This is a genomic window from Saccharopolyspora sp. NFXS83, assembly GCF_026241095.1.
In the GTDB taxonomy this organism is placed as follows: Bacteria; Actinomycetota; Actinomycetes; order Mycobacteriales; family Pseudonocardiaceae; genus Saccharopolyspora_C.
The window spans coordinates 57288-114958 of sequence record NZ_JAPFGB010000010.1 but is presented as its reverse complement, the minus strand read 5'-3'; the positions used below and the strand labels follow the sequence as shown (position 1 = coordinate 114958).

At 70.3% G+C, this 57671-nt stretch carries 51 protein-coding genes, 3 tRNA genes and 2 pseudogenes (2 of these 56 cut by a window edge); 31 read left to right on the top strand and 25 right to left on the bottom strand.

Annotated elements, in window-relative coordinates; genetic code table 11:
• Positions 1-425, top strand: the end of a protein-coding gene (locus tag OOZ19_RS13685) for an N-acetylmuramoyl-L-alanine amidase (protein ID WP_266090466.1). 733 nt of this gene lie to the left of the window's left edge; only the last 425 of its 1158 coding nucleotides appear in the window; its start codon lies beyond the left edge, outside the window; the stop codon is at positions 423-425.
• A gap of 57 nt (positions 426-482) precedes the next feature.
• Here OOZ19_RS13685 and OOZ19_RS13680 read toward each other — a convergent pair whose 3' ends face one another.
• On the bottom strand, positions 483-1103 hold the full coding sequence (locus OOZ19_RS13680; protein ID WP_184484020.1) for a GNAT family N-acetyltransferase: 621 nt from the start codon (positions 1101-1103) through the stop codon (positions 483-485).
• A 269-nt stretch (positions 1104-1372) separates the two neighbouring features.
• Here OOZ19_RS13680 and OOZ19_RS13675 point away from each other — a divergent pair, with 269 nt between their 5' ends.
• Both OOZ19_RS13675 and OOZ19_RS13670 read left to right on the top strand, forming a co-directional pair.
• Complete coding sequence (locus OOZ19_RS13675; RefSeq protein WP_266090465.1) at positions 1373-2737, top strand: aminotransferase-like domain-containing protein; 1365 nt, start codon at positions 1373-1375, stop codon at positions 2735-2737.
• Positions 2738-2818: 81 nt separating this feature from the next.
• Positions 2819-3769 (top strand): D-alanine--D-alanine ligase family protein, encoded by a 951-nt coding sequence (locus OOZ19_RS13670; RefSeq protein ID WP_266090464.1) that lies wholly within the window; start codon positions 2819-2821, stop codon positions 3767-3769.
• 344 nt (positions 3770-4113) lie between these two features.
• Here OOZ19_RS13670 and OOZ19_RS13665 read toward each other — a convergent pair whose 3' ends face one another.
• The 8 genes from OOZ19_RS13665 to rpmH form a co-directional block, all read right to left on the bottom strand.
• Entirely contained in the window at positions 4114-5139 is a 1026-nt protein-coding gene (locus OOZ19_RS13665) for a ParB/RepB/Spo0J family partition protein (protein ID WP_266090463.1), read from the bottom strand.
• Positions 5136-5993, bottom strand: a complete 858-nt coding sequence (locus tag OOZ19_RS13660; RefSeq protein WP_246457118.1) for a ParA family protein — start codon at positions 5991-5993, stop codon at positions 5136-5138. Before OOZ19_RS13660 ends, OOZ19_RS13665 begins: the two co-directional genes overlap by 4 nt.
• 143 nt (positions 5994-6136) lie before the next feature.
• Positions 6137-6847, bottom strand: a complete 711-nt coding sequence (gene rsmG / locus OOZ19_RS13655; protein WP_266090462.1) for a 16S rRNA (guanine(527)-N(7))-methyltransferase RsmG — start codon at positions 6845-6847, stop codon at positions 6137-6139.
• A 497-nt stretch (positions 6848-7344) separates the two neighbouring features.
• Complete coding sequence (locus OOZ19_RS13650; protein ID WP_266090461.1) at positions 7345-7893, bottom strand: Jag family protein; 549 nt, start codon at positions 7891-7893, stop codon at positions 7345-7347.
• Positions 7894-7927: 34 nt separating this feature from the next.
• Positions 7928-8977 (bottom strand): membrane protein insertase YidC, encoded by a 1050-nt coding sequence (gene yidC, locus OOZ19_RS13645; RefSeq protein ID WP_266090460.1) that lies wholly within the window; start codon positions 8975-8977, stop codon positions 7928-7930.
• Positions 8977-9300 (bottom strand): membrane protein insertion efficiency factor YidD, encoded by a 324-nt coding sequence (yidD, locus tag OOZ19_RS13640; protein WP_266090459.1) that lies wholly within the window; start codon positions 9298-9300, stop codon positions 8977-8979. The genes yidC and yidD overlap by 1 nt, the downstream gene beginning before the upstream one ends.
• Before the next feature lie 15 nt (positions 9301-9315).
• On the bottom strand, positions 9316-9519 hold the full coding sequence (locus OOZ19_RS13635; RefSeq protein ID WP_416309433.1) for a ribonuclease P protein component: 204 nt from the start codon (positions 9517-9519) through the stop codon (positions 9316-9318).
• Between the two features lie 436 nt (positions 9520-9955).
• Positions 9956-10099: a 50S ribosomal protein L34 gene (gene rpmH, locus OOZ19_RS13625; RefSeq protein ID WP_184484001.1), complete on the bottom strand. Its 144-nt coding sequence runs from the start codon at positions 10097-10099 to the stop codon at positions 9956-9958.
• Between the two features lie 591 nt (positions 10100-10690).
• Between rpmH and dnaA the strand changes: the two genes are divergently transcribed.
• From dnaA to OOZ19_RS13555, 14 genes and pseudogenes are all read left to right on the top strand, one after another.
• Positions 10691-12550, top strand: coding sequence for a chromosomal replication initiator protein DnaA (gene dnaA / locus OOZ19_RS13620; protein ID WP_323055134.1), 1860 nt, complete (start codon positions 10691-10693; stop codon positions 12548-12550).
• Between the two features lie 1557 nt (positions 12551-14107).
• Positions 14108-15232, top strand: a complete 1125-nt coding sequence (gene dnaN, locus OOZ19_RS13615; protein ID WP_184483997.1) for a DNA polymerase III subunit beta — start codon at positions 14108-14110, stop codon at positions 15230-15232.
• A gap of 1 nt (position 15233) precedes the next feature.
• Positions 15234-16229 (top strand): phosphogluconate dehydrogenase (NAD(+)-dependent, decarboxylating), encoded by a 996-nt coding sequence (gnd, locus tag OOZ19_RS13610; protein WP_323055133.1) that lies wholly within the window; start codon positions 15234-15236, stop codon positions 16227-16229.
• Between the two features lie 146 nt (positions 16230-16375).
• Positions 16376-17551 carry a DNA replication/repair protein RecF gene (gene recF / locus OOZ19_RS13605; protein ID WP_266090457.1) on the top strand — a complete coding sequence of 392 codons (1176 nt, stop codon included), beginning with the start codon at positions 16376-16378 and terminating at the stop codon, positions 17549-17551.
• A 103-nt stretch (positions 17552-17654) separates the two neighbouring features.
• Positions 17655-18236, top strand: a complete 582-nt coding sequence (locus OOZ19_RS13600) for a DciA family protein (RefSeq protein WP_266090456.1) — start codon at positions 17655-17657, stop codon at positions 18234-18236.
• Positions 18237-18583: 347 nt separating this feature from the next.
• Entirely contained in the window at positions 18584-20557 is a 1974-nt protein-coding gene (gene gyrB / locus OOZ19_RS13595) for a DNA topoisomerase (ATP-hydrolyzing) subunit B (RefSeq protein ID WP_266090455.1), read from the top strand.
• A 148-nt stretch (positions 20558-20705) separates the two neighbouring features.
• Positions 20706-23201 (top strand): DNA gyrase subunit A, encoded by a 2496-nt coding sequence (gene gyrA, locus OOZ19_RS13590; RefSeq protein ID WP_266090454.1) that lies wholly within the window; start codon positions 20706-20708, stop codon positions 23199-23201.
• 32 nt (positions 23202-23233) lie between these two features.
• Positions 23234-24052, top strand: coding sequence for a DUF3566 domain-containing protein (locus tag OOZ19_RS13585; RefSeq protein ID WP_266090453.1), 819 nt, complete (start codon positions 23234-23236; stop codon positions 24050-24052).
• A gap of 98 nt (positions 24053-24150) precedes the next feature.
• Positions 24151-24224, top strand: a tRNA-Ile gene (locus OOZ19_RS13580).
• A 70-nt stretch (positions 24225-24294) separates the two neighbouring features.
• Positions 24295-24402: pseudogene (locus tag OOZ19_RS13575) on the top strand (DLW-39 family protein); the annotation flags it as partial.
• Between the two features lie 150 nt (positions 24403-24552).
• Positions 24553-24625: transfer RNA gene (locus OOZ19_RS13570), tRNA-Ala, on the top strand.
• Positions 24626-25050: 425 nt separating this feature from the next.
• On the top strand, positions 25051-25242 hold the full coding sequence (locus tag OOZ19_RS13565) for a DUF4177 domain-containing protein (RefSeq protein ID WP_266090452.1): 192 nt from the start codon (positions 25051-25053) through the stop codon (positions 25240-25242).
• A 14-nt stretch (positions 25243-25256) separates the two neighbouring features.
• Positions 25257-25694: a hypothetical protein gene (locus tag OOZ19_RS13560; RefSeq protein WP_266090451.1), complete on the top strand. Its 438-nt coding sequence runs from the start codon at positions 25257-25259 to the stop codon at positions 25692-25694.
• 91 nt (positions 25695-25785) lie between these two features.
• Positions 25786-27042: an MFS transporter gene (locus tag OOZ19_RS13555; RefSeq protein WP_266090450.1), complete on the top strand. Its 1257-nt coding sequence runs from the start codon at positions 25786-25788 to the stop codon at positions 27040-27042.
• A gap of 77 nt (positions 27043-27119) precedes the next feature.
• Here the strand turns inward: OOZ19_RS13555 and OOZ19_RS13550 are convergent, their stop codons facing one another.
• Both OOZ19_RS13550 and OOZ19_RS13545 read right to left on the bottom strand, forming a co-directional pair.
• Positions 27120-27620 carry an SRPBCC family protein gene (locus tag OOZ19_RS13550; RefSeq protein ID WP_266090449.1) on the bottom strand — a complete coding sequence of 167 codons (501 nt, stop codon included), beginning with the start codon at positions 27618-27620 and terminating at the stop codon, positions 27120-27122.
• Between the two features lie 84 nt (positions 27621-27704).
• Positions 27705-28256, bottom strand: coding sequence for a hypothetical protein (locus OOZ19_RS13545; RefSeq protein WP_266090448.1), 552 nt, complete (start codon positions 28254-28256; stop codon positions 27705-27707).
• Between the two features lie 117 nt (positions 28257-28373).
• Here OOZ19_RS13545 and OOZ19_RS13540 point away from each other — a divergent pair, with 117 nt between their 5' ends.
• Both OOZ19_RS13540 and OOZ19_RS13535 read left to right on the top strand, forming a co-directional pair.
• Entirely contained in the window at positions 28374-28937 is a 564-nt protein-coding gene (locus tag OOZ19_RS13540) for a peptidylprolyl isomerase (RefSeq protein WP_266090447.1), read from the top strand.
• 1 nt (position 28938) lies between these two features.
• Positions 28939-29847, top strand: coding sequence for a rhomboid family intramembrane serine protease (locus tag OOZ19_RS13535; RefSeq protein ID WP_266090446.1), 909 nt, complete (start codon positions 28939-28941; stop codon positions 29845-29847).
• Positions 29848-29868: 21 nt separating this feature from the next.
• Here the strand turns inward: OOZ19_RS13535 and OOZ19_RS13530 are convergent, their stop codons facing one another.
• Positions 29869-30303: a PH domain-containing protein gene (locus OOZ19_RS13530; RefSeq protein ID WP_266090445.1), complete on the bottom strand. Its 435-nt coding sequence runs from the start codon at positions 30301-30303 to the stop codon at positions 29869-29871.
• Between the two features lie 143 nt (positions 30304-30446).
• A complete protein-coding gene (gene crgA / locus OOZ19_RS13525; RefSeq protein WP_266090444.1) occupies positions 30447-30716 on the bottom strand; it encodes a cell division protein CrgA in 270 nt (89 codons plus the stop codon).
• Positions 30717-30979: 263 nt separating this feature from the next.
• On the opposite strand from crgA, the gene OOZ19_RS13520 reads away from it, so the two are divergent.
• Genes OOZ19_RS13520 through OOZ19_RS13510 form a run of 3 tightly spaced genes read left to right on the top strand, consistent with a single transcriptional unit; the run spans position 30980 to position 32627 of the window.
• Positions 30980-31804, top strand: a complete 825-nt coding sequence (locus OOZ19_RS13520; RefSeq protein ID WP_266090443.1) for a class E sortase — start codon at positions 30980-30982, stop codon at positions 31802-31804.
• Positions 31804-31959, top strand: coding sequence for a hypothetical protein (locus tag OOZ19_RS13515; RefSeq protein ID WP_266090442.1), 156 nt, complete (start codon positions 31804-31806; stop codon positions 31957-31959). The genes OOZ19_RS13520 and OOZ19_RS13515 overlap by 1 nt, the downstream gene beginning before the upstream one ends.
• 23 nt (positions 31960-31982) lie before the next feature.
• Entirely contained in the window at positions 31983-32627 is a 645-nt protein-coding gene (locus tag OOZ19_RS13510) for an aminodeoxychorismate/anthranilate synthase component II (protein ID WP_266090441.1), read from the top strand.
• A gap of 197 nt (positions 32628-32824) precedes the next feature.
• Here the strand turns inward: OOZ19_RS13510 and pknB are convergent, their stop codons facing one another.
• The 7 genes and pseudogenes from pknB to OOZ19_RS13475 all read right to left on the bottom strand — a co-directional run bounded on the left by pknB (position 32825) and on the right by OOZ19_RS13475 (position 42600).
• Positions 32825-34804 (bottom strand): Stk1 family PASTA domain-containing Ser/Thr kinase, encoded by a 1980-nt coding sequence (gene pknB, locus OOZ19_RS13505; protein ID WP_266090440.1) that lies wholly within the window; start codon positions 34802-34804, stop codon positions 32825-32827.
• Between the two features lie 488 nt (positions 34805-35292).
• Positions 35293-36501: pseudogene (locus OOZ19_RS13500) on the bottom strand (serine/threonine-protein kinase); the annotation flags it as partial.
• A gap of 3 nt (positions 36502-36504) precedes the next feature.
• On the bottom strand, positions 36505-37956 hold the full coding sequence (locus OOZ19_RS13495) for a peptidoglycan D,D-transpeptidase FtsI family protein (RefSeq protein ID WP_266090439.1): 1452 nt from the start codon (positions 37954-37956) through the stop codon (positions 36505-36507).
• A complete protein-coding gene (locus OOZ19_RS13490; protein ID WP_266090438.1) occupies positions 37953-39359 on the bottom strand; it encodes an FtsW/RodA/SpoVE family cell cycle protein in 1407 nt (468 codons plus the stop codon). Before OOZ19_RS13490 ends, OOZ19_RS13495 begins: the two co-directional genes overlap by 4 nt.
• Complete coding sequence (locus OOZ19_RS13485) at positions 39359-40792, bottom strand: PP2C family protein-serine/threonine phosphatase (RefSeq protein WP_266090437.1); 1434 nt, start codon at positions 40790-40792, stop codon at positions 39359-39361. Before OOZ19_RS13485 ends, OOZ19_RS13490 begins: the two co-directional genes overlap by 1 nt.
• Positions 40789-41253: an FHA domain-containing protein FhaB/FipA gene (locus OOZ19_RS13480; protein ID WP_184483956.1), complete on the bottom strand. Its 465-nt coding sequence runs from the start codon at positions 41251-41253 to the stop codon at positions 40789-40791. Before OOZ19_RS13480 ends, OOZ19_RS13485 begins: the two co-directional genes overlap by 4 nt.
• A gap of 39 nt (positions 41254-41292) precedes the next feature.
• Positions 41293-42600, bottom strand: a complete 1308-nt coding sequence (locus OOZ19_RS13475) for an FHA domain-containing protein (RefSeq protein WP_323055139.1) — start codon at positions 42598-42600, stop codon at positions 41293-41295.
• A 220-nt stretch (positions 42601-42820) separates the two neighbouring features.
• Here OOZ19_RS13475 and OOZ19_RS13470 point away from each other — a divergent pair.
• Positions 42821-42903, top strand: a tRNA-Leu gene (locus OOZ19_RS13470).
• 323 nt (positions 42904-43226) lie between these two features.
• Here OOZ19_RS13470 and OOZ19_RS13465 read toward each other — a convergent pair.
• Positions 43227-43460 carry a hypothetical protein gene (locus OOZ19_RS13465; RefSeq protein ID WP_184483954.1) on the bottom strand — a complete coding sequence of 78 codons (234 nt, stop codon included), beginning with the start codon at positions 43458-43460 and terminating at the stop codon, positions 43227-43229.
• Between the two features lie 159 nt (positions 43461-43619).
• Here OOZ19_RS13465 and pcaD point away from each other — a divergent pair, with 159 nt between their 5' ends.
• The 4 genes from pcaD (at position 43620) to OOZ19_RS13445 (ending at position 46993) form a co-directional block, all read left to right on the top strand.
• Entirely contained in the window at positions 43620-44408 is a 789-nt protein-coding gene (pcaD, locus tag OOZ19_RS13460) for a 3-oxoadipate enol-lactonase (protein ID WP_266090435.1), read from the top strand.
• A 152-nt stretch (positions 44409-44560) separates the two neighbouring features.
• Positions 44561-45343 (top strand): IclR family transcriptional regulator, encoded by a 783-nt coding sequence (locus tag OOZ19_RS13455; RefSeq protein ID WP_266090434.1) that lies wholly within the window; start codon positions 44561-44563, stop codon positions 45341-45343.
• Positions 45344-45697: 354 nt separating this feature from the next.
• Positions 45698-46228: a hypothetical protein gene (locus OOZ19_RS13450; RefSeq protein ID WP_266090433.1), complete on the top strand. Its 531-nt coding sequence runs from the start codon at positions 45698-45700 to the stop codon at positions 46226-46228.
• A 108-nt stretch (positions 46229-46336) separates the two neighbouring features.
• Positions 46337-46993 carry an SDR family oxidoreductase gene (locus OOZ19_RS13445; protein WP_266090432.1) on the top strand — a complete coding sequence of 219 codons (657 nt, stop codon included), beginning with the start codon at positions 46337-46339 and terminating at the stop codon, positions 46991-46993.
• A gap of 7 nt (positions 46994-47000) precedes the next feature.
• Here the strand turns inward: OOZ19_RS13445 and OOZ19_RS13440 are convergent, their stop codons facing one another.
• Positions 47001-48311 (bottom strand): D-arabinono-1,4-lactone oxidase, encoded by a 1311-nt coding sequence (locus OOZ19_RS13440; protein WP_266090431.1) that lies wholly within the window; start codon positions 48309-48311, stop codon positions 47001-47003.
• Positions 48312-48506: 195 nt separating this feature from the next.
• Here OOZ19_RS13440 and OOZ19_RS13435 point away from each other — a divergent pair, with 195 nt between their 5' ends.
• A complete protein-coding gene (locus tag OOZ19_RS13435) occupies positions 48507-49724 on the top strand; it encodes an amino acid deaminase/aldolase (RefSeq protein ID WP_266090430.1) in 1218 nt (405 codons plus the stop codon).
• Here OOZ19_RS13435 and OOZ19_RS13430 read toward each other — a convergent pair.
• Entirely contained in the window at positions 49694-50269 is a 576-nt protein-coding gene (locus tag OOZ19_RS13430; protein WP_323055138.1) for a TetR/AcrR family transcriptional regulator, read from the bottom strand. The genes OOZ19_RS13435 and OOZ19_RS13430 overlap by 31 nt on opposite strands.
• An 804-nt stretch (positions 50270-51073) precedes the next feature.
• On the opposite strand from OOZ19_RS13430, the gene OOZ19_RS13425 reads away from it, so the two are divergent.
• Positions 51074-54235, top strand: a complete 3162-nt coding sequence (locus OOZ19_RS13425; RefSeq protein ID WP_266090428.1) for an L-tyrosine/L-tryptophan isonitrile synthase family protein — start codon at positions 51074-51076, stop codon at positions 54233-54235.
• A gap of 372 nt (positions 54236-54607) precedes the next feature.
• Here the strand turns inward: OOZ19_RS13425 and OOZ19_RS13420 are convergent, their stop codons facing one another.
• Both OOZ19_RS13420 and OOZ19_RS13415 read right to left on the bottom strand, forming a co-directional pair.
• A complete protein-coding gene (locus OOZ19_RS13420) occupies positions 54608-54946 on the bottom strand; it encodes a hypothetical protein (RefSeq protein WP_184483943.1) in 339 nt (112 codons plus the stop codon).
• Positions 54947-54959: 13 nt separating this feature from the next.
• Positions 54960-55244, bottom strand: a complete 285-nt coding sequence (locus OOZ19_RS13415) for a hypothetical protein (protein WP_266090427.1) — start codon at positions 55242-55244, stop codon at positions 54960-54962.
• 220 nt (positions 55245-55464) lie between these two features.
• On the opposite strand from OOZ19_RS13415, the gene OOZ19_RS13410 reads away from it, so the two are divergent.
• On the top strand, positions 55465-56835 hold the full coding sequence (locus OOZ19_RS13410) for a helix-turn-helix domain-containing protein (RefSeq protein WP_507028808.1): 1371 nt from the start codon (positions 55465-55467) through the stop codon (positions 56833-56835).
• A gap of 88 nt (positions 56836-56923) precedes the next feature.
• Positions 56924-57671 carry the 5' portion of a phosphotransferase family protein gene (locus tag OOZ19_RS13405; protein ID WP_266090425.1) on the top strand. Its footprint extends 161 nt past the window's final position, so the window shows 748 of its 909 coding nt (coding positions 1-748); it begins with the start codon at positions 56924-56926; the stop codon falls past the right edge of the window.

Sequence of the window (57671 nt, the reverse complement as noted above, 5' to 3'; positions counted from 1 at the left end):
CGGGCGCCGACCTGTTCCTGTCCTTGCACATGGACGCCAACTCGGCGCCCGCCGCGCAGGGCGTCGCGAGCTTCCACTTCGGCACCGGCAACGGCACCACCTCCACCGTGGGGGAGGCGCTGGCCGGCTTCCTGCAGCGCGAGATCGTCGCCCGCACGGGGATGCTGGACTGCCGCATCCACCCGAAGACGTGGGAGGTCCTGCGCCTCACCCGGATGCCCGCGGTGCGCACCGAGATCGGTTACCTCACCAACCCCGACGATCGTCGTCGGCTGCTCGACCCCGCGTTCCGGGACATCATCGCCGAAGGCCTGCTCGTCGCCGTGAAACGGCTCTACCTGCTCGGCAAGGACGACCAGCCGACGGGCACCTTCACCTTCGACGACCTGCTGCGCCACGAGCTCACCCGAGCCGAAGGCGCCTGAGCACGTCCCGCCCGCCCGCGCCGCACGGCGCGGGCGACGGCAGGGGCTCCGGTGGTCTCAGCCGAGCGCGGGCTCGGCGGTCTTCACCGACACCGTGCTCAGCAGCCGCTCCAGCGCCGCCTCGACGTCTTCCTTCCAGGAGATCGCCGTGCGCAGCTCCAACCGCAACCGCGGCCACTTCGGGTGCTGGCGGACCGTCTTGAACCCGACCTGCTGCAGGAATCCCGCCGGGACCAGGCAGCCCTCGTCGTCCTCGTGCAGATCGCCGAACGCCTCGATCGCGCGGACTCCGCGCTTGGTCAGGTCCTTCGCCACGTTCTGCAGCAGCACCCGACCCAGCCCGCCGTGCTCGAACTCCGGGATCACCCGCAACGCGGTGAGCAGCACCGCGTCCGCGCTGACCGGGCCGGACGGGAACGCGGCGGCGCGCGGCACCGCGGCGGGCGGGGCGTACAGCGCATAGCCGGCCGGAACGTCGTCCACGTACAGCACCCGGCCGCAGGATCCCCAGTCCAGCAGCACGTTGGACACCCAGGCCTCTTTTTCGAGGCCGGTTTCGCCGAACTCCTCGGCCTGCTCCCGGATGTGCGGCGCGAGTTCCCAGAACACGCAGCGACGACACTTCGGTGGCAAGTGGTCGAGGTTGTCCAGCGTGACGCCTACGACGCGTCGCGACACCCTGACCTCCTGCGAATCCGCCAAGAACCCACGCATGGCAGGTGGGACTCGTGGCCAGGATAAGCCGCCGCGTCCTGCCGCCGGAAGCTCCTCACCCTTCCCAGTGCCACTCGAAATGGTGAGATGGGTTACCGTCAAGCCGGTTTGTGCGAGGCGCCCGTTACACAAACCACCGGCGGACGCGATAGCACAGATAGACTCGCGCGAACGTCACCTAGCGGTAACAGGAGACGATCACTACAGCGCACACCCGATCCACGGAGCGCGGAATGTCCGAGAACGGCAGCAACCCGACCGATCCGCAGCAGCCCGGCCCCCAGCAGGAGGCAGCGGTGCAGCAGGCGGGAGCGGCGCGCAACCTCGACGCGCACCGCGACCGGTACGCCCAGCGCACCGCAGGCATGACCGCATCGGAGATCCGGGCACTGTTCGCCGTGGCGAGCCGCCCCGAGGTCGTGTCGCTCGCCGGCGGCATGCCGAACCTCGCCGCGCTGCCGCTGGACTCGCTGGCCACCGAGGTCTCCCGGCTGATCTCCATCGACGGCCAGGCCGCGCTGCAGTACGGCTCCGCGCATGGCGTTCCGGAGCTGCGCGAGCAGATCTGCGAGATCATGGCCATGGAAGGCATCACCGGGCATCCCGACGACGTGATGGTCACCGTCGGCTCCCAGATGGCGCTGGACATGGTCACGCGGCTGTTCTGCGACCCGGGCGACGTCGTCCTCGCCGAAGGCCCCTCCTACGTCGGCGCGCTCGGCTCCTTCAACGCCTACCAGGCGAAGGTCGTGCACGTCGCGATGGACGACGACGGGCTGCAGCCGGAAGCGCTGCGGCACGCGATCTCCGAGGTCACCAGCCGCGGCGAGCGGATCAAGTTCCTCTACACCATCCCGAACTTCCACAACCCCGGCGGCGTCACGCTCGCCGTGCAGCGCCGCGCCGAGATCCTGGAGATCTGCCGCCGCCACGACATCCTCGTGCTGGAGGACAACCCGTACGGGCTGCTCGGCTTCGACGGCCAGACCTACCCGGCACTGCGCAGCCTGGACCCGGACAACGTGGTCTACCTCGGTTCGTTCTCCAAGACCTTTGCCTCCGGCCTGCGCGTCGGCTGGGTCCTCGCCCCGCACGCGGTGCGCGAGAAGCTGGTGCTCGCCGCGGAATCGGCGACGCTGTGCCCGCCCACGCTGAACCAGATGATCGTGTCCCGCTACCTGAGCACGCACGACTGGAAGGGCCAGATCAAGACCTTCCGCGAGCAGTACCGGGAACGCCGCGACGCGATGCTCAGCGCGCTGGAGCAGCACATGCCGGAAGGCTGCAGCTGGACCAAGCCCGACGGCGGGTTCTACGTGTGGTTCACCGCTCCGGAAGGCGTGGACACCAAGGCGATGCTGCCGCGGGCCGTGACCCAGCGGGTCGCCTACGCCTCCGGAACCGGCTTCTACGCGGATGCGCTGGGCTCGCGGCAGATGCGGCTGTCCTACTGCTATCCGACGCCGGAGCGCCTCCGCGAGGGCGTCCGCAGGCTCGCCAACACGCTCACCGACGAGATGGAACTGGTGCGGACCTTCGGCAGCGTGCCGCAGCGCTCGGTCTCCGGCCCCGAAGCTCCCTCTCCGGACACGGCGTAACCTCGTTCCTGCCGCACGATTCGATCGGTCCACTGCGCACCTGGTGCGCAGTGGACTCTTACTTTCAGGGGTGTTCGACCAATGTCCGATCGTTGGGTCGCCGTGCTGTCCGGTGGGTTGTCGCACGAGCGCGAGGTGTCGCTGCGCTCCGGACGCCGGCTGTCCACCGCGCTGCGCTCCGTCGGCATGACCGTGGGGGAGTGGGACGCCGACTCCCGGCTGGTCACGCGAATCCAGGAAGAGCGGCCGGACGCCGTGATCATCGCGCTGCACGGCGGCGAGGGTGAGAACGGCGCCGTGCAGTCCGTGCTGGACATGCTCGGCGTTCCGTACGTCGGCACCGACCAACACGCTTGCCGTCGCGCTTGGGACAAGCCGACCGCGAAGGCCGAGCTCGCCCGCGCCGGCCTGAGCACCCCGGACTGGGTCGTGCTGCCGCACGCCACGTTCCGCGAGCTCGGCGCCCAGGCGGTGCTGGACGCATTGGTCGGCAAGCTGGGCCTGCCGCTGATGCTCAAGCCGGATCAGGGCGGCTCGGCACTGGGCGCGCGAGTGGTCCGGGAAGCCTCGGAGCTGCCGTCGGCGATGGTGGGCGCGCTGGCCTACGGCGACACCGTGCTCGTCGAGCAGTTCGTCGAGGGCGTCGAGGTGGCCGTGAGCGTAGTGGACACCGCGGACGGCCCGGAGGCGCTTCCCGCAGTGCGCATCGAAGCGGCCGACGGCGTGTACGACTACACGGCTCGCTACACCGCCGGGCTCACCAGTTACGAAGCACCGGCCGACCTGGCGCCCGAAGTCGCGGGTCGGGCGGGGGAGTTGGCGGTCGCGGCGCACAAGTTGCTCGGGCTGCGCGATGTGTCCCGAACCGACGCGATCATCGATCAGCACGGGGTGCCGCACTTCCTGGAGGTGAACGTGTCGCCCGGCCTGACTGAGACCTCGTTGTTCCCAATGGCCGTGGAGGCCGCGAACCGTTCGCTCGGCGAGGTGTTCGCCGGTCTCGTCGAGAAGGCGATCAACCGCGGGCACTGATCCGCTCGCGCCACCGGAACGTCCGGCGCCGCGTTTCACGTGAAACAACGCAATAGGGGAGTGGCGACCACCGGGTCGACCGGAGCCACTCCGGAGCAAGCCGCCGATGTCTCGTCGCATCGGCGGCTCTTCTTTGTTCACTCTCACCGCTGAGCCGATCTCGGCTACCGGTGAGTGGTCGGACTCGGCGACGAGTCTCGTCGGCATGATCGGCGACCGACCCACGAGGTTCCGTGGCGATTCGCTTGCACTGAAAACCCGTTGGGGTCCGATGCCGATCTAAGTTGCGGATTCCGGCATATCGCCCAAAATATCGACCGTCACCGTGACGAAAGACCCCGGTGTCATCCTTCGTGGATCTCGCGGAGCTTTTCGGCCTCTCCGGGCAACAACAACTCGGCAAGCCGCTCCAAGTCGTCCACCGAGCCGAACTCCACGACGATCCGGCCCTTCCGCTTCCCCAGATCCACTTTGACCTTCGTGTCGAAGCGATCCGACAGCTTCTCCGCCAACCCCTGAAGGCCGGGGGACTGCAGCTGCTTGCGCGGAGCCGACTTCTCCTTCGCCGGGCCCTCGCTCTTCTTGAGGGTCACCGCCTCCTCGGTCGCCCGCACCGACAGTCCCTCGGCGACGATTCGCGAAGCCAACTCCTCCTGGTCCCCCGACTCGTCCAAGGCGAGCAGCGCGCGAGCATGCCCCGCCGACAACACCCCGGCGGCGACCCGCCGCTGCACCGGCATCGGCAGCCGCAGCAGGCGGATCGTGTTCGTGATGACCGGACGGCTCCGGCCGATGCGCTCGGCCAGCTCGTCGTGCGTCACGTCGAACTCGTCCAGCAGCTGCTGGTACGCCGCCGCTTCCTCCAGCGGGTTCAGCTGAACGCGGTGGATGTTCTCCAGCAGCGCGTCCCGCAGCAACGCATCGTCCTGGGTCTCCCGGACGATCGCCGGAATGAACTCCAGGCCGGCACGCTGCGAAGCGCGCCACCGCCGCTCACCCATGATGAGCTCGAACTGATCCGGCTCGACCTCACGCACCACGATCGGCTGCATCAGCCCGAACTCGCGGATGGAGTGCTCCAGCTCGGCCAGCGCCTCCTCGTCGAAGACCTGCCGCGGCTGCCGGGGGTTCGGCGTGATCGACGCGGTCACGACCTCCCGGTACGTCGCGCCCGCCACCGTTCCGCCGCCCGTTTCACGTGAAACCGGCTCCGGCGCGCTCGCACCGTCCCCCGAGATGGGGGAGGAGGGTGGCGTGAAGCCGGCCCCGCGAACGGCGACTCCGGTGGAAGAACCGCCGTCTTCGGCAGGAGGACCGCTCGGAATCAGCGCCGCGAGACCGCGCCCCAAACCACCCTTGCGTTCGGTCATGCCGTCTTCCTCTCCACACCCCGCTCGGCGATCTCCTTCGCCGCATCCAGGTAGCTCATCGAACCCCGCGAACCGGGATCGTAATTCAGCACCGTCTTCCCGAAGCCCGGCGCCTCGGAGATCTTCACGCTGCGCGGAATGACCGTCCGCAGCGTCAGCTCACCGAAGTGCCCGCGGACCTCGTTGGTCACCTGATCCGCCAGCTTGGTGCGACCGTCGTACATCGTCAGCAGAATCGTCGAGACCCACAGCGCCGGGTTCAGGTGCGCCTGCACCAGCTCGATGTTGCGGAGCAGCTGCCCGAGACCTTCCAGCGCGTAGTACTCGCACTGGATCGGGATCAGCACCTCGTGCGCGGCGACCATCGCGTTCACCGTGAGCAGGCCGAGCGACGGCGGGCAGTCGATGAAGACGTAGTCGGGGGCGATCTGCTCGATCGCGTCGGACTTGAGCGCTTCCTTGAGGCGTCCTTCCCGCGCGACCATCGACACCAGCTCGATCTCGGAGCCGGCCAGGTCGAGCGTCGCCGGGACGCAGTAGAGGTTCGGCGACTCGGTGCTCACCGCCGCCGCGTCCGCGATGCTGATCTCGCCGAGCAGCACCTCGTACACCGAGGGGACGCCGGACCGGTGGTCCACGCCGAGCGCGGTGCTCGCGTTCCCCTGCGGGTCCAGGTCGATCACGAGCACCTTCAGTCCCTGCACCGCCAGCCCGGCGGCGAGGTTCACCGTGCTCGTCGTCTTACCGACGCCGCCCTTCTGGTTGGCGACCGTGAGGATCCGCCGCCGGTCCGGGCGGGGCAGCTGCATCGTCTCGGGGTGCAGCACGCGGGTCGCTCGCTGAGCTTCTTCCATGATCGGAGTCCAGCCCACGCCATCCGCGGGGAATGCTTCATTCGCCTGCTGAACGCGCTCTTCCGCTCCCGAAGGAAAACGCATGGAACCCATCACGCGCCCCTTCGTTTCACGTGAAACACGATCCGCTCCGTTCGACTCCGTCACCGTCCACGATCCTTCCTCGCTCTACGGCCGCCGTCACGACGCCGACCGGGCGCTTTCTGGGACACCCGCTCCACGACGACGACCGTCGTCGGTACATCGAGCACTTCATCGCCACACGACTTCACTTCACCGGGGCTGCCACCGGCCGCTCGAATCGCGGCCGCGTCGCGTTCCAGTTCTTCCGCAGCGGTGGATCCCTTCAACGCGAGCAGCCGCCCGCCGGGACGCAGCAGGGGAAGGCACCACGCGGTGAGGCGCTCCATCGGTGCCACGGCCCGAGCGGTGACCACGTCCTGATCGGCGAGCCGATCACGCACCGGGCCTTCCTCGGCACGCCCACGCACCACCTCTACGGAGAGATCCAGTTCCTCGACGACTTCCCGCAGCCATGCCACTCGTCGAGCCATCGGCTCCAGCAGAACCAGCTCGATATCGGGGCGAGCGATCGCCAGCGGGATGCCCGGCAACCCTGCCCCTGAGCCTACGTCCACGACACGGCAATTCGGTGGCAGCAACTCCGCGAGTACCGCAGAGTTCAACAGATGGCGGTCCCACAGTCGGTCAAGTTCGCGTGGGCCGATCAATCCGCGTCGCACACCTTGCTCGGCGAGCATCGCGGCGAACCGCTCCGCTCCCGGAAGACGATCGCCGAAGACCGCTTGAGCGGTCGCCGGAACCGGGATCGGATCACCTTCTGCTGCGATCACAGTCTTCCATCCTGTTCTCGTTGTTTCACGTGGAACGGGGCGCGTCCACCAAGTCGGTACGGAGTTGTTTCACGTGGAACGGGCTCGACGGGCGGCGCTCGGGTTTCACGTGAAACACGGACCGGATCAGGGGGCCCGCGCGACGTCCTTCATCATCTCAGCCCGAAGTCGCTCTTGCTCTCGCGCCTGGTTTCACGTGAAACGCGCGCGGCGGGAGATCTGCGGTTTCACGTGGAACGAGCTTCGGCCGGGAGCCGGCGCTGTTTCACGTGAAACCCGCAACGTTCAGGGCGATCGGGGAGTCAGGACGCGGAACGAGCCGGGGGAGCGGGGTGGCCCGAAGTCGACTCGGCGACCGGGCGCCGGCAGCAGCCGCGCTCCGGCGGCGGGCCGAACGAACAACGACCGGCCGGGGGCTGCGGACAAGAAGACGCCCGGCCGGGAGATCCCGGCCGGGCGTCCGATCAAGCATCCGCGTCGCCACGCGGGGAGTGGAATCAGCTGGACTTGAACACGACGACCTTGCGGCTCGGCTCTTCGCCTTCGCTCTCGCTGTGCACTCCGTCCACCGCCGCGACCGCGTCGTGGATGATCTTCCGCTCGAACGGGGTCATCGGGCGCAGCCGCGCCTCGGTGCCCGACTCCAGCACCTCTTCGGCCGTGGTGCGCCCGAGCGTGCTGAGCTCCTCGCGGCGACCCGCGCGCCACCCGGCGACGTCCAGCATGAGCCGGCTGCGCACCCCGGTGTCCTGCTGCACCGCGAGCCGGGTCAGCTCCTGCAGGGCCTCCAGGACCTGACCGCGCGAGCCGACCAGCTTCTCCAGATCGCCGCCGCCCTCGATGCTCACCACCGCGCGGCCCGCCTCGACGTCGAGATCGATGTCGCCGTCGTAGTCCAGCAGGTCGAGCAGCCGCTCCAGGTAGTCACCGGCCACGTCGCCCTCTTGGACGAGCAGGGTCTCGGTATTGCTGCGCTCCTGGTCGGCGTTCGGCGTGGACTCCGCCGACTCCTCGACCTTGGTCGGTTCCTGCACGGTTTCAGACACTGGGCGTCTCCTCTCCAGGGGTACGCGACGTCGATCAGCGGGACTCGCCTGGCCGGTTGTCGCGGGAACGGTCTTCGAGCACCCCGGGAGCATCACCGGGCTGGTCTGTGGTGGCGGCCGGCCGCACGGGGGAGGCGTCGTCGGCCTCCTCGTCGCGGGCTGGTTCGTCCGGCTCCGCAGTCGCGGGCGTCGCATCGATCGCCGGAGCGGGAGCGGCCTCCGAGGCGGAGGCCGCGGTGGTCGACGCCTCCGGGGCGGTCGTGGTGACCGCGGTCCCGTCGATCACGATCGCCGTAGCGGCGGACTCGGCTTCCTCGCGGTCGATGCGGGTGTAGACGATCCGCTGCTGGGCCAAGGTCCAGAAGTTGTTGGCGAGCCAGTACAGCAGGATCGCCAGCGGCAGGAACGGGCCACCGATGATGGCGAACATCGGGAAGACCCACAGCACCATGCGATTCATGATCTCGGTCTGCGGGTTCTGCGCCGCTTCGGGAGTCTGGCGCTGCACCGAGTGCCGCGAGGTGAAGTGGGTGGCGATCGCCGCCGCGATCATCAGCGGCACGCCGACGACCAACATCGACGTCCGGTCCGTGCCGAAGGCCGCGAGCACGTCGGGGGCCTGGCTGATGGTGTTCGACAGCTTCGCCCCGAACAGGTCGGCGGACACGAAGGAGGCGACTTCCTCCTTGCCGAACACGAAGTTCGAGTCCGCGCCGGGACGGAACCCGTTGAGCACGTGGAACAGACCGATGAAGACCGGCACCTGCACCAGCATCGGCAGGCAACCGGAGATCGGGTTGAACCCCTGCTCCTGCTGGAGCTTCTGCATCTCCTGCGCGAGCCGCTGCTTGTCGTGGCCGTACTTCTCCTGCAGGGAGCGGACCTGCGGGGCGAACTCCTGCATCTTCTTCATCGACCGCACCTGGTGCACGAACGGCTTGAACAGCAACGCTCGCAAGGTGAAGACGAGGAACACCACCGACAGCGCCCAGGCGTACCCGCTGGCGGGGTCGAGGACGAAGCCGAAGATCTCGTGCCAGAACCAGAGGATCGCCGAGACCGGGTAGTAGATGAAGTCGAGCACTAGTCCTCCGCGGGGGATCGGGGCGCTTCGCCCGGTTCGGCCGCCGATCGCCCGGCGCGGTCCCGCCGAGGTGGGACGAAGTCGAGGCCGCCGGGGTGCCATGGGCCGCAGCGCAACAACCGCCGCGCGGTGAGCCAACTGCCGTAGAGCGCTCCGTGCACAGTCAGCGCTTCGACCGCGTAGGCGCTGCAGCTCGGGTAGAACCGGCAGGTCGGCGGGAGCAGCGGCGAGATGATCTTTCGGTACACGTGCACCGGGCCCAGCAGCAGCCAGGCGGCCGGACTCGGCCGTGCTGGTCCGCCGTGGTCATGCGTTTCCGACATCCGGGGCCTCCGCCGCTATCTGGAACCCGCCACCGGACCGCCGGGCTGCGCCACGCGCAATTTGCGCAGCGCCGCATCAAGATCCGATCCGAGATCACGGCTCGGTGCGTTCGCAGCCGGAGGGAGTGCGCGCACCACCACCAGTGTGCCAGCGGGCAGCAGTGGAAGGCGGTCACGCATCAGATGCCGGAGTCGCCGGGTCACCCGATGCCGCAGCACCGCGTTGCCCACGGCTTTGCTCACGACAAAACCCACGCGGGCCGGTTCGCCGGTATCCCGAGTGGGTTCGATGTCCGAGGTCGGCCGCGAGTTCTCCGCGGACGACGCCGCTGGTTCCGCACCAGGACCGCCCGAGGCGGGCAGCGCGTGCGCGACCTCGGCGGTACGCCCCGGAGCAGGCTCCGGACGCACCGCTCGGCCGGAGTCGCCCACCGCCGAATCCCGGCGATCGCGATCCGGTCCGATCGACGCTGCGCCGACCTCCGGACGTGCAGAACCGGCCACGGCGCCCCGGACCTCGGTCCGAGCCGCCGCGTTCGGTGTCAGCAGGTGCACCACCAGCCGGGCACGACCCGCACGGCGGCCACGACGGACCGCCAGGCGAAACTCCTGGCTAGTGGTCAGCCGGGCGGCCGCGGGTAGCACTGACCGGTAATCAGGCGGTCAGCGAGCTGCGGCCCCTGCGGCGACGCGCGGACACGATGGCGCGACCGGCGCGGGTACGCATGCGAAGCCGGAACCCGTGCTTGCGGGAACGGCGACGGTTGTTCGGCTGGAAGGTGCGCTTGCCCTTGCTCACGGTGGATCTCCCCGTTACTTCAGGCCCGTTGAAACAGGCACGTGCTCGGCCCGATGGCTCGGTCAAGATGTCCCCGCCCGCCGTAGCGGCCATCGTGTCGAGCTCACCCCCGTTGAACGAGGGGAGTCTGCACGCGGTGACACCGGGTGGTGCCCCGCGCACTGTGCTCGGAGATCTGGCGAAATCCAAGCGCGGCGACATTCCCGCTCGTGCGGCGGGGGACTGCACGAGGCTACGCCGCCTGCTCCGATGCCCGGTCACCGGGGTGCTCAGCCGGGCCCCGGAGGCCTGCGAGCACCCGCCTTGTGAGGTGATCTCGGCCTTGTTAGGTTGTCCCTCCTGCGAGGCGCGCCCGGCGGTGTGGGAGCCGTCGGCACCGAGCGTCACCTGGATCGCAGCCGCGGCGGGGCCCCAGGGGGGATGTCCGAGGTTCGCTGCCGTACCTTCATGCACAGTTGTGGATAACTCTGTGGATACCTGTCCCGGGCGTTCGCGGAGCCAGTTCATCATCACCCCGCGCCGGCAGCACCGCACTGGCAACAGGTGTGGGAGTCACGGTGCGGGTCACGTGCCGGCGAGGGGAGCGCAGGGGTGTCCGACCACCAATCCGAGCTTGGTCGGGTCTGGGACGAGGTCGTGCTGGAGTTGTCCTCCGGCACGCTGTCGCCGCAACAACGCGCCTGGATGCGCGTGACCCGGCCGATCGGCCTACTGGATGGTACGGCATTGCTGGCCGCTCCCAGTGACTTCGCGAAGGAAGCGATCGAGCGGGCGCTGCGCGACCCGATCACCGATGCGCTCTCGCGCCGGCTGGGCCGGGAGGTCTCGCTCGCGGTCAAGGTCGACACCGCGGTGCCCGCGCCGACCCGTCCCCTGGCCGCGCCGGAAGCACGCCCCGACACCCCGGCCCGCACCGGATCCGAGCCCGCGGCCGAGCGGCCCGCCGGATTCGGCATCGCCTACGACTCCTCGCCGTACATCGCGAGCGGCCCCACCGCCTACTCCGCGCAGTCCCGCCGTCCGGAGGCGTTCGGCAGCTCCGCGCAGAGCGGTTCGATCAGCGGTTCGCTTCCCGCGAAGCAGGTCGGCACGCAGTACGCCTCGGAACCGCAGTACGCGCCGGAGCCGAAGTACAGCCCGGAACCGTCCTACGCGCCGGAATCCCAGTACTCGGCCGAGCCGCAGTACTCCTCCGAAGGCCGGGCCGAGCCGGAGCGCTACGCCGAGCAGTGGCCGACGGCGCAGGACCCCGTCGCCGAGCAGGACGAGGACGAGGTGGAGGAGGAGTCCGCCGACCAGGAGGACTCCACGCCGACTGAGGCGAACGTGTGGCCGACCTTCGGCCGCGGCCAGCACGCCGAGCAGCATCCACCGGGCCAGCCGTTCACCGCGCCGAAGCACGCGCCGCCGACCTCGCAGACCCGGTTGAACGCGAAGTACACCTTCGACACCTTCGTCATCGGCGCCTCGAACCGGTTCGCCCACGCGGCGGCGGTGGCGGCGGCGGAAGCACCGGCCCGCGCCTACAACCCGCTGTTCATCTGGGGCGAGTCCGGGCTGGGAAAGACCCACCTGCTGCACGCCGTGGGGCACTACACCCAGCGGCTGTTCCCCGGGATGCGCGTGCGGTACGTGTCCACGGAGGAGTTCACCAACGACTTCATCAACTCGCTGCGCGACGACCGGCAGGTGGCGTTCCAGCGCCGCTACCGCGACGTGGACGTGCTGCTGGTCGATGACATCCAGTTCTTGGAGGGCAAGGAAGGAACTCAGGAGGAGTTCTTCCACACCTTCAACACGCTGCACAACTCGAACAAGCAGATCGTGGTGTCCTCCGACCGGCCGCCGAAGGGGCTGCGCACGCTGGAGGACCGGCTGCGGACGCGGTTCGAGTGGGGGCTGATCACCGACATCCAGCCGCCCGAGTTGGAGACGCGCATCGCGATCCTGCGCAAGAAGGCCGCGCAGGACCGGATGGCGGCGCCGGCCGAGGTGCTGGAGTTCATCGCCGCCCGGATCGAGCGCAACATCCGCGAGCTGGAAGGGGCGCTGATCCGGGTCACGGCATTCGCGTCGTTGAACCGGCAGCCGGTGGACGTGCAGCTCGCGGAGATCGTGCTGCGAGACCTGATCCCCGATTCGCAGACCCCGGAGATCACCGCGCCGACCATCATGGCCGTGATCGCGGAGTACTTCGCGGTCACCATCGACGATCTGTGCGGTCCGGGCAAGACGAAGGCGCTGGCGCAGGCCCGGCAGATCGCGATGTACCTGTGCCGGGAGCTGACCGATTCGTCGCTGCCGAAGATCGGGCAGAGCTTCGGCGGCCGGGACCACACGACGGTGATGCACGCGGACAAGAAGATCCGCAAGGAGATGGCCGAGCGCCGCCGGGTTTACGACCAGGTGCAGGAGCTGACCTCCCGGATCAAGCAGCAGTCGCGCGGCTGAGCGGTCGTCGAGCGTCCCGTCCGGCGGCGGGTGCGGTCTCTCCGGCGGCCTCGTTCGCGGGTCCCGATGGTTCGAGCCGCAGCCGATTCGCCACCGTCATTCCAGCTCAGGAGCCTTTCACGCGGTGGCTGAGCGGGTCGGCGGCACTTCCGGAGAAGCACTGAGCGGCACGCGCCAGTGGTATCACTGAGTCGCTGCACGTCACTGCATCGAGCCGTTGGGCACCTGCCTCAGTCCTCCAGCGCCCGTGTCGAACGGTGCTCGTAGCGCTCGGGCAGCCGGTGCTGATGTTCATGGCCGCCGCGCGGGCGGCCTAGCCGCCGGGGCGTCCTCCCGGCCGGAACCGCTGAATCTTTCTGCCGTGGGACCCGGCCGCGACCGGGCCGCCTCAGCAGAAAGTTCGTCGCCGTCCTCCGCGGGTCCGCGCCCCGGCACCGGGCGGCGTCCGCTCGCGGCACCACGCCGGGACCTCCCCGTGCGACCACGGGCGCCGCACCTTTCTGTTGGACCCGCGAAGCCGCTCCACCCCGCTCCGGGAGAAAGATTCAGCCGCCGACCGGGTCCGAACGACCGCTCAGCGGTCCCCGCGCGGCCACCAGCAGCCGGTGCACGCCTGTGGAGAACCCGAAAATCGGCACGCTCCGCGCACATCTGGACGCACAGCGCACGCAGCACGCCGGGTCGAGCGCCCGATCCTCGTCTAGGGGCGTTCGCGGGCACCGACTTTTCTGCACAGGCGAAGTGGTCTTGCCCTCACCCCTCGCCAGAAAAGCCGCGATGTGGCCGACTTGTCCACAGCTCGGCTGTCCCCAGGTCTGAGCTGGAGTTTTCCCCAATCCATGCACACCCTGTGCACAACGATCCCCGACCTGCCCACAGGCCATCCCCCGGTTGGCCACAGGAAACCCACAGATCTGCCCACAACCCGATCGGTGGAGGTGCCCGAAACACCGGTTCATCCGCAGAGGCTGGGTACAACTCGGGGGTCAGCTGTGGATGGAGGTGTGGACAACATGGGCTCGATGTGGACAACCTCGGATCGGTCAAAAGTTGTCCACGACCCGTTCAGACCATCCACCGGTTACCCCCAGTCCCCATCCACAGCTGACCGGGTGCTTTGAGCAGCCAAAACAAGGGTTATCCCCACAACCCACAACCCTTACTACTACTGCTCTCTTTTCTTTTCTTTTGAATGAAGAAAAAAAGAAGAGAGAGGGGCGGTGGACAAGTGGACAACTTCGCCTCGACGGCCAGAACCGAGCGCTTCGAGAGCCTGGACCCGGATGCGGCGATCACGCCGAACGCTCTACGGTGGGACTCCCGCGATGGTCGTCCGAAGCGGAGCCCCGAGCTCCCGGCCATCTCGTGGGACGAGTTCCGAAGCGCCTCGAACCAGGTGCCGCCCGCCTCAGGTGGCCCGCACCCCGAGCGACGTCGCGGAGCTCCGACCTCCGAAAGCCCCGCACGCAGCAACAGCACTCCCGGAGCTGGCCGCCCCCACGGCGCCAGCAGCGTTCTCCCCGGCAGCCGGCCTCGGCCGAAACCGAAAGGACATCGATGAAGATCCGCGTGGAACGTGACGGTCTTGCCGACGCCGTCGCCTGGGTCGCGCGCAGCCTGCCGTCGCGGCCACCGGTCCCGGTGCTGGGCGGGGTGCTGCTGGACGCGAGCTCCGGCGAAGCGCTGACCATCTCCGGCTTCGACTACGAGGTCTCCGCCCAGGTCACGACCGAGGCCTCCATCGACTCCACCGGCAAGACGCTGGTCTCCGGGCGGTTGCTGGCCGACATCACCAAGTCGCTGCCGAACCGGCCCGTCGAGATCACCGTCGACGGTTCCCGCGTGACGATCACCTGCGGCAGCTCCCGGTTCAGCCTCCCGACCATGCCGGTCGAGGACTACCCGGAACTGCCCGCGATGCCGGAACGGGCCGGCGCGGTCCCCGGCGATCTGTTCTCCGCCGCCGTGGCCCAGGTCGCGGTCGCGGCCGGCCGGGACGACACGTTGCCGATGCTCACCGGCGTCCGCATGGAGATCAACGCCGACCGGCTCACCATGGTCGCCACCGACCGGTTCCGGCTCGCGATGCGCGAGTTCACCTGGGAGCCGGACGAGTCGATCAACGACACCGCGATCCTCGTCCCGGCCAAGACCCTGGCCGAGTCCGCCAAGACCCTCGGCGGCTCCGGCGCGAAGGTCGAGATCTCGCTCGCCTCCGGCGACGGCCTGCTCGGGCTGTCCGGGACGACCCGCCGCAACACGACCCGGCTGCTGGACGCGGAGTTCCCCAAGTACCGCCAGCTGCTGCCGTCCGAGACCGCCGCGACCGCGATCATCGACGTGGCCCCGCTCGTCGAGGCGATCAAGCGCGTGTCGCTGGTCGCCGAGCGCGGCACCCAGGTGCGGCTGGAGTTCTCCGACTCCGGACTGCGCCTCACCGCCGGTGGCGACGACGAGGGCAGCGCCGAAGAGGAGCTCCCGGTGGAGCTCGCCGGTGAGCCGCTGACCATCGCGTTCAACCCGACGTACCTGCTCGACGGCCTGGGAGCGCTCAAGACCGACCGCGCCCAGATGCTGTTCACCACATCCAACCGCCCCGCGTTGCTCAAACCGGTCGGGGAGGATGGTGAGGTGGTCGAGGGCTACCTCTACCTGCTGATGCCGGTGCGCCTGCCGGGCTGAGGTGGTCCCGGCGTCCGCCGCGATCCGCGCGGGCGTCGATCACGTGCGACACCGGGTCGCGCCGGAACGGCAGGCTCGGGCAACAACCAGTCTCGAAGGGGAAGATCCGGTGCAACTGGGACTTGTGGGTCTCGGCCGAATGGGCTTCAACATGCGCGAGCGGCTGCGGGCCGCCGGGCACGAGGTCGTCGGCTACGACCGGAACCAAGAGGTCAGCGACGTGGCCTCGATCGCCGACCTGGTGGACGGGCTGCCCGGCCCGCGCATCGTGTGGATCATGGTTCCGCACGGTGAACCGACCAAGCAGACCATCGCCGCCCTCGCCGAGGTCCTCTCCGAGGGAGACCTGGTGATCGAGGGCGGCAACTCCAGGTTCACCGAGGACCAGGCGAACGCGGCCCTGCTCGCCGAGCACGGCGTGAAGTACGTCGACGTCGGCGTGTCCGGCGGGGTGTGGGGCGCGACGAACGGCTACGGGCTGATGGCCGGCGGCGACGCCGCGGACGTCGAGCGCGCGCTGCCGATCTTCGACGCGCTGCGCCCGGAGGGTCCGCGCGAGGAGGGCTTCGCGCACGCGGGCCCGGTCGGCGCCGGGCACTACGCGAAGATGGTGCACAACGGCATCGAGTACGGCCTGATGCAGGCCTACGCCGAGGGCTTCGAACTGCTGGCTGCCTCCGATGTGGTCACCGACGTGCCCGCGACGATCAAGGCGTGGAGCCGCGGCACCGTGGTCCGCTCCTGGCTGCTGGACCTGCTGGTGCGCGCGGTGGACGAGGACCCGGAGCTGCAGAAGCTGCGCGGGTACGTCTCGGACTCCGGCGAGGGCCGCTGGACGGTGGAGGAGTCGGTGCGCAACGCCGTGCCGACCCCGGTGATGACGGCCGCGCTCTACGCACGGTTCGCCTCCCGGCAGGACGACTCGCCCGCGATGAAGGCCGTCGCCGCGCTGCGCAACCAGTTCGGCGGGCACGCGGTGGAGACCAACGAGGGCTGAGTCGCCGAGTCGCCATGTCGACACGGTGACATGTCGGTGAGGTGATCCCGAGCGGGTCACCTCACCACGTGCCCGGCCGGGGGTTCCTCGGCTGCGGCCGGTTCCGCGCGCGTCCCGCTCGTGCGACCCGATCCGGTGGGAGCGCTTTGTACGTCCGACATCTGCAAGTGACCGACTTCCGCTCGTGGCCGCAGGCCGACCTGACCTTCGAACCGGGGCCGACCGTGCTGGTCGGTTCCAACGGTCAGGGCAAGACGAACCTGGTCGAGGCACTGGGCTACGTCGCCACCCTCGGGTCGCACCGCGTGTCGAGCGATGCGCCGCTGGTGCGCTACGGCTCGCAGCGGGCGTTCGTGCGGGCCGCGGTGATCAACGACGGCCGGGAGCTGCTGGTCGACCTGGAGATCACGCCGGGCAAGGCGAACCGCGCGCGGATCAACCGCGGGGCGCCCGGCAAGCCGCGCGACGTGCTGGGCATCCTGCGCACGGTGCTGTTCGCGCCGGAGGACCTCGCGGTGGTGCGCGGTGATCCGGGGGAGCGGCGCCGGTTCCTGGACGAGCTGCTGGTGTCGAGGTCGCCGCGGTACGCGGGGGTGCGCTCCGACTACGAGCGGGTGTTGCGGCAGCGCAGCGCGCTGTTGAAGTCGGCGGGCGGCGCGCGCCGCGGCGGTCAGGCGCCGGACCTGCGGACCTTGGAGGTCTGGGACGGCCACCTCGCGAAGCACGGCGCGGACCTGCTGGCGGCGCGGCTCGACCTGGTCGCCGACATCGCACCGCACGTGACCAGCGCTTATGCCAGCGTCGCCGAGACGGGCACGGACAGCGCTCCTGCCGGGCGGGTCGCGGACCTGCGGTACCGCAGCAGCCTCGGCGACTCGCTTCCCGAGGGGTACGGCGTGCCGATGGGGCCGCGGGCCGACCGGGCCGCGCTGGAGTCCGCGCTGGTCGTGGAGCTGGAGCGGGTGCGCGGCCAGGAGCTGGAGCGGGGCGTGTCCCTGGTCGGACCGCACCGCGACGACCTGGACCTGGTGCTCGGCGAGCTGCCGGCGAAGGGCTACGCGAGTCACGGCGAATCGTGGTCGTTCGTGCTGGCGTTGCGGCTGGCTTCGTACCACCTGCTCGCCGAAGATGGCGCGGAACCGGTCTTGATCCTCGACGACGTGTTCGCGGAGCTGGACCGGCGGCGGCGTTCACGGCTGGCCGAGCTGGTCGCGGGCGCCGAGCAGGTGCTGGTGACCGCCGCGGTGGGGGAGGACGTGCCCGCCGAGCTCGCTGGTACCCGCTTCGACGTTCGGGACGGGGAGGTCAGCCGTGTCGAGTGACGGGTCGGCGGGCCCTCGGCCTGGCGAAACACGCAGGGTGAGTGGGCTCTCCCCGAAGTTACCCACAACTGGGGATAAGGCTGTGGATGGTGTGGATAACTCGATGACATCGGGCGAGCACGCAGGGCGATCCACCGCTTCCGAGGAGTCGGCTGCGGGCGCGACGCCCCTCGGGTCCGACGGTGCCGAGCTGCACGGATCGGACCTGGCACGGGCCGCGCTGCAGGCCGCCAAGGAGAAGTCGAAGGCCAAGCGCCGCACCAAGCGCAGCGTCGTCGGGGCCGGTGGTTCCCGTCGGCGCCGGCGCTGGTCCGGGCCGGGCGCGGACGACCGCGACCCGCAGCCGCTGGGCAGGCTGGCCTCGCGCATCGCCGCGGATCACGGCTGGAACGACCGGCTCTCCGGCGGTCACGTCTTCGCCCGCTGGACGAGCCTGGTCGGTGGCGACATCGCCGAGCACACCAAACCGGTCGCGCTGTCCGACGGAGAACTGACCGTGCAGGCCGAGTCGACGGCCTGGGCCACCCAGCTGCGCCTGCTGCAGCGGCAGATCCTGCAGCGCATCGCCGACGGCGTCGGCAAAGGAGTGGTCCGCAAGATCAAGGTGCAGGGGCCGGCGGCGCCGAGCTGGCGGCACGGGCCGCGGCACGTGCCGGGGCGCGGCCCGCGGGACACCTACGGCTGAGCCCGTCGGCTCGCGCGAGCCCGCGCAGGAGCCGCGCGGACGTGCTCACGGGTCTCGGATGGTGTCCGGATCCGAGTTATCGGCTCTGTGAGGAATTCAGGGGTGTCCTTGCCGCACTCCTGTCGGGGAGACCCAGTAGAATCAATTGGGTGGGTGCGGCAGCTCGCGTCGCCGAACGCCCGGTCCCTACGCCCGCATCGTCGTTCGACCGCCGGTCGCGCGCGTGCGCCGGGCCGGATGACGAGCCGCTCCCGCTGTGGCCGGGCTCCCGTGCGCGGGTGCCGCAGGCGGCCGTAGGACGGCCGGGCCACCCGACACACTGCCGGTTCGAGGAGACACCGAGGCCCGTGGCATCAAAGAAGAACGAATACAACGCGTCGTCGATCACCGTGCTCGAGGGCTTGGAAGCCGTCCGCAAGCGCCCCGGCATGTACATCGGTTCCACCGGTGAGCGCGGCCTGCACCACCTCGTGTGGGAGGTCGTGGACAACTCCGTCGACGAGGCGATGGCCGGGTACGCGACCACCGTCGAAGTGACGCTGCTGGCCGACGGCGGTGTGCGGGTCACCGATGACGGCCGCGGCATCCCGGTGGACATGCACCCGGTGGAGAAGAAGCCGACCTTGGAGGTCGTGCTCACCGTGCTGCACGCGGGCGGCAAGTTCGGCGGCGACTCCTACGCGGTCTCCGGCGGTCTGCACGGTGTCGGTGTGTCGGTGGTCAACGCGCTCTCCAGCGCGCTCGAAGCGGAGATCCACGTCAACGGCAGCGTGTGGCGCCAGCGCTACGAGGACTCCAAGCCCGTCGCCGACGTGGTCAAGGGCGAGGGGACGAAGCGGACCGGCACCTCGATCACGTTCTGGGCGGACCCGAACATCTTCGAGACGACGCGCTACAACGCGGAGACGGTGTCGCGGCGCCTGCAGGAGATGGCGTTCCTGAACAAGGGACTGACCATCGTGCTGCGCGACGAGCGCCTCGCCGAGGAGGACGAATCCGGTGAGGACGCGGGCGGCCAGGCGGCTCGCGCCAAGGAGCGCACCTTCCACTACCCGGGCGGGCTGGAGGACTTCGTCAAGCACATCAACGCGACGAAGGAACCGATCCACCGCAAGGCCGTCGCCTTCAACGCCTCCGGCAACGGGGTGGAGCTGGAGGTCGCGATGCAGTGGAACTCCGGCTACAACCAGTCGGTCTACACCTTCGCGAACACGATCAACACGCACGAGGGCGGTACTCACGAGGAGGGCTTCCGCTCGGCGCTGACCCGCGTGGTCAACGCCTACGCGAAGGAGAAGAAGCTCCTCAAGGACAAGGACGGCAGCCTCACCGGCGACGACGTGCGCGAGGGCCTCGCGGCGATCGTGTCGGTGAAGGTCCGCGAGCCGCAGTTCGAGGGCCAGACGAAGACGAAGCTGGGCAACACCGAGGTCAAGTCGTTCGTGCAGACCGCGGCGTTCGAGTGGCTCAACGACTGGTTCGAGCGCAACCCCGCCGACGCCAAGACGATCATCAACAAGGCGGTCGGTTCGGCGCAGGCGCGGATGGCGGCGCGGCGGGCGAAGGAGCTGGTGCGGCGCAAGAGCGCGATGGACATCGGCGGCCTGCCCGGCAAGCTCAAGGACTGCCAGTCCAGCAACCCGGAGGAGTGCGAGCTCTACATCGTCGAGGGCGACTCGGCGGGCGGTTCGGCCAAGGACGGCCGGGAGTCGCGCTTCCAGGCGATCCTGCCGCTCCGCGGCAAGATCATCAACGTGGAGAAGTCGCGGATCGACAAGGTCCTCAAGAACAACGAGGTCCAGGCGATCATCACCGCGCTGGGCACCGGCATCCACGACGAGTTCGACCTGGCGAAGCTGCGCTACCACAAGATCGTGCTGATGGCCGACGCCGACGTCGACGGCCAGCACATCCGGACGCTGCTGCTCACGCTGCTGTTCCGCTTCATGCGCCCGCTGATCGAGAACGGGCACGTGTTCCTGGCCCGCCCGCCGCTGTACAAGATCAAGTGGCCGCGTGCTGAACCGGAGTTCGCCTACTCCGACCGGGAGCGCGACGGACTGCTCGAAGCGGGCGCCGCGGCCGGGCGGAAGCTCCCGAAGGACGACGGCATCCAGCGCTACAAGGGTCTGGGCGAGATGAACCCGCAGGAGCTGTGGGAGACCACGATGGACCCGGAGACCCGGCTGCTGATGCAGGTGTCGCTGGACGACGCCGCCACCGCGGACGAGCTGTTCAGCGTGCTCATGGGCGAGGACGTCGAGGCGCGTCGCTCGTTCATCGTCCGCAACGCCAAGGACGTCGGCTTCCTCGACGTCTGATCCCGGCTCCGCCCGCACTCGCTCGAACGGGATCGACCGCCGTGGCCAGGCCGCAGCGCCCGGCTCGCCGCGACACGGGAGAGCACCGCTCACCCGTGTCGCGCCGGCGCAGGAACCCGCCCAACCCGCCTGAAAGGAACCTCCACTCGTGACGGACATCCTGCCGCCGGAGAACGGCCGCGTAGAACCGGTCGACATCCAGCAGGAGATGCAGAACTCCTACATCAACTACGCGATGAGCGTGATCGTCGCGCGGGCGCTGCCCGACGTGCGCGACGGGCTCAAGCCGGTGCACCGCCGGGTGCTCTACGCGATGTACGACTCCGGTTTCCGGCCGGACCGCGGGTACGTGAAGTGCTCCCGCGTCGTCGGCGAGGTGATGGGCAACTACCACCCCCACGGCGACTCGGCGATCTACGACACGCTGGTCCGCCTGGCGCAGCCGTGGGCGATGCGCCACCCCCTCATCGACGGCCAGGGCAACTTCGGTTCGCCGGGCAACGACCCTGCCGCGGCCATGCGGTACACCGAGTCGCGGCTGAAGCCGTTGGCGATGCACATGCTCGCCGACATCGAAGAGGACACCGTCGAGTTCTCCGACAACTACGACGGCCGCACGCAGGAACCGGACGTGCTGCCTGCGCGCATTCCGAACCTGCTGGTCAACGGCGGTAGCGGGATCGCGGTCGGGATGGCGACGAACATCCCGCCGCACAACCTGCGCGAGGTCGCCGACGGCGTCGTCTACCTGTTGGAGAACCCCGACGTAGACGACGAGACGCTGCTCGAGGAGCTGATCCGGCGGGTCAAGGGACCGGACTTCCCGACCCGCGGGCTCATCCTCGGCACCAACGCGATCGCCGACGCGTACCGCACCGGTCGCGGCTCCATCAAGATGCGCTCGGTCGTCTCCGTCGAGGAGGACGCGAAGGGCCGCACCTCGCTGATCGTCACCGAGCTGCCGTACCAGGTGAACCCGGACAACCTGATCGAGAACATCGCGGCGATGCACCGCGACGGCAAGATCAGCGGGATCTCCGACATCGCCGACGAGTCCAACAGCCGGCGCGGCATGCGGATCGTGTTCACCTTGAAGCGGGACGCGATCCCGAAGGTCGTGCTCAACAACCTCTACAAGCACACCCAGCTGCAGACCACGTTCGGCGTGAACATGCTGGCGCTGGTCGAGGGCGTGCCCCGCACGCTGCGCATCGACCAGGTGATCCGGTACTACGTCAACCACCAGATCGAGGTCATCGTCCGGCGCACCCGGTTCCGGCTGCGCAAGGCCGAGGAACGCGCCCACGTGCTGCGCGGCCTGGTCAAGGCGCTGGACGCGCTGGACGCGGTGATCGCGCTGATCCGCCGGTCGCCCACCGTCGACGAGGCCCGCACCGGCCTGATCGCGCTGCTCGACGTGGACGAGGTCCAGGCCGACGCGATCCTGGAGATGCAGCTGCGGCGGCTGTCCGCGCTGGAGCGGCAGAAGATCGTCGACCGGCTCGCCGAGCTGGAGCTGGAGATCGAGGACTACAAGGACATCCTCGCCAAGCCCGAGCGGCAGCGGCAGATCATCCGCGACGAGCTCATGGAGATCGTCGACAAGTACGGCGAGGACCGCCGCACCAAGATCGTGCCCTACGAGGGCGAAGTCTCCATGGAAGACCTCATCGCCGACGAGGACGTCGTCGTCACGATCACCCGCACCGGCTACGCGAAGCGGACCCGCACCGACCTGTACCGGGCGCAGAAGCGCGGCGGCAAGGGAGTGCAGGGCGCGCAGCTCAAGCAGGACGACATCGTGTCGCACTTCTTCGTGTGCTCCACCCACGACTGGATGCTGTTCTTCACGAACAAGGGCCGGGTCTACCGGGCGAAGGCCTACGACCTGCCGGAGGCCAACCGCACGGCCCGCGGCCAGCACGTGGCGAACCTGCTCGCGTTCCAGCCGGACGAGCACATCGCCCAGGTCATGCAGATCAAGGACTACACCGCCGCGCCCTACCTGGTGCTCGCCACCAAGAACGGCCTGGTCAAGAAGTCTCGCCTCACCGACTTCGACTCGAACCGTTCGGGTGGACTCATCGGGGTGAACCTGAAGGACGAGGACGAGCTGGTCGGGGCGGTGCTGTGCTCCGAGGAGGACGACCTGCTGCTGGTCTCCGCCGAAGGCCAGTCGATCAGGTTCCACGCCACCGACGAGGCGCTGCGCCCCATGGGACGCGCCACGTCAGGCGTGCTCGGCATGCGGTTCAACGCCGGTGACGAGCTGCTCGCGATGGGCGTCGTGCGGGCCGGTCGCTTCGTCCTCGTCGCCACCGACGGGGGCTACGCCAAACGGACCGAGATCGACGACTACCCGGTCCAGGGCCGCGGCGGCAAGGGTGTGCTCACCGTTCAGTACGACCGCAAACGTGGGAGGCTTGTCGGGGCGCTCATCGTCGACCTGGACGATGAGCTCTATGCGATCACTTCCACCGGCGGCGTCATCCGGACCACCGCCAAGGAGGTTCGCAAGGCAGGCAGGCAGACGAAGGGGGTGCGTCTGATGAACCTGGGCGACGGAACTTCGGTGGTGGCCATCGCGCGCAGCGCCGACGAGGCCGCCGATCCGGACGCCGCCGGGCCTGAGCCGACGAAGTAGCGACCGCCGATGACGATCATGAAGGATCTCTCGTGACATCTTCCGAGAAGCCGGAGCGTCCGGACGGGCACCCGGGTGACCAGGATGCCGACCAGACGACCGGCCAGAACTCCCAGCACACCTCGGTGATGACCGGGCAGACCGACGCCGCACAGAGCGACGGCGAGGTGTCGGCCGCGGCCGACGGGGCCAACGGCGACACGGCCTCGAAGCCGAACGGGTCCGAGACCTTCGAGGGCACCGAGACGCCGCCGCCGTGGCAGCGCACCGGTGCCGGAACCGGTGCCGCCGACGGCCACGCCGAAACCCCGGCGACATCCGGCTTCGACACCGCGCAGACCCAGGGCATCCCGACGACCGGGTACGACCAGGAGACCGTCCGAACCGAGATCCCCTCGCAGGGCTCCTCCGACGGGCGCAGCGCGGTGAACTTCGGTGCGGCGGCCCGCCCGGGGGCGCAGACGCCCAGCGCTCGCCGGCCCAGCCGGGGACCGCGGCGGGCGAGCCTGCAGGTCAAGCGGCTCGACCCGTGGTCGGTGCTGAAGCTGGCGCTGGTGCTCAGCGTCGCGATGTTCTTCGTGTGGATGATCGCGGTCGCGGTGCTCTACGGCGTGCTCGACGGCATGGGCGTCTGGGACTCGCTGAACGGCACGTTCACCGAGCTCACCTCGCCGGAGGACGCGGCCAGCGAGGAACTGATCAGCGCGGGCCGCGTGTTCGGCGTCGCCTCCATCATCGGTGCGATCAACATCGTGCTGTTCACGGCACTGGCGACGGTGAGCGCGTTCATCTACAACGTGGCCGCCGACTTCGCCGGTGGCGTCGAGGTCACGCTGTCCGAGCGGGAGTGATCGAATCCGGGGCGGCGGTCCGCGCGATCGCCGCCCCGGAGCCCGGACCCCCCTGCGTGGCGGACGCCGGGGGTCGTGTAATCTTCGAGTCACACCAAGGGCCTATAGCTCAGGCGGTTAGAGCGCTTCGCTGATAACGAAGAGGTCGAAGGTTCAAGTCCTTCTAGGCCCACCCTTCCTGTCAAGGATGTTTCCCCGATGCCCGCGGTCCGCGGGTGCCCCGTTCTAGGAGGCGACCGGAAATGAAGAAGCTGCTCGCACTCGCCGTCGTTGCCGGTGCCGTTCTGTTCGTCGTCCGCCGCAACCGCGCTGCCAAGGCCGAGGCCGACCTCTGGCGCGAGGCCACCGCTGGCGAGGTGTGAGCCGACATTCGGCTCACCGGTCGGCCCTGTCGGCCAGCCCCCGCGGTCGCGGATCTCTACCTCGACCCTGAAGTGGTCGCCTGAGTACGCTCTTACGGCAGCGGCAGAGTTCCGGCGACCAGGTGCTCCGGCACCGACGGGGACGTAGCTCAATTGGCAGAGCACCGCCTTTGCAAGGCGGGGGTTAGGGGTTCGATTCCCCTCGTCTCCACTCGAGGAGTCTGGTTGACGCGTTGCGTCTTCCCGGCTCCTTTTTGCTCGTACGGGGGCCGAGCCCCCCGTAGGCCCCTACGGTGCGGTGGCCGGGGTGCGTCGGGCTTCTTTCGCTGGGGAGGGTTCCCGGCCTGCTCACCGACCAGCGGTTCGGTGTCGACCGGGCTTTCTTGGCCGCCACTGTGGAAGACCTGGTCAGAGCATCTGGTTTCCTTCTTCGGGTGTTCCTGGACGGGCTGACCTCGCCGACGCGTGGACGCGGCCACGATCGTCCCAGATGCGCGCTGCGCCGGTCCGCTTCTGATCGCCGGGGGTTCGAGCACCCGGCCGGAGCACGGCCTTGGTGCGCCGCACATCACCGGTGTCGAATCCTTGAGTGTGACGCGAGGTCACGGTGTGCCCTGGAGCTCAAGGAGGCGATCCATGAGCGCATCGTTCGAACACAAGGTGTTGAAGTGCAAGCAGACCTGGAGGGGCTTCGACTACGACCGGCTCGAGAAGGAGCTCGACGAACTCGGACGCCACGGCTGGCAGGCGGTGGGCACGATCGCTCCGGCCATCGGCAGCGGGCAGACCCACGAGATCGTCGTCGTGCTCACGCGGTCGCGCGACTGAGGACCATCGAGCAAGTGCACGCCGGAGGAGAGGATCCGGGGGAACGGCGTGCTGCCGTTCGCGTCGCCCGCCCCGCGGGCGAATGCCTGGGCGCGGTCGACGAAACCTACGAGCTGGCCGGGGAGCTCGCCGCGGCCGACGGTGATCACCGCCTCGCCTATCCCGCCTACGAGCAGGTGATGCGCGAAGAGCCCCTCGAGGTCGTCGACCGCCGCTTCGGGCATCGCCGCCAGCAGCGGGAACCGGTCGCCGCCGAGCATCCGCTGAGCTCGCGGCCGGTGCGCCGCTCGCCAGCTCGCCAAGGGCACGCCGGTGCTCTGCTCCGCGTCGGTCTCACGGTCCACCGGTTCTCGACGAACCGGCAGGCCGCCCCTCCTGTCTGCGGGTTCCTCGCCGGGAAGCCGTCGCGCACGGCGGAATCCGGTGCGCGGTTCGCGCGGGGCTTTCGTTGAGCGGAAGCGGAGTTGGTGGTGCGGTGCGCCCGGAGCGGCAGCATCCGTCGGCAACGAGTGCGAACGATCACCCAACTCGACGGAGGACGGCGTGGCTACCGGAACCGACGCTGGACGAGCCGCGCACGCCGGATGGGTCGTGCCGCTGTGCTGGAGCGCGGTGCTGCTCGACGGGTTCGACCTGGTGGTGCTGGGCAGCGTGCTGCCGACGCTGCTGGACCTCGGGCAGTGGGGGCTGACCCCGGCGACCGCGTCGCTGGCCTCCACCGCGGGGCTGCTGGGCATGGTCCTGGGCGCGCTCGCCATCGGCACCATCACCGACGTCATCGGCCGCCGCAAAGCGCTGATCCTCTCGGTGGTCAGCTTCTCGCTGCTCACCGCGCTGTGCGCCGCCGCGCCGTCGCTGCTGATCTTCGGCGTGCTGCGCTTCCTCGCCGGGGTGGGCCTCGGCGGTTGCGTGCCCACGGCCATCGCGCTCGTCACCGAGCACTCGCGGCCCGGCCGCAACGGCGGTGCCAGCACCACGATCATGACCGGCTACCACGTGGGCGCCGTGCTCACCGCGGTGCTCGGCATCCTGGTGCTGCCCTCGCTGGGCTGGCGGTGGATGTTCCTGCTCGGAGCGGCGCCGGCGCTGCTGCTGGTGCCGCTGATGGCGCGCTACCTGCCGGAATCCGAGTCGTTCGAGCGTTCCGCGACCGCCGGGGCAGGACTGCGCGGCGGCCTGGACACCGTCGCCTCGCTGTTCCGCGGCGGCTTCGCGCGCAGCACCCTCGCGTTCTGGATGGCCGCGTTCATGGGCCTGCTGCTGGTGTACGGGCTCAACACCTGGCTCCCGGAGATCATGCGGGCGGCCGGGTATCCGCTCGGCGCGGCCCTCGGGCTGCTGCTCACGCTGAACCTGGGTGCCGTGGTCGGGCTCGTCGTCGCCGGTTACGTCGCCGACCGCGCCTCGATCCGGCCGGTGACGGTCGTCTGGTTCGCGGCGGCGGCCGTGTTCCTCGCCGCGCTGAGCATCCGGCTGCCCGGCGCGGGCGTGTACGTGGTCGTGTTCCTCGCCGGCGCGTTCGTGTTCAGCGCCCAGGTGCTCGTCTACGCCTACATCGGGCGCGCGTACCCGGCGGAAGCGCGGGCCACCGGGCTCGGCTGGGCGTCGGGGGTCGGGCGGATCGGAGCGATCTGCGGACCGCTGCTGGGCGGCGCGCTGCTCACCGCGGGGATCGCCTACCCGTGGGGCTTCTACGCGTACGCGGCGGTCGGGGTGCTCGGAGCGGTGGGGATCGCGCTGGTCCGCACGCCGCAACGCGCTGGGAGCCGGCCCGGCGTCGAAACCTCCGGGGCCGCTTGAACACCAGGACGGCCCACCGCCCGGCTGCCGGAGGCGAGCAGCCGGTGGCGCCGACTCGAGCGGCGCCACCGGCGTGCTCAGTTCTGCTCGGCGGTCTTCTTGATGCCTTCCACGGTCTGGCGCAGCGCGTCGCGGAGCAGCTCGGTGCGGGTGGCGATGAACTGCGCGCCACCGTCCTCCTGCTGGTCGAGGAACTCCCTGATCGGCCCGGTCAGCTCGTGCAGCACGTACCGCTGGGTGAGCCGGGAGCCCGAGCCCTCCGGCTCGACCTCGAACGACCACACGGAGTTGTTGGTGCGCTCCGAACCGGTCACCACGCAGAAGGCGAAGCGCTTGCCGGGCTCGGCGGCGACGACCTCGCACTCGCTGGACCAGTCGCGCTCGCCGTTGCTGTTGTCCCCGCGGAACCGGGAGCCGACCTCTCCCGGGGCGCCCGTCAGCCACTCGCCGCCGGTGCTCTCCGGGCTCCACTCGCCGAACCGCGTGATGTCGCTCATCAATGGGTAGATCCGTTCCGGGGCCGCCTCGACGAAGGTCGAGTGGTCCAGAGCCAGCTGGGGTGCGTTCTCATCAGTCACTAGATCGACATTACGCGCGCCGGGCGCCGGGCGGAGACGACGACGCGGCGGCACCCCTGGGGGCGCCGCCGCGTCGGTTCGTTCTCAGAGGTCCGCGTCGGGACGCGCACCGGGGTTGCGCGACAGGCCGTCCTCGTGCGTCGGGAAGTCCTCCGCCTCGGCGATCGGCAGCTCCTCCGGGCGACGCGACAGCGCGACCACGGCCACACCGGCGAGTGCGGCCAGCACCAGCAGCACCCACGGCCACTTCCGCCGCGGCTTCGGCGTCGGGTCGATCCGGGAGGCGAGCTCCTTGCGGGCCTGCTCCGCGTTCTTCGCGAGCCGCTTGCGCGACTTCGCGGTCTTCTTGTCCCAGTCCTTGCGGGTCTTCTCCCACTGCTTGCGCGCCTTCCGGCTGCGCTCGGCGAGGTCCTCGCGGGAGAGCCCGGTGGCCTTCTGGGCGAGCAGCTCCGGCAGGTGCTCCGGGGAGAGTCCGCGTTCGGTGAGCTCCTGTTCCGCGCGAAGAATGGCCTGCTTGGTCGCGGTACGACCAGCCTTGCCCGCACGGACGGCACCTTCGCGCGCGGTGCGCACTCCCGTGCCGACCGCCCTGCCCACGTTCTCACCAGTTCGGGCCATCGCCTCCACCTCGTCCATCGTGTGCCTCCTTGGCCGGCGTTCACCGGTCGTCCTGCCGTGCCGACGGTAACCGGCACGCGACGATCACCACCAATACTGCACCCAGGCACGTGGTTCCCGCTTTCCGATGGCAGGATGGGTTGCGTGGCTGAAGACAACGGATCGCTCGTCGGGAAGACCGTGACCGCGACCCTGCACACCTCGCAGGGCGACATCCGGGTCGAACTCTTCCCGAACCAGGCGCCGAAAACCGTCGGCAACTTCGTGGGCCTCGCCGAGGGCACCAAGGAGTACACGAACCCGAACGCGCGCGGGGAGCGCTCCGGCCCCTTCTTCGACGGCGTGATCTTCCACCGGGTCATCGACGGCTTCATGATCCAGACCGGCGACCCGACCGGCACCGGCCGCGGCGGCCCCGGCTACGAGTTCGTCGACGAGTTCCACCCGGAGCTGCAGTTCGACAAGCCGTACGTGCTGGGCATGGCGAACCCCGGCCGGCCGAACATGAACGGTTCGCAGTTCTTCATCACCGTGGCGCGCACGCCGCACCTGAACTACAAGCACACGATCTTCGGTGAGGTCGCCGACCAGGAGTCCCGCGAGGTCGTGGACGCCATCGCGCACACCGCGACCGGCGCGCAGGACCGTCCGCTGACCGACATCGTGATCGAGAAGGTCTCCGTGGAGCTCGGCGAGTGACATGAGCGTTCCCCCCGGTCAACCCGCCGGTCCGGAGGAAGCCGCGCAGCAGCGGTTCTGCGCCAGGCACCCCGACCGCCCGACCGGGTTGCGCTGCACCCGGTGCGAACGCCCGGCCTGCCCGGAGTGCTTGAGCGAAGCCTCCGTCGGTTACCACTGCGTGGACTGCCTGGCGCAGAGCCGCCGCGGCGGTCGCGAGGCCGTGACCGTCGCGGGCGCCCGGATCGGCGGTAAGCCGATCGTGGTGCCGGTGCTGATCGTGCTCAACGTCCTGGCCTACGCCGTGACGGCGATCCAGTCCGGAAACTTCCAGAACTACCTGAGCTCGGAGCTGTTCAACCAGTTCTCGCTGTGGCCGGTCGCCGTGGCGGGCGGTGAGTGGATCCGCCTGTTCACCTCGGGCTTCCTGCACTTCGGCCCGATCCACCTGCTGCTGAACATGGTGGCGCTGTGGGTCATCGGGCGGGACCTGGAGACGGTGTTGGGGCGACTGCGCTTCACGGCCGTCTACCTGCTGGCCCTGCTGGGCGGCAGCGCCGCGGTGTTCCTGTTCGACGGACTCGACAGCTCCGTCGCGGGTGCCTCCGGCGCGGTGTACGGCCTGATGGGCGGCATCGCCGTTGCGGCGCTGCGGCTGAAGGTGAGCCTGCGCCCGGTCCTCATCGTGATCGCGCTGAACATCGTGCTGAGCGTGTCGCTGCCCGGCATCTCGCTGCTCGGCCACCTCGGCGGGCTCGTGCTGGGCGGGGCGGCGACCGCGGCGCTGGTGTACGCGCCGCGGGAGCGGCGGACGGCCGTGCAGGCCGGTGCGCTCGGCGGACTGCTGGTGCTGCTGCTGGTGCTGCTGGTCTTCCGCGACGTGCAGCTGGGCGAGTGGGCCTGCACGCCCATGCGGTGCATCCCGCAGTGACGTTCGAGCGCCTGCGGCGCTTCAAGCCCGCAGGTCCTCCAGGGCGTCGGCGACGTCCTGCGGATCCTCGCCGAGGTCGAGCTTGCCCAGGACGACGAGCTCACCCGACTCGGTGTCCAGTTCCAGCGTCGACGACGTGAGACCGAGGCGCTGGCGGGAACGCACCTGGAACCTGACCTGCGACCACGGGTGGTGGCGGGTGCCGGTGAACCCGCGCAGCGCGATGCCCGACGGATCGGCGCGCAGCCGCGGTCGCAGCACGCTGCCGCAGCCGGAGGCGACGGCCAGCACGACGGTGAGCACGCCGACGAACAGCCGGTCGGTCGGTGTCTCGGCGAGCCACCACCAGGCCGCGCTGCACGCGGCGAGCGCCCACCCGCAGCTGATCAGACCGAGCGGAGTCGACCACTCGCGGAAGGTGTTCACGGCCACCTCGGTGGTGTTTCGAACCTGCACCGAACGGAGTTGTCCACAGGAGTTGTCCACACTGGGGATGACTTACACGCGTGTTGTTCGGTGACCCGGGTCCAACGTGCGCGTGAACATCACGAACACGGAAGTGGGACGACGCGTGCGCGGGTTCCGGAACGCGGAACGGCTCAGCGCCACCGCATCGTCATCAGCAGGCCGACGATGATGAACGCGAAACCGACCGCGAAGTTCCACGCGCCCAGCTCCGCCATGAACGGGATCTGCTCGCCCGCCAGGTAGTTCACGACCAGCCACAGCAAGCCGATCAGCATCACGCCGAGCATCACGACCACGTAGATCGGGTGCGACGGGCCGACCGACTTCGCCTTCACCGGCGTGCGGCGATCCGCGACCGGGGTGGAAGAGGAGTCCTTCTTGCGGACCTTTGACTTCGGCATGATGTCCTCGCCAGGTGGTGCGGGCCGGCAGCGTCCGAGCCTGCTCGGCGGCGGTGAACGCGCCGGGGGATCCGGAACCGACCGGCGGCGGCCCCGGTCCGCCGCTCCGGGACGGCCCGGCCGACGTATCGGAGCGGGCCTGGCCCACGCCAGCGGAACCGATCACGACGCGTCTCGTTCTCCACTCACACGTTAACGTAATCGCGCGCCTGACCGAACACCCCTTCGCCGGTGCGGCACAGGTCGTGATGAGAGGGATACCGTTGGAAACGTCCGAGGTAGTGGCGGCCCCACCGCCGGATCGTCGAGGTGAGCGGCTGCGCGGCGGCATCCGGATCGGCGGCGAGGTGTTGATCACCCTCGGGCTGGTCCTGCTGCTGTTCGTCTTCTACGCCGTGCACGTCACCGACTGGTTCAGCGCCCACCGGCAAGCCGAGGCGAGTGATCGGCTGCGCGCGCAGTGGGACCAGCGCGCACCCGAAGCACCGCCGGCACCGGCGACGGCGGGGGAGGGCTTCGCCGAGCTCTACATCCCGGCGTTCGGCCCCGGCTTCCGCTACACCGTGCTGGAGGGCACCGACGCGAAGACCCTCGCCGCGGGCCCCGGCCACTACGCGGGCACCGCATTGCCGGGGGAGCAGGGCAACCTCGCCATCGCGGGGCACCGCATCGGCAAGGGCGCCCCCTTCGGCGACCTCGACCGGCTCGTCGCGTGCGACGCGCTGATCGTGGAGACCGCTTCGGACTGGTACGTCTACCGGGTGCTGCCGATGCGCGAGCAGGTCGCGGACTGGGACCCGGCCGCCGATCCGCGATGCGCGGGAGTCGCCCCGATCGGCGGACCGTACCGGGGCGTGTCGGGGCAGGAGATCGTGCGGCCCGAGCAGGGCGAGGTGATCTACCCGGTGCCGGGGCGCCCGCGCGACGCGCTCCCGACCGACCAGCAGACCAGGCTGATCACGCTCACCACCTGCCACCCGCGGTTCTCCGCCGCGCAGCGGCTGATCGTGCACGGCGTGCTGGTCAAGCAGTACCCGAAGGACCCGGTGCACCGGGAGCTGCGGCCACCTGAGCTGGAGGAGTCCTGATGTACGGCTGGATCTGGCGGCGCCTTCCGGGACCGGCACCGGTGAAGATCGTCGAAGCGGTGGTGCTGGTGCTGATGGTGGTGGCGTTGCTGCTGTTCGTGGTGTTCCCGTGGCTGGAACCGCTGCTGCCATTCAACGACGTCACCACGGTGTGATGCCGCGCCGGTAGGCTGACGGCGTGCGCGTACTCGTCGTCGACAACTACGACAGCTTCGTCTACAACCTCGTGCAGTACCTCGCCCAGCTGGGCGCGGACTGCGTGGTGCGGCGCAACGACGCCGTCACCGACGAGGACGTGGCCGCCGCCGATGGCATCCTGCTCAGCCCGGGACCCGGCACGCCGGATCGGGCGGGGCGGTCGATGGAGCTCGTGGAGACCTGCGCCGCCGACCGGCGCCCGCTGTTCGGCGTGTGCCTGGGGCACCAGGCGATCGGTGCGGCTTGGGGCGGCGTCGTCGAGCGCGCGCCGGAACTGCTGCACGGCAAGACCTCGCTGATCGAGCACTCCGGTGCGGGCGTGTTCGCCGGGTTGCCGCAGCCGTTCGTGGCCACGCGCTACCACTCGCTGATCGTGCGCGCGGTGAGCGTGCCCGCGGACTTCGAGGTCACCGCGCACACCGGCAGCGGCATCGTGATGGGCATGCGGCACCGCGAACTGCCCATCGAGGGCGTGCAGTTCCACCCGGAGTCGGTGCTCACCGACGGCGGGCACCGGATGCTGGCGAACTGGATGGCCGCCGCCGGCCACCCGGTCCGCGCGGAGCTGGTGGACGAGCTGGAGCGCGGCATGCGCTCGCTGGCCGCCGCCGCGCACCGCTCTTGATCCTTTTCGCTGCGCTGACCACCTAGAACGCCGGTTCCACGTGAAACGCGACGTCGAGCGCGTGCTACTCGGAGCCGATCGGCCTCCGGACGCGACAATGCCCGGAGGGCTCGCGGTGGCGGGCTCGTTCCCCGCGGAGCGAGGGCGAACCGCGCCGGATCCGCGAAGCGCCTCCGGGTACTCCGACGATGCGGACGTCAGCCGAACGGCGGGAACAGGCCGTCCGACGTGGGCGGGTTGCTCGTGCTCGGATTCGAGTCGTACTTGCCGATCTGCAAGGTCACCGTCTGGTTCTTGCCGATCTTCTGGCCCTCCGCGGGAGAGCTGCCGATGACCTTGTCGTCCTTGCTGAGGTCGTCGGTCTCGGTCTCCTGCTCCTGGATCGAGCCGTTCCAGCCCATCTGCTTGAGCGCCTTCTCGGCCTCGTCCTTCGACTTGCCGGTCAGCGACGGCATGGTGAGCTGCGCGCCGTTCGAGACGACCAGGGTGATCTCGGAGCCCTTCCGGACGCTCTCGCCCGCCGACGGGGACTGCTCCAGGACGGTGTTCGCTTCCTGGTCCGAGTCGCGCTCCTCGCGCTTGACCTTGAACCCGGCCGCTTCCAGATTGCTCTTGGCCTGGTCGTAGGACAGGCTGCGCACGTCCGGGACCTGGGACTTCGCGATCTCCTTGCCGACGGTCACGTTGATCGTGGTGCCGCGGGCGGCGCCGTCGCCCTTGCTGTCCCAGTCGACGATCTTGCCGACCAGGTTGCTGTCCTCGACCTCGGTCTCCTGGTCGTCCAAGCCGAGCACCAGCCCGAGGTCGCGCAGCATCGTGGAGGCTTCGCTCTTGTCCTTGCCGTACAGGTCCGGCACGGGGACGAACGCGGGGCCGCCGCCTTCGCAGACGATGAGCCGCTGGTTCTCCTTGACCACGTAGGTGCCGGGGGCCGGCGTCACCTTGACGACCGTGCCGATCTTCTCGGCGGACGACTCGCACTGGGTGATGTCGAACGGCCAGTTCATCGAGTTGAGCGTGGATCTGGCCGCGCTCGTCGTCTGGCCCTCCAGTGGCGGGACGGCCGTCTTCTTCGGCTGCTCCGGACCGGCGAACAGGCTGGTCGCGAGCCACGCCACCAGGATGAACACGCCGACGCAGGCCAGGGTGACCAACGCGATCAGCCAGCTCCGGCGGCGCTTGCCGTCGTCGTCATCGCCGATCGCCACGGCGGAGGTGGTGCCGGTGTGGCGGTCCGGCGAGCGGTGCCTGCCCGGCGTGAACACCTCGGTCGCCGCGGGCGGCGCCATCATCGCGGTGCGGTCCTCCTCCGACATGATCATCGGAGCCTTGGGGCGCTGCCCCGACAGCACGCGCACCAGGTCGGCGCGCATCTCCGCGGCCGACTGGTAGCGGTTCGCCGGGTTCTTGCTCAGCGCCTTGAGGACCACCGCGTCCAGCGAGGCCGGCACGGTCGAGTTCACGTCGGACGGCTTGCGCGGGTCTTCCCGCACGTGCTGGTAGGCGACCGCGACCGGCGAGTCACCGGTGAACGGCGGCTCCGAGGTCAGCAGCTCGAACAGCACGCAGCCCGCCGCGTACACGTCGGATCGGGCGTCCACGGACTCACCGCGGGCCTGCTCCGGCGAGAGGTACTGGGCGGTGCCGATCACCGCGGCGGTCTGGGTGACCGCGGCCTGGCCGTCGGCGAGCGCCCGCGCGATGCCGAAGTCCATCACCTTCACCGCACCGGAGCGAGTGATCATGATGTTGGCGGGCTTCACGTCGCGGTGCACGATGCCGTGCCGGTGGCTGAAGTCCAGCGCCGCCGAGGCGTCCGCCATGACCTCCATCGCGCGGCGCGGCGGCAGCGGACCTTCGGACTTGACGATGTCGCGCAGCGTCCGGCCGTCCACGTACTCCATGACGATGTACGGGAGCTGGTCGTCTTCCGTGTCCGTCTCGCCGGTGTCGTAGACGGCGACGATCGCCGGGTGGTTCAGCGCGGCGGCGTTCTGCGCCTCGCGGCGGAACCGCAGCTGGAACGTCGGATCACGGGCGAGGTCGGCACGCAGTACCTTGACCGCCACGTCGCGCCCCAGCCGGATGTCCCGGCCGCGGTGCACCTCCGACATACCGCCATAACCGAGCGTGTCCCCGATTTCGTAGCGGTTGTTGAGAAGTCGCGGTGAGCTCATCGATGCGTCGTCCCGATCCTCGTCAATGATCGTCCCATCATGCCGACCCGCAGTGTGCTGCCGATCGCCGCCGTGCGGTGGCGACGACCTGCGTGGTGTGTTCCTGGTTCCGGTGCACCGGAACCGCCGGTCCCGGATCCTGCCGCCACGACACGCGTCTCGGCACCGATCCACGCGCTACCGGGACCAGAGCCCCGGCAGTGCGTGGGCCGATGCCGTCGCGACCGTCGGAACGCCGCGCCGTCGTGGCGCGCGCAATCCTGACCGAATTGCCGTAGCGCAGTCTGTCGGATCTGTTCCGAAGAATCCAGAAGCGTCAGCTTCCCGGCGCACCGCCACAGGTCCACGCGAGTGACTCCCATAGTCGCAGAACCGGTTGCGGCGTCTGCCGGTACTCCCGTCGGCGCATCGCCCGGGCGCCGTCCGCCGAGCAGCGGGAGCCGCCGCCACCCCGGGAAGCCGAGACCGAGCAGCGCCAACCCCGCGGCACCCGGCCCGGGCGCGGGCGACAAGGCCCACGCGCCGACCCCGAGCAGCACGAGCAGCACCAGGCCCACCAGCGCGAGCACGACCCACAGCCAGACCCGGGGCCGCCCCGCCGGCGCGGCCGGGTACGGCGCGGGAACCGGGATGCCCGAGGTGGGCGGTCCCGACTGGTGCGGGTGCTGCTGCGGCATCCGGCCTTGCGGCGGGATCACTCCCGGCGGGTAGGTGTTGCCCATCGGCCCCGCCTGCGGAGGCTGCTGCGGCGGCGGGGACGGCGGCCCGACATGCAACGGGGGCACGCCGCCCGCGGGTGCCCCCACATTCCTCGGTGCCGGTTGCTGATGTACCACCATCGTCGCCGGTGTCGGCAGCGGTAACCCCGCGCGGACCGCGGCGACCGCCTTCGCGAACTCGCCGCCGGTCCCGTAGCGCCTGCGCGGGTCCTTCACGAGCGTCGCCTCGACCAGTGCGCGAGCGCCCGGCGGCACGTCCGGCGGAAGGGGCGGGGCCACTTCGCGGATGTGCATCATCGCGACGGTAACCGCGTTGTCGGACAGGAACGGACGATGCCCCTTGAGACATTCGTAACCGACCACGGCCAGTGAGTACACGTCGCTGGACGGGCTCGCTTCGCTGCCCAGCGCCTGTTCCGGCGCGATGTAGTGCGCGGTGCCCATCACCATGCCGGAGCGGGTCACGGGTGCCGCGTCCGCCGCCTTGGCGATGCCGAAGTCGGTGAGCTTCACCGTCCCGGTCGGGGTGATCAGGATGTTGCCGGGTTTGACGTCGCGGTGCACCAGGCCGCGCTCGTGCGCGGCCTGCAGCGCGTTGCCCGCCTGCTCCAACATGTCCAGGGTGTGCTCGACGGCGATCCGGCCCTCGCGGGCCAGCACCGCCGCCAGCGGCTCGCCCTCGACCAGTTCCATGACCAGGTAGGCCGTGTCCTCGGGTCCGTCCGGGATGGCCGCGGTTTCGCCGTAGTCGTGCACGGCGGCGATTCCGGGGTGGTTCAGCGAGGCGGTGGTGCGGGCCTCGGTGCGGAAGCGGTGCAGGAACTCCGCGTCACCGCACAGTTCCGGCTTGAGCACCTTCACCGCGACCGTCCGGTCCAGCCGGACGTCGACGGCCTCCCACACCTCGCCCATTCCGCCCACGGCGATGCGCCGACCCAGCCGGTACCGGTCGGCGAGCAACTGGCCGGAGGTCAGCACGGATCAGCCACCTCCCTGGAGACCCGCCCGGATGACCTCGCGGCCGATGGGGGCCGAGATGGAGCCGCCGGTGGCCTCCGCGCCCTCGTCGCCACCGTTCTCGACGATCACCGCGACCGCGATCTTCGGGTCCTCGGCGGGCGCGAACGCCACGTACCAGCCGTGCGGCTTGTCGGCTTCGTCGCCGTGCTGGGCGGTACCGGTCTTGGAGGCGATGTCGATCCCGGAGATCTTGCCGGAGCCCTTGGTGTTCTGCTCCGACTTCAACATCATCTCGCGGATCTGGTTGGCCGCGTTCGCGGAGACGGCCTGGCTCATCTCCTCCGGCTTGAGCTCGTCGATGACCTCCATGTCGGGGGCCCGCGTGCTCTTGACCAGCTGCGGCTTCATCAGCTTGCCGTCGTTGGCGATCGCGGCGGCCATCATCGCGTTCTGCATCGGGGTGACGCGGACGTCGCGCTGACCGATGCCGCTCTGGTACAGCGAGGCCTGGTCGGACATCGGGCCGAGGTCCGACTTGGCGACCGTCATCGGGATCTGCAGGTCGGTGCTGAAGCCGAACTTCGCCGCCGTCTCGCGCATCTTGTCCGCGCCGACCTTGCCCGCGATCTCGGCGAAGGCGGTGTTGCAGGAGTGCGCCAGCGCCTCGGTGAGGGTGCTGCCCTTGCAGGTCTTGCCGCCGTAGTTCGGCAGCGGCGTGTTGGTGTTCGGCAGCGTGATCGAGGCCGCGTCGGTGACCTGGCTGTTCGGCTGGTAACCGCTGTCGAGCGCGGCGGCCGTGGTGATCAGCTTGAAGGTCGAGCCGGGCGGGTAGATCTCGGAGACCGCGCGGTTGCTCATCGGCGAACCCTCGGCGTTCTCCATCTGCTGCCAGCTCTCGGCGGCGGCGTTGTTGTCGTGCGAGGCCAGCGGGTTCGGGTCGTACGAAGGCGAGTTGACCATGCTCAAGATCTCGCCGGTCTTCGGGTTCAGGGCCACCACGGACCCCTGGAAGCCCTTCGCGGTCAGCTCGTCGTAGGCGACCTTCTGCATGGCCGGGTTGATCGTCAGCTCCACGTCGCCGCCCGTCGGTGCCCGGCCGGTGATCATGTCCGAGAGCCGGTTGAAGGCGAGGCTGTCGTCGGAGCCGTTGAGGATGGTGTCCATCGCCCGCTCGACGCCGTTGGAGCCGTAGGTCGGCGAGTCGAACCCGGTGACCGGCGCGTACAGCGGCCCGTTCGGGTAGGTCCGCTGGAACTTCAGCTCGTCGCCGGTCTCCACCGAGTTCGCCAGCGACTGCCCGCCCGCGATGATCTGACCGCGCTGCTTGGCGTACTCGGCGCGCTGCGTGCGGCCGTTGCCGGGACCGTTGCGCAGGTCATCCGCCTGGATGACCTGCACGTAGGTCACGTTGGCCATCAGCAACAGCACCATGGCCATCATGGCCAGGGCGACTCGTCGTAGCGGCTTGTTCATCGGGGACGTTCCACCAATTCGGTGTGTGCTTCGGCGATCGGGGCCTGCTGCGGTTTCGGCTTCGCCGGCGTCTGCGGCCTGCGGGCCGCGTCGGAGATGCGCAGCAGCATCGCGATCAGGATGTAGTTGGCCAGCAGCGACGAACCGCCGTAGGCGAGGAACGGCGCGGTCAGACCCGTCAGCGGGATCAGGCCGGTGACACCGCCCGCGACCACGAACAGCTGCAGCGCGATGGTGAACGACAGCCCGCCGCCGAACAGCTTGCCGAAGGAGTCCCGCACCGCGAGCGCGCTGCGCAGGCCGCGCATCATCAGCAGCAGGTACATCATGAAGATCGCGATCAGGCCGATCAGCCCGAGCTCTTCACCCATCGAAGTGATGATGAAGTCGCTGTTGGAGAACGGCACCGTCTCGGGGCTGCCGTTGCCCAGGCCGGATCCGCCGATCCCGCCGCTGCCCAGCCCGTACAGTGCCTGCTTGAGCTGGTAGCCGTCCTCGTGGTGCAGCGGGTCCAGCCACACGTTCACCCGCGACTGCACGCGGGTGACGGTCTGGAACGCCAGGAAGGCGCCCAGCGCGAACAGGGACAGCCCGAGCACCACCCAGATCGCGCGCTCGGTGGCGATGTAGAGCATCACCAGCACGATGCCGAAGAACAGCAGCGACGTGCCCAGGTCCTTCTCCAGCACGCCGATGCCGATCGCGGCGACCCAGGCCACCAGCATCGGCATCAGGTCCCGCGGTCGCGGCAGCTCCACGTTGAGGAACTTGCGGCCCGCGGTGGTGAACAGCTCGCGCTTGGACACCAGGAACGAGGCGAAGAAGATCATCAGGAGGATCTTGGCGAACTCGCTGGGCTGCACCTGCCCCAACGGCCCGAACTTGATCCACAGCTTCGCGCCGTTGACCTCGGAGATCGCGCTCGGGAGCAGACCGGGCAGCGCGAGCAGCACCAGCCCGACGAACCCGCAGGTGAAGCTGTACTTCGCCAGCGTCCGGTGGTCCTTGATGAACGCCAGGACCAGCGTGAACAGCACCAGGCTCAGCGCCAGCCACGCGATCTGCCGCACGGCGTACTCGGTGTCCTTGGCGATGTCGATCCGGTGGATCATCACCAGCCCGAGCCCGTTGAGCAGCGCCACCAGGGGCAGGATCAACGGGTCCGCGTACGGAGCCCACTTGCGCACCGCGAAGTGCGCCGCGCCGAACAGCGCCAAGTAGGCCGCGCCGTAGTAGAACAGCTGGCGCGTGATCGTGTTCTCCTGGCTGATCTCCACCAGCATGATCGCGAAGGTCACGATCACGGCGGAGATCACCAGCAGCACCAGTTCGGTTCCCCGGCGGGTGTTCACCTGCGGGACGGCGCTCGAACCGGTGCCTTCGGAGGTACCCGGCAGCGACATCAGCTCACCGTCCGGCAAGTGACACCGGGTGTCTGTTCCGCCGACGCCAGCGGAGTGTCGGTCGGCGACGGCGGAGCGCCCGGCGCGGGCGGTTCACCCGGCACCGAGGTCTGCCCCGGCGGCAGCGACTCCGGCGGCGTGTTCGCCGGCGGGTTCTGCTCGTGCGGGGGAGTGTTCGCCGGCGGAGTCGGCTCCGGCTCTTCGCACTGCGGCAGCAGCGCGGTCATCCGCAGCCGCCGCATCGCGTCGCGCGCGGAGTCCAGCCCGTCGACGTCGGTGATGCCGCTGCGCACGTCGGTCCGCCGGGCTTCCTGCAGATCGTTGATGCCGATCGGCTGGCAGTCCGGTGCGGATCCCTGCGGGCAGGAGTCCTCGACCTGCCAGCGCAGCGACACACCGACGACGCTGCCCTGGAGGCCTTGGAAGATCACGACGTCATCGGCGTCGTTGACCCCGATGTAGTACTGCTGGAGCAGCCACCAGCGGCCCACCAAGCCCGCTCCCACGAGCACGATGAGCACACCGGCTAGGACGAAGAGTGCACGCAGCCAGCCTCGCCGGTGCGTGCCCCGGTCAGGAGGGGGGGCTGTGTCGTACCGCTGCTGCTGAGGCTTCGGCATGGTGGCCGCGCTCGCGCGGGCCGCCGAAGAGTCGGGCTGCGGGTCCTCCTCTCCGTTTCCCGCGGCGCCCCCGACGATCGGGGCGTCCTCGCCGAATTCGACGTCCACGACGTCCGCGATGATCACGGTGACGTTGTCCGGCCCACCGCCGCGCAACGCCATCTCGATCATGCGGTCGGCGCAGGCCTGCGGATCGGGGATCCGCAGCGCGTCGGCCATCGTCTCCTCGCTGACCGGGCCCGTCAGGCCGTCGGAGCAGAGCAGGTAGCGGTCGCCCGCCCGCGCCTCGCGAACCGCGAGGCTGGGCTCGACCTCATGGCCGGTCAACGCCTTCAGCAGCAGGGAGCGCTGCGGATGGTTGGCGGCCTCCTCCTCGGTGATCCGACCTTCGTCGATCAGCGATTGGACGAAGGTGTCGTCGTGGGTTATCTGGGAAAGCTCGCCGTCGCGCACCATGTAGGCACGTGAGTCACCGATGTGCACCAGCCCCAGCTTGCTGCCCGCGAACAAGACCGCGGTCAGCGTCGTGCCCATACCGTCGAGGTCTGGGTCCTGGGATACGAGCTCGGAGATCGCGCCGTTTCCGGACAGCACTGCTTGCCGCAGGTGCCCGAGCAGGTCGTCGCCGGGTTCGTCGTCGTCGAGCGGCGCTAGGGCCGCGATGACGACCTTGCTGGCGACCTCACCGGCGGCATGGCCTCCCATGCCGTCCGCGAGGGCGAGAAGTCGTGGGCCGGCGTAGACCGAGTCCTGGTTGTTCGAGCGCACCAGGCCGCGGTCGCTGCGGGCAGCGTAGTGAAGGACGAGGGTCATGAGCGCAGCTCGATCACCGTCTTGCCGATTTTGATCGGAACGCCGAGCGGGACCTTGGTGGCTCCCGTGACCTTCGCCCGATCGAGGTATGTGCCGTTAGTGGAGCCTAGATCCTCCACGTACCAGTCGGTGCCGCGGAGCGACAACCGTGCGTGCCGGGTCGACGCGAAGTCGTCGTCCAGCACCAACGTGGAGTCGTCGGCTCGGCCGATCATGATCGGCCGACCTTCGAGCGAGATGCGGGTGCCCGCGAGCGGACCGTGCGTCACGACCATCTGGCGTGGCGCCTTGCTCTTGCCGCGGGCCTGCTTGCTCGACGTCTTGCCCGCCCCCGGCATCGACACCCGCATGCCGGAGGCGGAATACAGATCGGAACGAACCACGCGAAGCGCGGCCAGCACGAACAACCAGAGCAGGGCGAGAAACCCTGCTCTGGTCAGCTGAATCACCAGCTCTGGCACTTGTTGTGAACGCTCCTACTCCGTCTTGTGAGCCGGGGCTCAGCCCTGGCTGCGGAACACCAACGACGAATGGCCGACACGGATCACGTCGCCATCCGCCAGCTGCCAAGTCTGCACCGGAGTGCCGTTGACCGTGGTGCCGTTCGTCGAACCGAGATCCGCCAGCATCGCCGACATGCCGTCCCAGGTGATCTCGATGTGCTTGCGGGACACACCGGTGTCGGGAAGCCGGAACTGGCCTTCCTGACCGCGACCGATCACGTTCGAACCGTGCTGCAGCGTGTACGACCGGTTGGACCCGTCGTCGAGCTGGAGCATCGCCGTCTGCTGGCGCGCGTCCGGATATCCGCCCGGAGCGCTCGGCGGGTAGGCCCCACCGGGCTGACCGAAGCCCTGATCGAATCCCGGCTGCGGCGGCTGAGCATAGCCCTGGTCGAAACCGGGCTGCTGCTGGCCATAGCCCTGGCCCTGGTCGTAACCGGGCTGCTGGCCGTAACCGGGGTCGTAGCCCTGCGGCTGGCCGTAGCCCTGGTCGTAGCCGGGCTGCTGCGGGAAGCCGCCGGGCGTGCTCGGCGGGTAGCCCCCACCGGGCTGCTGCGGCTGGCCGTAACCCGGCTGCGGCGGCTGCTGGCCGTAGCCCTGGTCGTAACCCGGCTGCGGCGGCTGGCCGTAACCCTGGTCGTAGCCCGGCTGCTGGCCGTAGCCCGGCTGCTGCTGGCCGTAGCCCTGGTCGTAACCGGGCTGCGGCGGCTGCTGGCCGTAGCCCGGCTGCTGCTGGCCGTAGCCCTGGTCGTAACCGGGCTGCTGGCCGTAGCCGTAGTTGGGGTCCTGCCCGTACTGGCCTTGGCCGTAGCCCTGGTCGTAGCCGTACTGCCCTTGCTGCTGGCCGTACGGATCTCCCTGGGGATAGTGGCCCGGTGGCTGGCTCATGGGTCGGTCTCCTGCGGTACGAGGTGTTGCCGTCCGTCGGTTGATGTCGGGGTCGACGGACGACTTGATACGAAACTGTCCCGTGTGCAGCGTCTCAGAGCGCTCCAGGGAGACTACGACGTCACCATATGTGTCCCACCCCTGCTCGGTGAGGTGCTCCTGAACGCAGTCGGTGAGGAGGTCGGTCACCCGAGCCTCATCACCTGTGAGCCGTTCGTGATCGGACGGGCTCAGGAGCACAACGTAGTGGTTGCACGCCAGTAGCCGGCCCCCCGCGAGCTCGCGCAGCTGGACTTCAGCCTCACGCTGCAAGTCCTGCGCGACCTCTTGCGGAACCACCTTCCCGCCGAACACACGCGCGAAGCCATTGCCGACCATGCCTTCGAGCTTGCGCTCGAAGCGCTGCACGAGGCCCACGACGATCCCCTCCACGCGTACGACTCCGGCGCCCATCGTATCTGGGTCGACGGGGCGGGACACCGACCAGTTCCCAACTCGTGCCACCCCCGCCGCGGGACGCCTGTCGGCGGGTGCTAATCTTTCTCAGCCAGCACGACGGGGCGCGGAACACCAGCCAGGTGAAACGGACCCCGGTGCAGATGGTCCAAGCAGGGCAGGATAAGCTTTGATCAGCCACGGGCGAGTGGCGGAATGGCAGACGCGCACGGTTCAGGTCCGTGTGTCCGTAAGGACGTGAGGGTTCAACTCCCTCCTCGCCCACTCCCGAAGGGCCCCACCGGAATCCGGTGGGGCCCTTCGTCATGTTCGGGAGAATCCCTGCTCGCCCGCTCGCTCGGGCGGCGGAATGCCGGTTCGGGGCGAATGTCCGATCTCCGCGGTGGGGCTCGTCATGGTTCGCGGAGAGCGAAGTTGGTGCGGCCGGGCGTGGCGCGCTGCGGCCCGGGATCCCACCGATCGCCGAGCTGGTCCGATCGGCGGCATCGGCTGGGACGAAAGCCCGCGCCCGGATCTCGTGCACCGCAGGTCGGTGCCCGAACCGGAGTGGTGTGGCGTTGCTGACAGAACGCCGTCCGCGCGGCGCCTCACGCGTTCCAGGTGACTTCGCAGGGCTGGTGGGGGCGGACCGAGTCGGTGCAGTCGTGGCAGCGGTCGGTGATCGCGTCGATGGCCGCGCCGCGACCGGCGAACGGCACCTTGATCCAGCGGTGGCAGACGGTCGGCAGCAGCTGCCCGCCGGGAAACGTGCCGGGCGCGAACTCCACTGCGTGCCGAACCTTCGCGCCTGGCCCTACCAGCCAGTACACCGTTTCCCGCATCGTGCCTCCCCTGCGCTCGCGGTGCGGGCCACGCTAATCGGGACGTTGAAGGATCAACAGGTATCGGTGGAGTGAACCGGCCGGTCTCGGATAGTGATCGTCGGCGTGGATCCGCCCGGGGCGGGGAACCCGAGCCGTGCGACGGCGGAAGGGGCGCACGTGACCACGTGGGAGGAACTGGGCCTGAACTGGCTGGCGGACGGCCGCCGGGACGCGCCGGTGCTCGTGCTGTCGAACGCGCTCGGCGGCACGGCCGCGATGTGGGATCCGCAGCTGGCGGCGCTCACCGAGCACTACCGGGTCGTGCGCTACGACCAGCGCGGTCACGGCGGATCGCCGGTGCTGCCGGGGCCGTACCTGCTGGAGGACCTGGCGGGCGACGTGCTGGCGCTGCTGGACCACCTGGAGGTGCCGTCGGCCTCGTTCGCGGGCGCCTCGCTGGGAGGTGTGATCGGGTTGTGGCTCGGCGCGCACGCCGCGGAGCGGATCGACGCGCTGACCGTGTGCGGCACCTCGGCCTGGCTGGACCGGCGGGACGCGGAGCTCGACCGGGCGCGGGCGGCCCGCGAGCACGGCACGAACGAACTGGTGGCGCCGACCATCGAGCGGTGGTTCACGCCGTACTTCCGGGAGCGCCACGCGGAGGAGGCCGCGAGCTACGCGGCGATGATCGCGGGCGCCGACGACGAGGCCTACGCCCGGTGCTGCGAGGTCCTCGCGCGCGCGGACCTGCGCGCGGAGCTGTCGTCGATCAGCGCGCCGACGCTGGTGATCTCCGGCGCGGAGGACCCGGCCACCCCGCCGGAGCACGGCGCCGCCATCGCCGACGGCATCGGCGGCAACGCCCGGTTGGAGGTCGTCGACCACGCCGCGCACCTCGCCAACGTGGAACGCGCGGCGGAGGTGAACTCGCTGCTGCTCGCCGACCGTTCGGCGTGGTCCCGGTAGCGGGTGGGGGCACGCCGGCGTCGGCTCGGCGCGGATCGAAGACCGGTGTTCGCCGGTGCTCGGGCCTTGGCGGGGGAGCGGGACTGTGCTGGGCTGGGCTCGGACGGTGCGGTGCCGGGCAGGCCGCAGGGGCAGCCGGCCGGGAGGTCGTGATGGCGGGCAACAGCCGGGATTCCGGGCGATCGGTGACCGGGCGGGCGTTGAGCGTGCTCACCGCGTTCGACGTCGACCACACGAGGCTCACGCTGACCGCGATCGCGCGCCGCGCCGCGATTCCGCTGGCGACCGCGCACCGCCTCGTGGGCGAGCTGGAGGCGTGGGGAGCGCTGCACCGCGACGACGACGGGCGCTACGCGATCGGCCTGCGGCTGTGGGAGATCGGGCTGCTCGCCCCGGTGCACACGGCGCTGCGGGAGGCGGCGCTGCCGTTCATGCAGGAGCTGTGCGAGAACACGCGGGAGAACGTGCATCTTGCGGTGCGGGATCACTGGGAGGCCGTGTACGTGGAGAAGCTGGCGGTCCCTCGATCGGTCTCGATCGTTTCCCGAACGGGTGGCCGGTTGCCGCTGCATCCGACCGGAGTCGGCCGGGTGCTGCTCGCGCACGCTCCGGCGCAGGTCGTGCAGGAGTACTGCGAGCGGGGGCTGTCCCGGCACACGCCCTACACGATCACCGAACCTGGGAGGCTGGCGCGTGAATTGCAGGCGGTGCGCAGCCGGGGGTTCGCGCGAACGTCCGAAGAGATGACACTAGGTAACTGTTCCGTGGCGGTTCCGGTGCGGGACGGCGCCGGAACGGTCGTCGCGGCGCTCGGGCTGGTCGCCCGCAGCGTCCGGGCGGAGCATTCCAAGCTGGTCAAGCCGTTGCTACCGGCGGCGGAGGCGATTCGCAGGCGGTTGGCCGAGCACGATCTCGCGCGATCCGACGCAGGGTGAGCCGCGCTCGCGAACCCCGGAACCATCCCCTTCTGAGCGTCACCTGATTGGCCGCACCGCCGGGCTGAAGTCGTCCAACCGCTCACCGACCGGTCACCGACCGCTCGCCGCCGCCGGTCGCAGGACCACCGCGTCAGCGCAGAGGAATCGCTCCCGACCTGTTTTAGTCGGACTGCCTGGGAAGAACGAATGCCGGGCAGTGAGCGCTTTTTGTTGCAGCCAGTGCATCGAGGGAGGCGGGGAGCCGTGACCGGAATGCCGGGACGTGCCACGGTCGACAACGAGGTCCGGATCAGCTCTACCCACGCACGATCTCCGCTCGATTTACCCGCCTCCATCGGTAGGCTCACCGCGTTGTCGGCGGATGCCCTCGCCTGGTCGGGAACCGTGCTGCCGCCGGTGAAGATGCTCGGCAGGCACGTGGTTCCGGTGGCGGAGCTCGTCCCGGACGCGCACGCCGAGCGGCTGTGCTTCGGCAGCGAGCCGGTGCTGGACCGCGCGGAGATCTCCACCTGGGTGTGGCCCGAGATGGACGGGCGGGTGCCGCCGCCGAGCGCGCACCTCGTCGGCATGCTCGCTCCCGCGCGGCACTGGCGGACCGCGCTGACCGCGGCGGTGCCGTTCGCCCGGTTCACCAGCACCGCGATCATCGTGCCGAAGAGCGTCACGCTCGCGAAGGACTTCATGTCCACCTGCCTGATCCGGGCACGGCAGTTCGGCGTCGCGGTGCTCAGCGCGGAGGCGGACGACGTCCAGGTGGAGCTCGAAGGCCGTTCCTTCGCGGACGCGCCGCCGATCGAGCACACCGCGGTGTCCCGCTGGGTGAACGAGGTCGTCTACCAGCAGTTGCTCGCGGCGGAAGCGCCTGCCCCGTCGCGGAGCTGACCCCGACCGCCCCGTCGCGGAGCTGACCCCGATCAGCCGTGGCGGGAGCACGACTCGGTGGCCGCCTGGTGGGAGCGTTCAGGCGGCCACCGGGCCTAGGGTGGGCTCATGCGAGTCGTGGTAGCCGGAGGACATGGGAAGATCGCGCGCCATCTCGGGCGGTTGCTCGCCGAGCGCGGGGACACCGCGGTCGGGTTGATCCGCGATCCCGAGCACGCCGACGACCTGCGCGCGGACGGCGCGGAACCGGTGGTGCTGGACCTGGAATCCACCGACGCCGCCGGGGTGGCCGAGCGGTTGTCCGGCGCTGACGCCGTGGTGTTCGCCGCGGGCGCCGGCCCCGGGAGCGGTGTGGCGCGCAAGGACACCGTGGACCGCGCGGGTTCGGTGCTGCTGGCGGACGCCGCGCAGCAGGCGGGGGTGCGGCGCTTCCTGCAGGTGAGCGCGATCGGCCTGGACGAGCCGAACCCGCCGGACGTGGGCGAGGTGTTCGGCGCGTACCTCGACGCCAAGCGGGCCGCCGAAGTGGACCTGCGCGGCCGGGACCTGGACTGGACGATCCTGCGCCCAGGCGCCCTCACCGACGACCGGCCGACGGGCCGGATCGAGCTGGCCGAGCAGACCCGCCGGGACGAGATCACCCGCGCCGACGTCGCCGCGGTGCTGGTGGCGCTGCTCGACGAGCCGAAGTCCGCCGGCCGCACCTTCACCCTGATCAACGGCCCGACGCCGGTCGTCGAGGCGGTCCGCGCGGCGGTCGCCTGACGGTCGCTCACACGGGTCCGAGGACCCGGTCCAGGTACGGGTTGGCGAACAGGCCGCCGGGGTCGAGTTCCGCCCGCAGGGCGCGGAAGTCGTCGAAGCGCGGGTAGCGCTCGCGCAGGTCGTCGGCGGTGAGCCGGTGCATCTTGCCCCAGTGCGGCCTGCCGCCGACGGAGTCCACTATGGACGAGAAGGCGTCGAACCAGGCGCGGTGCGGCATCCCGGTGAACTGGTGCACCGCGATGTACGCGGACGGGCGCCGGTGCGCGGTGGACAGCCAGATGTCGTCGGCGGCGGCGACCCGGACCTCCACCGGGAACATCACCGGATCGGCCAGCCGCCCGGCCGCCGCCCGGAGTTCGGCGAGCACGGCGGGCAGCTCGGCGCGCGGCACCGCGTACTCGGATTCCGCGAACCGGACCCGCCGCCGGGTGACGAACACCCGGTGCCCCAGGTCGCTGTAGTGCCGGGCCGACCAGGCCGCCGCGCAGAACCGGTTGAGCGGCCGGACCAGTCCGGGCCGGGCGCGGCCGAGGCGGCACAGCGCGCCGAACGCCCGGTTCTCCATCAGCTCGTACTCGAAGAACTCCCGCAGCGGGCTCAGCGGGCTCGGCTCCTGCCCGGCGGGCAACCGGTTGTTGCGCTTGACCAAGGTCCGGGTGCTGTGCGGGAACCAGTAGAACTCGAAGTGGTCGTTTCCGTCGGCGAGCTCCTCGAACCGCGCCAGCACGTCGTCGAGCGGTTCGGGTCGTTCGTCGGCGACGAGGTGGAACGCGGGCACGCAGCGCAAGGTCACGCGGGTCAGCACGCCGAGCGCGCCGAGGCTCACGCGGGCGGCGGCGAACAGCTCCGGGTCCTGGTCCGCCGAGCAGCGCCGCGTGGTGCCGTCCGCGAGCAGCAGCTCCAGCTCGGTGACCTGGGTGGCGAGCCCGCCGAGCGCGGCGCCGGTGCCGTGGGTGCCGGTGGAGATCGCGCCGGCCACGGTCTGCCGGTCGATGTCGCCGAGGTTGGGCAGCGCGAGCCCGAGTTCGCCGAGTTCCCGGTTGAGCCGGTGCAGCGGGGTGCCCGCGCGGACCGTGACGTAGGGCGGTTCGACGCGTTCGATGCCGGACCAGTGCGCCAGGTCCAGGGCCAGCGCGCCGTCGGCTGGGGCGCCGACGCCGGTGAACGAGTGCCCGCTGCCGAGCGGTCGCACGGTGCGGCCACCGCGGGCGGCGGCGCGCAGCAGGGTGGCGGCCTCGGTCAGGTCGCGGGGGCGGGCGGTGCCTCCGGGAGTGCGGGCGACGGTCCCCGCCCAGTTCGTCCAGCCTGGTCGCGGCATGATCACAGACCTCCTGTGGCGCGGCTCGCCGAGGTGGCCGGGCCGGATGCGCCGGAATCGTCGTCCGGCGGTGGCCGGGCGGTCCGGTTCGGGGCGGTGCCGCAAGAAAGTATGTGAATGAGATTCACATAACAACCCCGCGCCGCCTACCGTGGGTGAGTGCCCCCCACTCCCGCGTCCTCCCCAGGAGACCCGTTGCCCGAGCCCCCGACGTCCGAGAGCGCTGAGCGCGACCGCCTGGACCGGGCGACCCGCGATCTCGACCCGCCGTTCGCGGTGGTCGACCTCGAAGCGTTCCGCCACAACGCCGACGACCTGAGCCACCGCGCCGCGGGCACTCCGATCCGGGTGGCCTCAAAGTCCGTGCGCTGCAGGGAACTGCTCCGCCGCACCTTGGACACGCCCGGCTTCGCGGGGCTGATGGCCTACAGCCTGCCGGAGGCGCTCTGGCTGCACCGGGAAGGCGCGTCCGACGACATCCTCGTCGCCTACCCGACGATCGACCGGCACGCCCTGCGCGAACTCGCCGCCGACCCGGCCGCTGCCGCCGCCATCACGATCCTGGTCGACTCGGTGGCGCACCTCGACCACGTCGACGCCGTCGTCGGCCCGGAACGCGAGCCGCTGCGGGTCTGCCTGGAGCTGGACGCGGCCTGGCATCCGGTACCGGGCGGGCTCGCGCACGTCGGCCCGCGCCGCTCACCCGTGCACACCCCGGCCCAAGCCCGCCGGTTCGCCGAGCGGATCGTGCGGCGCGACGGGTTCCGGCTGGTCGGGATCATGGCCTACGAAGGGCAGATCGCGGGCCTCGGCGACGCCCCGCCCGGCAAGCCGCTGCTGGCCGCGGTGCTGCGCTGGATGCAGCGCCGGTCGGCGGCCGAGCTGGCCGAACGCCGCGCGGAGGCGGTGGCGGCGGTGCGCGCGGTGGCGCCGCTGGAGTTCGTCAACGGCGGCGGCACCGGCAGCATCGAGAGCACCGGGGCCGACGGCAGCGTCACCGAGATCGCCGCGGGCTCCGGTCTCATCGGCCCCACCTTGTTCGACGCCTACCGCGCGTTCCGGCCGCGGCCCGCGGTGCTCTACGCGCTGCCGGTGGTGCGCCGTCCCGGCGGTTCGTTCGCGACGCTGTTCAGCGGCGGCTATATCGCCTCCGGTCCCACCGGGCCGAGCCGGGCACCGGGCGTGCACCTGCCGCGAGGGCTGCGGCTGACCGCGGCCGAAGGCGCCGGCGAGGTGCAGACCCCGGTGTCCGGCACGGCCGCGCGCGACCTGCGGCTCGGCGACCGGGTGTGGTTGCGCCACGCCAAGGCGGGCGAGCTCGCCGAGCGGTTCAACCACTACCACCTGGTCGAGGGCGATCAGGTGGTCGCCACGGTGCCCACCTACCGGGGCGAGGCCATGTCGTTCGGTTGATCGGGCATCCGGTTCGCCAGGTAGCCGCGCACGAGCTCCTTGGTCTCGGCGACGAGTTCGGAGTCGCCCGAGGGATCGCGCCGGAACGCCAGGTTCAGCACCGCGTCGGCGGCTTCGACGGCCACCGACAGCGGCAGCAGCAGGTGCTGCTCGTCCAGCGTGAACCGCTCGGCGAGCAGCGCGATGAGCTTCTCGGCGATCACGGCGTTGTTGTCCTGGCTCTCGTCGAGCAGCCGCAGGTCCACCACGTCGCCGAAGTGCAGCCTGCTGAACGCGGGCACGTCGCGGTGCATGGTGATGTAGACGTCGATCACCGTGTCCACGGCGTCCCACCAGTTCGCGAGGTCGCTGGTGGCGAAGCGTTCGCCGATGGCGTCGACGAAGCGGTTCAGGTTGCGCCGGGTGAGTTCCTGCACGACGGCTCGCTTGTCGGGGAAGAACTGGTAGAGCGATCCGACGGCGACGCCGGCGCGTTCGGCGATCAGGGTGGTGGTGACCCCTTCGTAGCCGAGTTCGTCGATGAGCTGGGCGCAGGATTCCAGCATCTTCTCCACGCGCTGGGTGCTGCGCTGCTGGACCGGCTTGCGGCGGAGGGGGGCGACTTCGGCGGGCAAGGCGACTCCTTGATCACTCGTGCGGGCCGTGTCGGCGGAGCGTCCGGGGCGGTGCTCCGCCGTGGACGGTCCCGAGCTTCCGAGACGGCCTCGCCGCGAGATCATCCCAGGCGGTTGCGTCCGAGATCATCTCAATCATCGAGATCATGTTCGTCGGTCGCCGGTTCGCGGACGGCGGAGGAGCCGAGCGGGAACCGGGGCTTCCGGCCCGAGTGCCGGGCGTCGTGGCGGATCGGGGTGGTGCACGACGACGGTACGGCGCACTCGGTCGATCCGCTCCAGTGTGCCGCTCGCGGCGTCGGTGCTGGCAGTGGACTCGCCGAGCCCGGTGTCCACCGAAGGGGTGCCGCTGCGCGGGGCCGTCCCGCTCGGCGGAAGGGGTGGCTTGCGCGGCCGGGTCACCCTCATAGTGTTCCAAGTCACTGCGTTCGGGTCGGAGTTACTACATGGCGTATGCATTCGGTCACGTTGCCGACGCACATAGTCACTATCTAGCGTGAGGCGAATCGATTCGAGCTGTGACGGAAAGGTGATCGTGAGCTACTGCGGCGTCGCGCCTCGTTCTCCCCGCATCCGAACTCCCCGCGACTTCGCGCCGGGACAGGCCGCCGGACGGATTCGGCTCGTGCCGATCCCCGCCGCCCGTCCCGCCATCGCCAGACCGGCCGCGCACGTCCACCCCGCTCCGCCCGGTAGCCGCGCGGGCCAGGTTCCGGCACCTCGCCCGACCGCCCGGTGACCGCGCGCACGCCGGTCACCCGACCGGCCTCGACCACCTTCGGCCAGGTACCACCGGATCCGATGTGGACGGACCGGCCCGCGGAGGACCTGTGGGCTCCGCTGTCGGTCCCGGAGGCGGACAGCTTGCTGCGCGACGGCGGCTACGACCTGCGGGTGCGGTGGCGCGCCGGAATGTTCCGCCTGGTCGGCGAAGGCGCGGGCAGCGGAGTGCCGCTGGGCGTCGAACCGACCTGGGCCGAGCTCTACCGACTGCTGGTCCGGCTCCGGCGCAGGCGCCGGCGCTACGACCCCGGATGGCTGGCGCGGCTCACCGCCACCCTCGGCGCATCCGGCCCGGCCGGGACCCGCGCCGCGGCGGGGGAGGATCCGCTGACGCGGACGGTGCTGGAGGATCCGCTGCTGCGGATGCACTGCGCCACGCTGGTGCCCGAGTCCGCGCGGCGAGCCACGGGCGGAGCGGTCGCGGGCGGAACCGGCGGGTTGCCCGCCCCGCCGCACCCGGAACATCCCGGTGGCACCGTCGCGGTGCGGCCGGAGGCGCTGCTGGCTCCGGGCCCGGACGGGGCGCCCGGCCTGCTGCGGCTGGTCATCGACAACCGCTTCGGGCACCGGGAGCACGAGCTCCGGTTCTTCGTGGAGCACTTCGTGCGACCACCGCTGCGGGCGTTCCGGCACGCGCTGGAAGTGCGGCGCACCGCGCTGTTCGCGGCACCGGACGCGCTCGCCTTCGAACTGTCCACCGAGCTGGAGGCGACCGGCCGGGTCATCACCGACACGGCCGCGCCCGCCCCCGACGAACACGCCGCCCGCGACGCCGCCCGCACCCTGCTCGCGGTGTTCGCCGACCTCGCCGACGGATTCCGCCGGATCGGCTACGCGCCGCCCCGCGGCGACTCCGTGCGCGCCGCGATCGACCGGGTGCTCGCCGAGGAGCTGCGCCACCTCGACCGGCCCACCGCCAGGCTGCTCGCCCGCACCGAGCTCCGGCCCCACGTCCACCACGTCGACGCCGACCAGCACACGATCCTGCGCCACGTGCTCGACACCGTGCAGGACCGGACGCGGCGCCGCCGCTGGAACCGCGAGCTGCCGCAACCGGCCGTGGTCATCGACCTCGACCTGTGCGGGATCATCCCGCTGCGCCGCACCGTCGAAGCGACCCGCGCGGTCGCCGGGCCCCGGCCCGGTGCGCCCAACGGCATCCCGGAGCTCGCCGACCCGGATTCGCTGCCGGTGCTGCCGACCTACGCCGACTCGACCTGGCACACGTTCCTCGAACTCAGCGGCCTGCACGAGAAGTACCCGGAGGTGGACTGGCGGGCGGTGCACACCGAGTTCTTCCGGGCCTTCGCCCGGCCCTGGAACCGGTTGCGCACCGACGAGGTCAACGCCGGGCTCGCCCGGTTCGTGTGGGACGTGCGGGACGCGGGCGGGCAGGTCGTGTTCTGCACCGGCAGGCGCGAACGGGTCCGCGACCACACCGCGGCCGTGCTCGAAGCGGCTGGAGTCCCCGACGCGCCACTGCTGTGCATGCCCGACGACCGGACGCGGCCCATCCCGGAGCTGAAAGTGGCGCGGCTGCGGGAATTCGGCGAGCTCGACGTGATCGCCGTGTTCGACGACATGCACGCCAACCGGATCGCGCTCACCAAGGAGTACCCGGCCGCGCTGGCGATCGCGGTCGAGGTGCCGGGGCTCGTCGTCGAACGACGACCGGGGCAGCCGGTGCCGGACCGGGCCCCGGCGATCGCCACCTTCGAGACCGAGCCGCGGCCCCGCACCGGCGGATCGGGGCCGGGGTTGCTCTCGCACGCGCATTCGCTGGAGGAGCTGCAGATCGGTGCGCTGCGCGCGAACCGATCGGCATGGCGCTGGGCGGTGCGGCTGAACCGGGACGAGGCGCTGGAGCTCGCGCACACCGTGCTCGCCGACGCCGATCGGGCCGCGGACCGGGTGGCCCGCGCCGCCCGCGACCGGTTCGGCCTCACCGGGCCGGTGCCGGAGTCCGAGCGCCTCGACCGGGTCGTGCACGCCCTGCACCACGTGCTCAGCCGCAAGCAGTTCCTCAAGGGGGCTCGGTCCAACTACCAGGTCGAGCACCTGCGCCGCGACGTCGAGCCGTTCCTGCGCGAGGACCGGCCGATCGACGTGGTGCTGCTCGGGTTCCCCATCAAGCAGTGCCTGAACGGGTTGAAGGCGTCCGGGCCGCTGCCGGACCTCGCCGAGTTCGGCGGCCTGGTGCGACTGCGCGAGATGCAGCGCGCGGCGACCGCCGTGCACCCGCCGGGCCTGCGGTTCCGCATCCTCACCGATGGCAGGCACTTCCGGCCCCGGCCGCTGTCGATCACCGGGACCTACAGCTCGATCCTGCGCGAGTACGCCGACCTCGCCGGGCTCGGCGAGACCGCCGTCATCGAGGAGGTGGACGAGGTCGCGGCCCGACGGCTGGCCGTGGACCTGCCCGCCGAGCGGGCCGACCGCGCCGCGCGGCACCGGCGGCTGCTCACCGAGGCGTTGCGCGGACTGGACATCGCCGACCAGCCGCTGCGCACCCTCGCCCAGGTGGATCAGCGGGCCGCGGGGGCCGATCCGGCGGTGGCGCCCTCGGTCGGGATGTTCCGCGAAATGCTGATGTCGGTGGTGTATTCGGTTCCGCTGTCGGTGCCCGCCGGGATCGAGCGGGTCGCGTGGGCGCGGGCGGTGTACGCCGACGTCTACGACCTCGACGGCACGGCGGTGCCGCCGATGCTGCGGCGATCGCGGGTGGAGGTGCTGCGCCGCGCCTGGCACACGGTGGTGCGCTACCTGGCGACGATGCGGGTGGACGAAGAACTCGGCTACGAGGAGCTGCTGTTCCCGAACCGGGTGCGGCTCACCGTGAGCGCGGCCCGCCCGGGGCGCTGCGGGTTCACCTACCTCGGCGGCTCCGGTCTGCTGCCGTGGCAGGGCACCGGCGCGCTGGACCGGCGCGGGCAGCTCGGCGCCGACTTCGCGGTCTCGTTGCAGGACAGGGGATTCGTGCCGGTGTACTCGCCGCTGGTCGGGCCGCGGCAACCGTGGTTCGTGGTCCCCGCCGAGCACACCCGCCTCGGCGCGGGCGGCGGCATGCGGCTGGATCCGGAGTTCGCCGCCACCGCTCGGCTGCGGCGGAAGTGATCGTCCGCCGGGTGCGGTGACAAGAAAGGTCCCGGTGCTCATCCGGGGAAACGAGCACCGGGACCCCTCGTCCACCCCGGCCCCCCTTCGGGGAGAAGGGGACCGGGGTCGTTGGAATCCGCGGACCGGTACCGGTCGGGGGAGGGGAGTTCTACAGCACCGGCCCGCGGAAGACTGCGTGCGGCGGCGGTCTTCCGGAGCTCGCCGGGACCCGCCGCACGTCCACTGTGGAATTGGAAGTTCGTGGTGGCCGGCGACCACTGCCGTGGTCGGGGGTGCACGGCGATGGTTCGCCGGCCACCGGGGCGGTGCTCGACCCGTCCGGTTCGGGGAGGGAGTGATGCTGACCCGGACTGGACCGAGACCGCCGGTCTACGGCACCGGCGCGGCCGGGCGCAGCTCGTGCGCCGGGCGCTGGTGCCGTGCGGGACGGGGGGCGAGGGCACCCGCGACCAAGTGCTCGTAAGCCGAGCGCCACACGGAGCACGGTGCGCTCCGCGGTCGCCATCGGGACGAGCACTCGATGCAGTTGCCCTTGTCATCGGTGTCGTGCGCGGCCAGCAGCGTTCGCCACCCCTCGGTGAGCCGGGGGAGTTCGGAACGCGCCACGGACAGCAGGGACGGGGCGTCCGCGCGGTTCGCCAGCTCGCTCAACACGTCGAGCCGCTCCCACACCGCGTTGCGCAGCACCTGACCCAATATCTCGTCCACCGCAACCTCACCGTCACTCTCTCGCCTGATCAGCGGCCCGCCGTAATGCGTTGCTCAACTCGCCGACTCCATCGGTCGACAGCACCACGGTGCGGCCGGGCGGTCCGACGAGAACCACCCTGTCCCGGTTGACCAGCACGGTGAGGTAGCGGCGGACGTGCACGACGTCGCGACACAGCACCCGCCACCATCGGCGTCGGTCGGCGGATTCCGGCTTCGGCCCGGCCTGGTCGGGCACCGCCGCTTGCGCGGTGACCTCCATGCCGGCCCGGGATCCGGACTCCTCGATGCCGCCCATGCCGATCGGGTTCCTCTCCGTGCTCGGTTGCTACCGATGACTAGATTGGAACGCGTCGACCGCGGGCGGTAGCCGGTAGGCGATGACCGGCTCAACGGCGACGACGAACGGTCGGTGGACTTCACCCCCGCCGATCACCTCTGCCGATACGCACTTCACCGGCTTGTCGAAGTGCCCTTACTCTGCGACCGACGCCCGTGCAGAGTGTGAGGGGGTCTAAATGAACACCATCGGTTCGAACGGCTCGCCCGTTACACGAGACGTCTGGGACGGCCGTGAGATGCGGGACGCGTTGGCGGCGCGGAACGTCAGCGAGATCTACCGGCAACTGCGCCGGATCGGGGTCTCGCAGCGCCAGATCGCCGCGTCCACGGGCCAGTCGCAGTCCGAGGTGTCGGAGATCCTGAAGGGCCGCCAGGTCATGGCATATGACGTGCTGGCCCGAATCGCCGACGGCCTCGGGATACCGAGGGGGTACATGGGCCTCGCCTACGACGGGGCGACGGCAATGAGGGTCGCGAAGACGAACAGCGGCCCCCAGGCTGAGGAGGACGAGTCGGTGAAGCGTCGGAAGTTCCTGTCCCACGCGGCGGCGGTGACCATGGGTGCCGCGGTCTTCGGGGCGGAGGAGAGCACTTGGGTGCCGAGCAACGTGCAGACGCCTGCTCCGATGCGCATCGGCATGACCGACGTGCAGCAGATCCAGGCGGCCACCAAGGCGCTGCGTGACCTGGACTACCGCTACGGCGGCGGCACCTGCCGCGACGCCGTGGTCGCCCAGCTTTCCTGGGCGCAGCAACTGCTCGACGCGAACGCGTCCGATCAGGTCAAGCGAAAGCTCTACGTGTCGTTGGCGGACATGCACAGCCTGGCCGGCTGGACCTCCTTCGACACCGGTCTGCTGGACCCGGCGCGCGGCCACTTCGGCAAGGCGCTGGAGTTCGCCAAGCAGGCCGACGACGACAGCCTCGTGGCCAGCGTGCTGTACCGGATGGGCCGCGTCTACCTGCACTACCAGGAGCCGAACGAGGCGCTGAAGCTGTTCCAGCTGGGGCAGATCGCCGCGCAGGAGTCCGGTTCCTCGTTAACCGTGGCCGTGCTGTGCGCGAACGAGGCCTGGGCCTACGGGATGCTCAACAAGCCCGAGCAGGTGCAGAAGATGGTCGGGCGCACCAAGGACGAGTTCGCCAGGGCGAACGTGGCCGAGGCGCCGGACTGGGTGCGGTTCTTCAACGAGAACGACCTGCACGGGATGATCGGCTCGGCGCACGACGCGCTGGCCGTGTTCGACCCGGATCGCTACGCGCCGCTCGCGGTGGCCGAGACGATCAAGTGCAACGAGGCGTACGGCGCGGACATGCAGCGCACCCACGTCTTCGGGCTCAGCTTGCAGGCCACCAACCACATCCGGGCCGGTGACCTGCAGGAGGGCATCAAGGTCGGGCGGTCGGCGCTGCAGATCGGCGAGAAGGTCAAGTCGGCGCGCGTCGCCGACCGCCTCAAGCCGCTGGAGCTGGAGGCCGGGCGGCACCGGATGAACTCCGATGCCCGCGACCTGTCCGAAGAGATCCGCCGCTTCCGCGAGGCGTGAGTCGAGTGCGAGGCGGACAGCGCGGATCGCGGCCCCGGCGACCGGGTTTCCCCGGTGCGATGCACCGGCACGACCGGGCAGGACCTCGATGACTTCGCGGACCCGCTCCGCGGAGGGCCGCTACACGCGGCCGAAACTGGCTTTGGCACTGGCTGAGATCTGTGCGGCCGCGGGCTTGGACTCCCGCGGTGCTCGGCTGGTGCGGTTCGTCAACAACGGCGTGTTCCTGCTGCGGGAGCACCCGGTGATCGTCCGGATCGTGCTCGCGCCCTCGTTCTCGTACCGCGCGGTGAACGTGGTGGAGGCCGGGCGGCTGCTGGCGGAGCACGAGGTCCCCGCGGTGCGGCTGCTGCCGGGAGTGCCGCAGCCGGTGCGCACCGGCGGGCACCTGGCGACCTTGTGGCAGGCGGTCCCGGAGGAGGGCCCCTCCCCGGACGGGGCCGATCTGGGCCGGTTGCTGCGGCAGGTGCACGACCTGCCGCTGCCCTCGACGCTGCCGGAATGGCGGCCGATGCCCGATGTGCGCAGGCGGCTCGCCGACGCGGAGGACCTGGACGCGGCGGACCGGGCGTTCCTGGAGCAGCGCTGCGACGACGTCGAGGGCCGGCTGGAAGCGCTGGACTTCCCGTTGCCGCCGTCGGTGGTGCACGGGGACGCGCACCTGGGCAACCTGATCTCGGGTCCGGATGGTCCGCTGCTGTGCGATCTGGATTCGCTGTGCGTGGGGCAACCGGAGTGGGACCTGACGCCGATGGCCGTGGGGATGCTCCGGTTGGGCGCGCCCGCGGAGCGGTACCACCGGCTCTCGGAGGTCTACGGCTTCGACGTGACGGCGT

Coding starts and splice junctions, on each gene's coding strand:
- OOZ19_RS13675 (WP_266090465.1), top strand. CDS start 1,373: ATGTCCGAGAACGGCAGCAACCCGACCGATCCGCAGCAGCCCGGCCCC.
- OOZ19_RS13670 (WP_266090464.1), top strand. CDS start 2,819: ATGTCCGATCGTTGGGTCGCCGTGCTGTCCGGTGGGTTGTCGCACGAG.
- OOZ19_RS13665 (WP_266090463.1), bottom strand. CDS start 5,139: ATGACCGAACGCAAGGGTGGTTTGGGGCGCGGTCTCGCGGCGCTGATT.
- OOZ19_RS13660 (WP_246457118.1), bottom strand. CDS start 5,993: ATGGAAGAAGCTCAGCGAGCGACCCGCGTGCTGCACCCCGAGACGATG.
- yidD (WP_266090459.1), bottom strand. CDS start 9,300: ATGTCGGAAACGCATGACCACGGCGGACCAGCACGGCCGAGTCCGGCC.
- dnaN (WP_184483997.1), top strand. CDS start 14,108: ATGAAGATCCGCGTGGAACGTGACGGTCTTGCCGACGCCGTCGCCTGG.
- OOZ19_RS13600 (WP_266090456.1), top strand. CDS start 17,655: ATGACATCGGGCGAGCACGCAGGGCGATCCACCGCTTCCGAGGAGTCG.
- OOZ19_RS13565 (WP_266090452.1), top strand. CDS start 25,051: ATGAGCGCATCGTTCGAACACAAGGTGTTGAAGTGCAAGCAGACCTGG.
- OOZ19_RS13545 (WP_266090448.1), bottom strand. CDS start 28,256: ATGGACGAGGTGGAGGCGATGGCCCGAACTGGTGAGAACGTGGGCAGG.
- OOZ19_RS13540 (WP_266090447.1), top strand. CDS start 28,374: ATGGGTTGCGTGGCTGAAGACAACGGATCGCTCGTCGGGAAGACCGTG.
- OOZ19_RS13535 (WP_266090446.1), top strand. CDS start 28,939: ATGAGCGTTCCCCCCGGTCAACCCGCCGGTCCGGAGGAAGCCGCGCAG.
- crgA (WP_266090444.1), bottom strand. CDS start 30,716: ATGCCGAAGTCAAAGGTCCGCAAGAAGGACTCCTCTTCCACCCCGGTC.
- OOZ19_RS13515 (WP_266090442.1), top strand. CDS start 31,804: ATGTACGGCTGGATCTGGCGGCGCCTTCCGGGACCGGCACCGGTGAAG.
- pknB (WP_266090440.1), bottom strand. CDS start 34,804: ATGAGCTCACCGCGACTTCTCAACAACCGCTACGAAATCGGGGACACG.
- OOZ19_RS13495 (WP_266090439.1), bottom strand. CDS start 37,956: ATGAACAAGCCGCTACGACGAGTCGCCCTGGCCATGATGGCCATGGTG.
- OOZ19_RS13490 (WP_266090438.1), bottom strand. CDS start 39,359: ATGTCGCTGCCGGGTACCTCCGAAGGCACCGGTTCGAGCGCCGTCCCG.
- OOZ19_RS13485 (WP_266090437.1), bottom strand. CDS start 40,792: ATGACCCTCGTCCTTCACTACGCTGCCCGCAGCGACCGCGGCCTGGTG.
- OOZ19_RS13465 (WP_184483954.1), bottom strand. CDS start 43,460: ATGCGGGAAACGGTGTACTGGCTGGTAGGGCCAGGCGCGAAGGTTCGG.
- OOZ19_RS13455 (WP_266090434.1), top strand. CDS start 44,561: ATGGCGGGCAACAGCCGGGATTCCGGGCGATCGGTGACCGGGCGGGCG.
- OOZ19_RS13445 (WP_266090432.1), top strand. CDS start 46,337: ATGCGAGTCGTGGTAGCCGGAGGACATGGGAAGATCGCGCGCCATCTC.
- OOZ19_RS13440 (WP_266090431.1), bottom strand. CDS start 48,311: ATGCCGCGACCAGGCTGGACGAACTGGGCGGGGACCGTCGCCCGCACT.
- OOZ19_RS13430 (WP_323055138.1), bottom strand. CDS start 50,269: ATGCTGGAATCCTGCGCCCAGCTCATCGACGAACTCGGCTACGAAGGG.
- OOZ19_RS13415 (WP_266090427.1), bottom strand. CDS start 55,244: ATGGGCGGCATCGAGGAGTCCGGATCCCGGGCCGGCATGGAGGTCACC.
- OOZ19_RS13410 (WP_507028808.1), top strand. CDS start 55,465: ATGAACACCATCGGTTCGAACGGCTCGCCCGTTACACGAGACGTCTGG.